Genomic DNA, 53,251 nt, shown 5'->3' on the forward strand with positions numbered 1-53,251 from the left:
CCCCACCTTTCTGAAGAGAGGCTACCGCTTTGTGTCGAGGACGGCTCCACGATGAACCAGCTACGGCTTGCCTTTCCGGACTGTTCATCAATGATCCTAAGCGGAGCTCCTTTTGCTTTCACAGCCGCGAGCTTCATCTTCGCGTCTGGGGTCCCAGAACAGTATTGGTCGTGAATCGACTGTAGATTCTTACTAATTTTCGTCCCTATGTCTTGCGCCGAACCGTTAGCAGAGGCAGATGACCCGGGAGATGCGCAACTGGCCAGCATGAGAGCGCCAAAAACAGCCACTCCGATAGAGAAGGACGAACTTCGCATCAGCAATTATTCCTTTATAAAACCTGATTTCTGAAACCACCAGCCTGCGCAGCTCTTTGCATCGGTATGGTGGAACAACTTGTAACCGCGTTATACCACCTTTCAACCTCTTTTCCTGCTTTATGCGCCACAAGATAGCTCAATCAGATGCCCAAGCGGACTTTTTAACAGACACTATCCCCAGTGCGGCGCAGGCCTGAGTAAGTGGATAAGCCTGTTTGTCACGCACATGGGCTGCGGAATATCGAGGCTTGCGGCCCGTCTAGCTCAGTGAACGACGACTTTCGTGTTTTCAGCTGGAGGGCGCGTCGCGATCGGTAGCTGTCACACGAGGGCCCTTGGCAAGCCGCGACGCCGCAGCACATCGGCCTTGTGCGCTTGCGCCTCGGCGGATAGCTCGCTCCTCAGCCTTGCTGGCAAAAAAACTAAAGTACAGTGGCGCATCTCTCTAAAGATTGATGGCGCAAGGCTTGCGAGGACGTGAGAAATCAACGGCTTATCAGCGCGATGCGCTGCGTGTTCAACACGCGTTTCGCAGTAACGAAAGGACATTCGATGTACAAAAGGGACATAAGTGGCGAGAACTCGTGGCCACCGCTGCCCGCACAGCACCAGTACAGCCCATTCTTCGACTTCCTTGCAGACGCGCTCTTTCAACACCGGCAGGCAGTTGAGGCGGATGGACACTTCGCTCGGAACAGATTTTCACGAGCAGCAGTTATTGCGTCAGCGCTCAGCGTTGAGTGCTTGGCGAACTGCCTCATATTCAACCTCAAGTTGCCGGCCGAGGAGTTCAAGGATGCGGATAGGCTAAGACCTCTGGATAAGATTGCCCGCTTCTTCAAAGATGAGAGCTTGACGGGTTTTAGTAAAGGAGAAAGAACATCACAGCGATGCCGCGAATTGCTGAAGATTCGTGATGCATACGTTCATCCAAAGAACACTCCAAATGCAGCAGTTCTAGATAGCCTAAAGGATGCCGGCGAAAACTGGGCCGTACCTATTTCAATCGACTTGCCACTTTGGCCTCTGCTAGGGATTCCGCTGCCTCCGTTTGCATGGAACTCAAAATCCTCCGCAGTAGCTTTGGAAGCTGCTTTCCGCTTTCATCATTATGTACTCAGCAAAATCCAAGAGGCGGCGCGCCACGACTTAGCGGTTCTACTGGCTTCGCGTATGAAGCTAGATGAGAAATTGAACTTAATCATGCCGCTAGACGATAGCCTCATTGGAGAACTTCGAGCCGCGAACGACTACGGATTACATCTAGATAATCTCGGCCTCTCAGCTTGGCTCGGCTGACCATGCCGGGACTATCCCGCTGTACCTTAAGCTCTCCTAATAATGAGAATCCGAATTCATCATTCCATAATAATGGATATCCCAGGTATCAGAAGAAACCAGGCATCCACGGATAGAAAGATCGGGGCTAATCTCTAAATATCTGTGCGAGCCATCCCTTTAGAATTTTCCAAGCATATCCAGATACGCAAGCCACGGAGACCCGGAATCTAGGAAACCTGGGACGATTTTAAAAGCAACCTCGTTTGAGCTCAGCGATTAGGCCAATTACGGCCCGCTGCGGCAGCCATCTCCGCGAGGAATGGCCCGCTCTGCTGCGATGCTGCGTCTGGCTTTTCAAGCACGAAGTCTTCTCGATTCTTGCCTTCCAACCACTGTGGAGGCTTGCCACGGCCAGACCACGTCGCACCCGTCTCAGGGTTCCGGAACTTCGGGTCGGCCTTCTTCTTCTCTTTGGACTTGATGCCTACGAGCGGGAAAACCTGCTGAGACGTGAACCCAAACTCACTGACCAGCGCGTGAACACGACGGAGCGCGTCCGCGGATTCAGTCTTTCGTGCCGAAGCAATCTCGGCGTCGAGGGCAGCTTTTGCTGCAAGCAACTCTTTCAAATTCATAGGATCCTAGTGCTTCATGAGCCTCGTCGAGGCTCCACATTGGATTATGTGGCTTCACGCTGCTCGGAGGCAACGCGCGGCTGGTGATCGCCGCAAGTGCTACAAAAATCAGATGCATGAAGCTCGCTCTAGCGACATCACGAAGCAGTTGCAGGCTCACCTTAGTCTTCAGGACACAGGGCCCAAAGTGGGACTGCTTAGTCAGACGCAGGACACCTAGACACGTGTTCGTGCTGCTGAGAGTAGTTGTTACGGTAGCGCACGCGATCCTCGGCATAGGGTCGGAGGACTGCCGCTCCGTGCGAAAAGTATGGTGTCTCCCGCTTGGCTGCGCTCTGCCGACCTGGCGTGACGAAGTGCGAGCTTCGCTGCAACCGAGAATTCAAGCTGGATTGGTAGCTTGAGCCTCAAGGCTTAAGCAGGTCCCAACTCGGCCTGGTCCTGTTGTATTGCACAATACACACACCAGCTACCTTCGCTCACCTTCCTTCAGCTGGGCGTGCTCCTCGCTATGTCTAAGCGACGCTGGCAAACGGCCGTGGTGATCATCACCCTACGCCTGTTGCGTTGCCGGGCGCGCCTCCGCGCCAGGTAGTGCCGCGTGTCATTGCTCCGGTTTACGAGAGTCCGTAGCAATGCGAGGATCTTCGCAGGGCGCTCATTTAGCGCATGTCACACTTTGGCGAAAAGGCGTACCCAGGTTCTCCGCACGATAGGTTCCACTTGCTGTCGCATCCGGACCGTGCCAAATTGGCGTCCAGCACCTGGTGGTGCCGATCCACATTATTTCTGGGAGGCCAAGATGGCAATAGTACGACAAGGGCGGCTTCTGGCGCTGGCATTGGCCATTGGCGCGGCGGGAGGGGCCCAAGCTGAGTTGAGCAGTGAGCTGCAGGCTGAAAAGGATCGGCTGGAGGTCGAGCAAGCGAGACTCGCTGTCGCAAAGTCTCGCGCCGAATTGGCGAGCAGCATGGTTCCCAACCTTAAGGACTACAAGCTGGCGAAGCCTGATGCCCCTGTGGTTGATGCCACAGCGGCAACAATTGCGTTTCAGCAATCATCGGCGCTCGCCGCGAGGATTGCCGGGGAGGTCAACAAAGCGCTGGGCGATTTGAAGACGAAGGCAGTTATGCTGAACAGTGAAAGGATCATGGAGCTCATCTCCGCAGCCGACTCCGTAGGGGCTCGTCTCGATCTCGCGCTGTCCGCCGTGCAGTCTAGCGACAAGGATCTCCAGGACCTCATGGATGCAATTAATAGAGCTGGCGCACCTAGTACCAAAGCCCTCGGTGCGGGAGCCGCAGCGATACCTGCGGTCGTGTCCGCCTTCTTTTCCGTGGCATCGGCTGCAAGAACTCAATACGCGCTCAGCAGCAAGTCACACAGCGACCTGGCATCTTCAGTATTGAGGGCAAAGGTTGCATCGGCTCTGTCTGCCTCCGGATACAAGGTGTACGAACCAGATGCTTATATTCCCATTGGCGCAGACCTTCAGGTTCAGAAGCAATGGGCTGCGTTAGATCGAGCGCGAAAGGCAGCCAAGAACACCTTCACTGCTGCAGCCAAGCTCGCAAAGCAGCTTCGCGACGCTGAGGCCGAAGACCAGGCGGAGCTGCTCGACGCTCAGGCTAAGGTGCTCAACGGCGTCGTTTCTCAGGCAGAGAAGTTGATGGCAGATCTGTTGACCCCGGATGAGCACGGCGCTGTCGCAATGGTTGCCGCGCAGCGCGGCTCTTGGCTGAGATCCAGCCTTGAAGACACCAGCCAAGCCCCGCCCGTTCGCCTCACCGTGACAGCCCTTCTTTCAGCGACGGATTTGGTCGCGGCCGACGGTTTCGTGCGGGGGCTACGGATCGCGGTGAGCGGCAATACCATCGGCGAATGGAGCATCCTTACTCGCGATGGCCAACTAAGGACTGGGGTCGTCCAAGCATGTGCCCAGGAGGCTTCACGAGCGTGCGCGCGCGTTGTCCTACGCCCAGACGACGAAGTGTCCAGCCGATAGCCCAGGCCCTTCACCCTGGAGCAGGCATGTCCAAGTCTTGCCTGCGTCTTTGGCTAATTGCCGACCGTAGCGCGGGGCGAGCCGTATCAACGACACCTGGACCTCGTCGATTGACCATCAGCTGCAGCTGATGGCCAAGGAAAACTTTAGCGATGGGATCTCGACTCTCCATCAGAACACCGTCCAGCGAAAGCACTTGCAATTAGTACTATGCGACTAAATTCACCTGTCTCGAAGGTTTGGAGAACAAAAGGTGTAGCCGGGTGGAAAATTGAGCGTGCTTTTAGCAAACCCCCTCTCCTGCGACTATTTGGAATTTCCCACACTCACTACTCGAAATTTATGTCGAACCACTCACGACCAAACCAAAACCAATGACTTCTTTACAGGCTTCGCATCTTGTATTAACCTACCCGTATTCTTAGAAAGGAAGTCACATGGAGTCGCTCATCACTAAATCCCAGGCAGCGTATCAACTCAACATCCCTGTGCATCGCCTTGCCGAAATGGAGGAAAATGGAGAAATCGTTGTTCATATGCAAGGTGGCGAACCCATGGTCGACTCTTTCCATGTTTCGCGGGTAAACGGGCATGCTCAGCAAGTTCCGGAACTGATCCATTCGCAGGAGCTGCTGGCAAAATTCGAAGAGGCCACTTACTGATTTCTTGCAGTTGCAAAAGCCACCTTTCCCAAGGTGGCTTTTTTTATGTTCCCAGAGTCCGTGCAAGGCGCGCCAGTCTTGAATTCACTTTTCTTGGAGCGTCCTCAGTATCGTCTGGGTGCTCGATCAGGGCAGGAGCTTCGGCGTTCTCGGGCTGCAGCGTCTTCTCTGTTTTCACCAGCTGCACCTTCGCAGCGGTCGGCGACGCATTCTCGGGCACGGCGCGTGTCGTCGGCTTTGCCTCGGGCAACTCCAACAGTGGTTTCGCTGGACGAACAGGCTGAACTGGAGGATTCCCTGGAGATAAGGTAACTGCGTGCAGGCCAAGCAGTGCAAGTGACCTCAACCGTTCTGCCCGAAGGCGTGCAGGTGTATCACGCAACACGTTAAACAGATCCGGGTATGCTTCATTGAGCACGACCGGAAACTGTAAGAACGGAGTTTTTATTGCACCGCCCTCAACAAATGGATCAGGAGCACAAATCGCAGCCTGTAATTTGCCAGTCTGGATTTGTAGCCCAATCGAGGCAAGGGCCCGCAATCGCTCCGATCGGACTGAAGAAGGCATTCCCACCAAATGTGCTTGCAGGACTTGGAATGCCTCATTCAGAGCGACAAGAATCTTGACGCTCATACTTGCCCAAGAAGCCAGTAGCCCCGAGCGATCGATAACACCGGTTGCTTCGGGGACACAACCTGCAGTCTGGGAAATGCCTCCTGAATCCCCTCTCGGAAGAACTCGGTTCCCCCGCCGACCAGCACAATCACGTCCGGAGACATCTTCTCAGCGCGAAGGGACGTGAGTATAGAAGTTGTGGTTATCGACGCCAGGGACTTGCTTGCTTGCTCGATGTACGGGGAAATATCGACGCGCTGTCCAGCCACCAAAATAGAATTTTTTCCTTCACGGAAGGCCTTTTCAAAGCTCTCGACCGTGGGCTTCACCCCATGTTCCTCGGCCAATAAAATGCCTGCCTGCTCCAGCACAACCGACGACGCGTGGAGGCTTGTCCCGCTCGAACGCATCTGAAGCTGGCCATCAGCAATCAATACCCAGTCGTTGCTGAAGAATCCCGGGTCGATCACCAAAATTCTCGCGTCATCATCAATCTGCGGCTTCGCTTCGTCATCCTGGTCGATCATGTCGAACAGCCCACCAATAGGCTGCGCAACCACCTTCACCTTGGCAATCTCCACCGTTCGCTTAGGAGTAATGCGGTGCTTGCCAACAAATTTCTTCTCTAGGGCTGCGCGAAGGCTTTCATCTTTGTACTGATGGACAGGCAAACCGGTGACCAACACATCCACGTCCGTCATGCCTGACATCAGGAGGCCTGCATGGAACAATGCCTTATAAGATGGGCTATTCGCATACTCTGCATGTAGCGAACGTTCCCACATTGCAGCCTGGTCAGACGATACGCCCGCAACAAATGGCTCTTCACCCACCAGAACATGAAGGAAGTCGTCCTGCGCTTTCCCGTCGAAGCGGCTTCCGAAACGATCGGCAGGCGCCGCTCCTGCAGGTCGAATTGCAGTCTTCATGCCTTCGGCGCTGTCGCCAAAAGCCAATTTCAGATTCGAGTAGCCGATGTCAAGACCGATGACGTTCATTGCAATCCTTTGCACAATTAGGAATTGCAATTCTAATGCAATTTTTTGACGATTTATAGCTTTGTGGTGCACCAGTTTGCGCCCTGTAGCCGCCTAGTCGCCGTTTGGGGTATCACTCTTGTCGCCCCTCAGTAGTGCCGCTGTGTCTCCAGCCCCCCCGAGGCAACTCTCCGCCTCAGCACCTCGTTCCCTGGCTCACAAGGAACAACCTTGTGATGGTAGAAACCACCCCACATGCACCCTGATAGGCTGCATGTGGTCCGCAAGATTGAGGTTTTTGGCGGTCAGATTGCAGATGCTATCATCCATGTACCCGTTACCGGGTGCATCTGCCCTAGTAGATGCACCCGGTAACGGGTGGATGGGTGTTGCCAGAGGAGCGCAAACGTTTGTAGCCCTCGACAGCTCCTGGTAGCTGGTCAACGCTAACCCCTGGGTGCATCTGGGGGGTAGATCAGCCCACGGTAACTAGGCTCATGTGAGGGTATGAATGGAAGGCCATGACAAGGGTATTGAGTCGCTTGAGGAGATCGTCTCCGACCTGTACGACGAAGCCATGCGGATCGCTGATCACTACTGGGATGCGGTGACAGCTCATGAACGTAGGGCCACCGGGTATGAGTCACGAAGCGCACTTGAACTCTCGTGCGTCAAGCGCGGCAACAACCTTCAGATCGTGTGGAAGGGCATCAAGTGGTATGGCTCGAAAGCCAACCGCACCAGGACAAGAATTGCAATTGCACGCGACAGCAAGAACATGACGTACACCGATGCTGAGCTAAAAAAGCACGCCAAAGACTGGGAGTGGGAAGTCGTGCGAGAGACCGAATTGCAAATGCAGTCCATCCGACGACAAGCCCATCACCTAGTCAGGGCCATCATGTCCATACGTGCTGCAAAGGCTGTAAAGCGTGTTGCCGATGAGAAGCTGCTAAAGCTACGCGATGAGCGCTGAGACTTGACGCTGGCCAAAGCGACTGCCATCAGTTTTTGATTTCCGAATTGGGGATCTCTGCGTCGTGCCGTTGGGCGTTACTCATGGCCCTGGATACCGCGAAGTCAAAGTTCCAGTGCGGTAAAGTTCGTGGCATTTCATTTTCCATACCCAGGTCCGCGCATGCGTAAAACGAGCCTCTATCGGCCTGGCACGGGCAATGTCACAGAGGCCACTTTGTGAGGGCGGCAAAAGCCACCTCGCACAAGAAGTGCCGAGGCACACTTCTTTAAAGCAGCGACGTTGAAACTGTCAATGCAATCGAACCGCGTTTTCACTATTTCGAAATCGTCGAAACCTATCTAACCCATGGAGATCAGGTACTAGCGAAGCGTCATGGCTCAGTATGGAGATTTTGGTGTGCTGACCTGTAGTTCGCGCACAGGTACTCTTTGCGTACTGTCTCGGCTGCAGCTATTTATCAAGATTTCGCAGCGGCGGCTCGCAGAAAGTCAAATCATGGCGGCGGTTGAGCGTCACAATGCTCTTCTAGGAGTTCCTCATGGCTCTGTGAAGGTCTTAGGATTCCAGCGGGCAGTAGAGCCACCTAACCATGGCCGAAGGCAGGGGGTCTCTAGCTTTCGGTTTCACGGCTCACCTTCGTTCAAGGCATCGTGTCGAATTTCTGCATTCTTCAACTGGGTTTGGTCATGTCAACGAGCATCTACAGGTGTACGTCTTAATCTCTTTCGCGCTTCTGCGGTTTTGTTACCGATTGCCTTCTGTGACACCTTGGCTCTAGTGTACTGAGCGGCGTTTTCCGCCTTGCGGGCCGTCACACTCGACTTTCATCGTAATCCCACACTATGCCGAGTGGTTCGGCTTGACGTCTCCGGCAATTTCCCCGCGAAGCCGCGAGGACAGGATCTCAGTTTCGTATGCGCAACTGCTCCAATCGTTTTCACAACGCATGCCTCACCTCTACTCCCAGCAGTTGGACAGGATCACTCCCTGAATTCTTACGACGCGATCTTTGCTCCCGAGCGCCTATTTTCGATGTTGTTACTCTTCCGCCCCCTGGCGTCAACCGTTGCACCTGAGAACCTGGCGGCTCGTGAGCGGTAGTTCCTTCAAAATCATCCCCCTGCCCCAATAGCCCAAAACAGCCTCGTGTCTGTAGTGCGAAGCACTCAAGCCATGAATTTAGTCCAATGGCGGTTTTAAACCCCGTGGTGGGAGGTCATGTAATATTAATGGCGTAGGGTTGCGGCTCTGGAGGGTTGTTTTGTTTTCCTGCGTCGAGGATATTTGACCAAACGCCCTGTAGTCCTTAGCGAAGTTTTCCAGCGCTTAACGCATCTACTGGTTACCCCGTAACCTTAGTACGCGCGATCGCGAGGTTTCGTGCCTCGTGTGATTTCGACAAACCTGGTGAGCCGCCTCCAGGGCGCTACATTCTCAGAGCTGGCCGTCAATTGGACCTTCAAGCCATTTCCCATCTCATAGACATGCACCTTGAGGTACGCCAGTGCCAGCCAGATGGAAATGTTCAGCCTGCTTCTGCCAGCCTCACGCACATCTCATATGAAACAAGCCCGGTGCTCTGCACACGATCCACCACATACTGCGCCCGCGCCCGATGGATTTCAGATAGTGCGTGTACGAGTACATTGTTAAGCGCAGAACCACCAGGTGCAGGTTCGAGCGGATGGACGCATACCCGCATGCCTACCACGCGTCGCGGGCGATCTTGACCCGCGTCCTCAACCCTTGCGCAACCCACCGCAAGGGGACAAGACCAGTTTGTGGTTGCGGTAAGCTCCAGCTCGCCACGGTCGGTTGTTGCTAGGCGGAAAACGCCCTGCCTTATCCTTATCGAACCATGCGAAACAAGGTGCATAAATTTGCTTTTGCAACCAACCGAAAATTGAAGCGCAATCAGAGACGAAGCATTTTCCATCGACCAGGCGAGCAGCCATGAATCGGTGTCACCTGTGGATGGCTTGAAAAATTTTTACCCTAGCGTATGAGCCTTAATCCGGAATCCAGCCCTACTTCGCGCCGAGCGCGTCTGCTTGCGATCGTGGCAGTAGCACCAGATCGCCGGGTAATGTGTCAAAACCCGGGCTGCGGCCACGGCGTTTATGCGGCCATCCACGTGGTTGAGGAGCAAGGCGCCCTCATTGTTCTGGGCTCCACCTGCTTCGCGAAGCGATATGGAAGCACCAACGCACTGGGATTGCCGTCGTACTCTGCTGGTGGTGGAGGCGGTGGAACACTCGACGAGGCGGAGCGCCAAATGCTCATGGAGAACACAGCCGCGTTGATGGCGCTCTTCAAGGAACGCCACGACAGCGCTATGGCGCTCGCCGAGGCCAAGCTGCGCGCCCTGCGCGAGCGCGCGACCCAGCACCATGCTGTTCGGCGGGCGCAGCTCGCTCCAACATACACAAGGCCCCTGCAGTCCCTGCCACAGCATCCCTGGCCCTGGCAGCACCAGCAGAACACCTCGGTAGGAGTGGTTCGGGGAGCCGATGGTCAGTGCTGGGTTCGGGTGCAGCATCGCGACGGCTCGCAGAAGATTGCGCCGTGGCCTGTATTCGATGGCTGGGATGAGGCCCTCCCCCCCTCTGTGGCCGTGCCAGACCTCTCGCTGACGGCATACGCTGTGAAAGACGTTGTCATGGCCCTGCAGTGGCTCCGGGCACGGGGCTTCTCCGCCCCGGCAGTCAGTCGTTGGCCGGAAGTGCTCAGGATCCTCCCACCCGTGGACGAGTTGCCATAAGGTGTCTTCAGCGCAGCACGACCGGCTTGCAGCATCGACACAGCCATCTCCGGACGCGCGCCTCCTGCAGGAAGGCACGGCGTCCTTGGGTATCTTGGCAGGACCTGTGTCGGTACACAGGCTTCCCTGTTGACGTTCACCAGCGCCAGCCTCCGCTGGCTTCGCCTTTACTGTGCGATTGGAGGTATGGCTGACTGCCGGCAGGGCGACGACTTCCGGCCTGGCGTGCTTGGCTCCCTACCCGCGAGGACTGATGCCCAGGCGATCGGGCAAATCGTGAATCCCGCGCCGAGCACTGCCGCAGCCAGCGCTGCCCCTGATGACCGCCAGCCAACCGCCTAAAGCATGCAAGCCGCCCACGCAGATGCCGCGCCACGCGACGGCACCCATCCGCCTCGGTTCAGCGGCGCGCACAGCGTTTTCATCGTCGACGGTTGCATTGAGCCTGCTTGACCTTCGCAAGCGCTATTGCTTCCACCAGCAGTGCTCTCGTCTGCACTACGGCGAAGGCTTGGCGTCGGCGCGGCGGCTTCCAGCGCCAGCATTAGGACGCGCCTGGGCGGCACCAGCGCGATGCGCGTTAATGCCACCACCCTGCCCTATTCCCTTGCCTATCGCTCAATAGGCATTCTGGAACACGCATGCGTCAGCACTCTGCGGCTCGGGGAAACCAGTCTCGTAGATCGGCCACTAGGCCACCGGCCGTCACCTTGCCGTGGTACACGGCCTTCTCGATCGACGCATCAACGTATGGCGCAGAGATCGATTCACCCGGCACTATCTGGCACAGCAGCGCGTCGCGGTCGAAGTTTGCGTGCAGTCGGCACATCAGCGGACGGTTCCGGAAAATGCTGCATCGGTCGTCCTGCAGGAACGTGCACGGCTCACCGGAATGCCGGATCGGCACTACAGGTGCGTCCTGCAGGTCGCGTGCGACGACCACAGCGCCAGCAGGCTCGACCACTGGCTTACGGCCGATCGCGCGCCCAATAAGCGCTGCCTCTGCGTCGGACACCAGCACGTCCTGGTGGCAGCAAGCGGCACAGCCAGGGCGGCAAGCGACCTCAGCCGCCACGGCCATGCCGAGCCGGTCAGCGGCACGGTGCAGCCACACGATGGCCTTCGCGCGCGAGGGGGCGGTGAGCGCTTCGTTCACAAGGCGCAGGCGATCGCCATTTGCTGGCTGCAAGACCGCCTTGGCCCGAGCGTCCAGCGTCTCGCGCCCCGAAGGGCCGAGGACATCGGTCTCCCGCTCGCGCACGCGGGCGAGATGGGCAGCTCGATCGGCAGAGCTCCAGTTCTTCATCGCGGGCCTAGAAGCCGTACTCGCGCGCGCGCCAGCGGCGCAGCGTCTGGTAGTCGCACTCAGGCAAGTCAATCTCCCCGGCCTCGGCCGCGTTGATGATGCGATGGCCAGAGCCATCGTGCACCCGGTTGCCGTGCAGGAGGTAGAAGAACCAGGCGAACGGCACGCCCGTTCGGCGGTCGATCACTTGGAGCTTGTCGAGCAGCTGCTGGGCAGTGCCTTTTCGGGAGCTGACTTCGGCGAGATGCTTTCCATACGTCCACACCGGGACGATCGACAACTCACGCAGACCACGGGGACTCGGGTCCTGCCAATCGCTGGTCTTGAGCACCCAGTGCTGGCAAAGGCGGGCGCCGGCGCGGCCCGCGCTGCTGGCCTCCCAGTCCGAGAAAAGACGCCGTGCCTTACAGGGAAACTTGTCGTGGCCAGGATCCAAGTCCGCCAGTGACTTCACCCCCAGCGCCTCTTTGGTGTAACTGTCGCGGACATCGAAGAGGGTGGTTCGCGCGCGCTCGCGCTTGCGCTCCTCAAGCTCGTCGGCAAGGCTGAGAAACTTGGCCACGTCGATCACGCGCTTGACGACATAGCGCGGAGGCCCGAGGGGTAGACGTTCGTCAGCGGGTAGCTCATCGCCGCAGGCCTCATCGACCAACTCTTGCAGTGTGCGCGGGGCGGACCAGCGCCGGAGCAATTCGCAGTCCAGTGTCTCCTGCTGCATCTCGATCTCGATCTGCACGAAGCTATCCTGGGCTCCGCCTCGATCGAGCACCAGGTAGATCTCCGTCAACTCGGTCTTGGTCAGCCGCAGCTGCAGCTCGCGGAGCCGCTCATAGCTCTGCAGAGCGCGGGCACCGTCGGCCAGATACTCGCTGGTCAGCCAGGCAGCATGATCAGTCGATAGGACGAGCCCGTCCGCGCTGGCAACGCCGCGACGAGTGAGCCATCCGCCTTCGCGGCTCGTTGCCCACGCCACGGCAGCGAGGCCTGGCACTCCGCGTATGGCCACCATCAGCGCTTCGTGCTTCTCCTTGGCGCGAGGCGAAAGTGGTGGCTGGGCGACGGCGGCTACAGATTCAACCAAGCCAGGGATCTCTATCGTGTACTCATGCATTCGAAGTCCAGTCACGTTGGCAAAACAAGTAGATGCATTCTCACCGCCGCGTGCTTGGCTAGCGTGCGCACATCTGCGCCAGCTCGCCCGCACCCGGTCCCACGATGAGCGGCTGGAAGCTCTCCAGCAGCGCTGCGTCTGCTAGCGCCAGTCTTCCTTGACTTCTCGATGGGTGCATTGGCCTGCCCGTTCGTCCTGCCTGCGTCCCTCCAAAGCTATGCAGGCAAGCGCCAAACAGCAAACGAACAGAGCAGCAAGTGCTGGCCAAGCCGCTTCCCCAGTGAAAAACGAGCTCGGAGAGGCTTCGGTCGCCGCTAGGAAGCCGACCAGGACGCATCCGAGGCTTGAGATAAAGATGAGTAGGTATGCGCGCACCTTGCCTCCTACCGGTTGGCTGGCTTGCCCAGCTGGCCTTCTTCGATACCCTCGGCCATGCGCTCAAGCGCCCGCCACTCACCATAAGCGACTGCCCGATCGATCAGTGCCTCGGTGCTTTCGTCAGCGCCAGGCGGCAGGAGTTGGGCAGTACCGGTTCGCCGGTCAAAGCCCTGCTCCTCCTCCACGCGGGAAGCCCTGGCTCTGAGGTCTTCTATGACTGCAGATTTCGTAAAACGTCCCATTAGTTCTCTCTCCTTGGCTTCGTCGTCGCGCAGGTTAATCGGCATTGCTTGCTGATTCTGGCCGCGCAACTCATCAGGTTTGGGTTAAAAGAAGCGCCTGTTGCGCGCGCGGCTCACGGATGCTCGTACGAGCCGCGTGAAGGCAGCGCCAGCGCCTCTCTGGCTCTTACATTTCGCTCTGTTTGAGCTTGCGCAGAACAGCCCGATACTTGTCATGCAGCTCCGGCCAGCCTGGCGCTGGGCGCAGTGTCCCGGCATTCAGTCGTCCGCTCATTGCTGCAAGACGCACGTTGGGGTGCCCGGATGCCAGCGCCAGCCGGAAGAACAAGCAGGCCTATCACGCGATCGAGGACCCAGGGCTCGGCATGGCCAGGACACTCCGTGCACGGTCCGCCATCACCTGTGCATCGAAATCACCAGCCAGGTTGACAGCCCAGGCAGGGGGTTGCTTGCGGACGCCGTCTTTTGTGAAGAGTTCAACGTAAGCCGTCGTGGCCTCCAGGGCATCGCGCTGCTCTTCCAAGCGGGAGGCGAGTTGATCGCGCTCGCACATAAGTTCTTGTACGAGGGCGGCGTAATCACTGTTCGAAAGCTGGGACATGCTTTCCTTCTCCATATGCGTAAACCTAGTTGACGACCATGCAGTTCGTCCGACCGACCAAGCTGCAACCATGCAACGAATTGTCTACAGCCACGCTTTGGTGTCAAGGAAAAACGCATAGTTAACTATTGTTTTCTTGCAGAACAATAGTTTTATATCTATCGATCTTCTGAAGCGAGTGTGATATAAAACTATTGTTTTCAACAAGGATGCTAGTTTCATATCATGCGATCACTTCAGGAATTCGCTGAGACGATGAGGGAGGCGAAGAAGGCTCGCCGACTGACCGTCAACGAACTGGCGACCCGGACGGGGCTGTCCGCTCAGTCCGTGCGTCACGTGCTCGAAGGCGCCACCGCACCGAGGCTTACAAACGCCATGGCGCTGGCGCAGGAGCTGGGTTTCGAGCTCATGCTGGTACCCAGAGAAGCTGCGCAGTCGCTCGTCCAGCGCCAGCACGCAGGGCGCACCGTGGTGTCGGATGTGGAACGACTCATACCCGGGAACGCCCCGGGCACCAATCCCAAAGCAAGAGGAAATTGACCATGAGCAGCAGCGCACACATCGAATGGGTCCGTGACAATCGCGGCCTCGAAGCAGCATTCAGGGAGGCCTGCAGCGCCGTTCGCAAGCGAGAGGCCGAGGTGAACGACTGGTGGGAGTCGCGGTTCTTTGTGCTGCGGGTGTTGGAGAACGGCAGCAAAAAGCTGTGGCCCACGACCGAAGGCCACGTGAGCCGTGCATACGATCTGCAGGACTGCGATGAGGACGTACCCGAGTTCTTCTACTGCGACGAAGACGGCCAGCTCTACCCTGTGACGGTCGGCCAGCAAAGCCGCTGCAACACCGACGTCGAGGCACCTTTCTTGTACGCGGCTTCGGACATCGTGGCGAACGGCAAAGTGGTCGGCCAGGTCATCTACACGGACCACTAGGTCCTCGTTGCCACCTGTGGGCACGCAGCCCAGTCGCATGCAGGGTCGATTCGTCGCGTGAGCGCTACTCGGCCTGGGTCTCCCTTAGAGCGGCGATGGGATGGCCACGTTGGGGCTTACCGTGCGGAGGCGCAGGCCTGGACGGCAGTCGGTGGCTCGTATGCACGAGGGAACGTGCACGGAAAACTAAAAGGAATGGTCGAATGAACACCAAGGTCTGGAACCTGATGTACGTCGCGGGCAACCCTGCGATGTTCACGCGAGTGACAGCGAATGCCGACAACCCAATGAAGCGCGCGGAGGCTCTTGCCGGTGCCGAAGTAGTGGCCCGCAATGGCTGGCGCGCATGGGTGGAGCACCACGCGACTGGCAAGAGGATTTTCGAGAGCGCGCAGGAGCAAGCGCACCGCGCGACCCTCAGTGCTACCGATAGCGTGACCTGACGGGGCGACCATGCAGTACCGAGCCCTAGACGTATATATCGGCACCTCCAAGCGACGGGTCGGCCTCCTATACCAGTACGGAACTGGCCCTTCGGCGATCACGCGCCTTGTGCCGGACCTCAAGTACTGGATGGACGACACAGCCCCCCTCCTTTCAGCCAATGCTTGGGTGGCAGACCGCGCCGTTCGCGCTGCCTTCCTCGCCGAGCATGCGGTACAGCCCTTCTTCAACGGGGACGGGGAAATGCTCCCCAACTGGTTCCAGAACCTCCTGCCAGAAGGCCCCCTGCGCCGGCACCTGGAGGAGATCGGAAATCTTGGCAAGGGTGACCACTTCGGCCTGCTCAGCCTGTGCGGCACAGATCTGCCTGGCGCGGTATATGTGGAGCCCGCGCCTCTGGACCGCGCCAGCGTGGCGAGTGTTGTCACCCAGGACAACGACGCTCTTGAGATGTCCGTAGTGCCCGTGCCGGTACCCGAAGCCACGTCGCTATCCGGCGTTCAGCCCAAGCTATCCCTGATCCAGTCCGGTGGACGCTACGTGGCCAGGACAAAAGACGCCAGGGGCGTGCACATCATTGCGAAGCTACCCACCGTTGAGTACCCGCTACTGCCCCAGGTGGAAGAGCTGTCCATGCGCCTGGCTGCAGCGGCGGGCGTGCAGGTGTGCGAGGTCTCGCTGCAGCCCCTTGAGCACATCGACGCTGACCAGCCTTTTACTCTGGGTGAGGGCAAGCAATTTCTGTCCGTCCGTCGCTTCGATCGCGCGGGCCGCAAGCACGTCCATTGCGAGGATTTCGCGCAGATCCTCGGCGTGCCACCAGACCAGAAATACACCCACCCCTATGCTTCCTACGCGACCATGTTCTCACTGCTGGCGAACACCGAGCAGCTGGGGCTGGAGGCCGCGCACGAGCTGCTGCGCCGGATCGTCGTCAACGATTTGTTGGGCAACTTTGACGGCCACCTGAAGAACTTCGGTCTCCTGTACTTGGATGGCCGCACGCCAACACTGTCGCCGGCATACGACGTGGTGGCCTACGCGGCGTACCTCACGGGGCGCGGCCATGCGCTTGCCTTCTCCCCCGGAGGTCTGAAGCATGCTCGCGTGTCGCCCGCAGTTATCCGCCAGCTCTGCAACGCTGTGCCTGTGCTCTCCGAGCCCAAGCTGCATTCGATCGTCAAGGACACGGTGCGCCGTGCGCATGAGGCCTGGCCAGCCATGATCGAGGCCTCTGCCCTTCTCCCAGAGCAGAAGGTGAGGCTGCTCCAGCACTTTCGAAATACTCCCATGATCGCCTCCCTCGACAAACGCGCGGCCAGAGCCAACGCGGCAGCCAATGACTGAGACCTCTACCCAGACCTCGGCCCCGGCCACGCCGGTGAAGGCGCATATCGACCCAAGCTGGAGGCCGATCCTGGAAGAGATATGCCTGCTCAAGGATGCGCTGGACCATGCTTTTCGATGGCATGGCGAAGGCGGGAATGAAGCATGGATTGATGACGCACTTCGGCCGCACGGTTTAGACCTGCAGGACTTTGCCGAGGGTTCAAAGGAAGACGGGCCCACCTTTCCCGACCGCTTCGTGGCAATGCTTCTCGGTCGCGCGTTCTGTCGCCGCGACCTTCAGTCGAGCGTCCAGTTGATGGAGATCCCGCCATGGGCCGTTTTGGGCTGGGTGCGCAAAGACCTCTACAAGGAAACGCCATCCCTTCCCCGCGAAGACTTGGAGCTCAGGGCCCTCGCCGCCAACCAATGGGACGGTACCGAATCGTCCGTTGATGTCTGGACTGGGCTACCGCTGTACCTAGCGGGGGAAGGCAAGAACCGTACACAGCTTCAGCGCCTGGCAGGAGTGGATCGGCTGGCGCTGGTGGTCGAACACCGTTTCCCGGAAATACCAGGTTTCATCGCCTCTCCGGTGCCGTTCTTTCCATGGGCAGTCGCCATCCAAAGCGATACGCACCCTATTGAGGTCCTGCCGTTTCGCAAAATTACGGAGCAGCTTGTTCTCAAACTGGGCTTGAAGTGGGATCCGAAACCCTCATGGCGCGCGCTGACAGCACTGATGCAGCGGGGAGACCGCCCCCTGCGATTCCTGAGATGGGCTGCCCATGGCTGGCAAACACGCCCCGGACACGCATTGAGGCTGCGCCTTATTGCGGGGGATCGTAACTACGGTGGTACTCGACTTGCTGATGCGGTCCTTGGCGAGTATCAAACCCCGTCGCCATGACCCATCTCGCAACCCACAAATCACACAAATAGACCATGCGTCAAACCATTGCCAAGGCGGTCGCGCTCCTGCCTGCCATCGCTCTACTCCCAATGCAGGCCGCAGCCCAGTTCAATCTGCAAAAGCATGATGCATCCAGGCCAAGCAGCCAGGTCGTCACTCCACACGTACGCGCGGAACTGGTGGCGCATGCACCTGAAGGGGTCGCAGCTGGCAAGCCCCTGTGGCTCGGGCTCACCTTTACACACCAGCCAGAGTGGCACACCTACTGGACCAACCCTGGAGACGCGGGGCTCCCCACCGAGCTGGCGTGGAGATTGCCCCAGGGCATGGACGCGGGGGCCATCGCATGGCCTCTGCCCAGCAAGTTCCCGCTTGGAAAGCTGGTCAACTACGGATATGACGGCTTTGTGCTCCTTCCCGTTCCTGTGTCCATCTCCTCCGCATTCAGCCCTGGCCAGGCCGCCGAGGTGGACGTCAAGCTGCATGCCACCTGGCTGATGTGCCGGAAGGAGTGCATCCCCGAGGAGGGCGATTTCGTCCTGCAGCTGCCCGTGCGCTCTCCTACGGTCGCTCATGCAGCGGCCTTCGCGGCAGCGGCGAAGGCCATGCCCCAGCCACTTCCCAACGGCGCAGGCACTATGGCGCGGGTGAACGGCGCCCACCTGGAGGTCGAGGTCGCAGGACTTCCATCGGAGCTTCGCGGAAAGGATCTAGAGGTCTTCTCCGAAGTCCCTGGCGTGGTCGAGACAGCCGCACTCAGCTCCCAGCGATGGCAAGGCAAGGTATGGACTGCCCGCCTCCCGTTGGCCGCGCAGCGCAGCGCCAGCCCCAGCCGCATGCCTTTCGTACTCGCCCATGGCGGCAAAGGATGGCGAGCGGATCTGGGAATGCAGGGCGGATGGGCCAGCTCTGCAGCGCAGGGCACTTTCCGGCCCTGAGCGACCACACGGGGCGGAGTTGCTGGACAAAGCAACTGGGCAAGGCCTCGTCCGCCTGAAAAGGGGTAGGTTGTGCGGCCGACCAGCTGCCGCCACGCCAACCACAGACTCTTCAGCCTTCAGGTGAGGTGACACCACCCATGTCAGCTACGACGCGTCCCCCGGCTTGGTAGCCTTGCGCACGATTGAGGCTGTGAAGGCCTGGATGCTCGGAGGTGGATCCATCGGTCGAAAAATTTCTGAGCTCGAAAACTGCCAATACGCACGGCCACTTTTCCACTACGAAAGCGGGAGACGATCCGAAACGGCACGTGCCAGAACGCTACACATATTTACGGGACTGTTCCCGTGCATATGGAGATACGTATGAAAGCTTTTCTGGCCCACCTGGTACGCGCCGCAGTGTTTGTTGTGCGGGCTTTACTTCACTGCGCCTGGTTTGCGATGCGGCCTGTGCTCGCGATGCTGTGCTATCTGCTTGCGCAGTACCTCGCCGCATTCGTGGCGTTCTGCGCTATTACTCTGATGCTCCGCTGACAATGCTGCTGGTCCGATGGCGCACCTCCTGACCGAGGTCGAACTTGGGTTCGACGTGCTTATCGCATCCCGCAGACCTGGACGACTGCAACCGGCCGATAGCAGACGGGCCAGTGCTCCGGTCTGGGATGCATACTTCAATCTGTGCGTTGCCGATGGAGGACGCGGGACAACGCTGTGCTGCAAAGAAACTGTGGTCTCACACAGGCTCTAACTTGCAGACTTCGGCCAACCGAATCCAGTTTGGGCGCGGTGCTATGAAAGGCTGGTGGTCGGGGGGAAGGACGAAGACCTCACGATTTCCGAACTTATGATGCGAACTCAGCACCTGTCTATACACGTTATAGACGTGAATACTATTCGCTACGGGTCGGACAAGGTTGAAGTACATCACGATCGCGACTACGCGTCCCGTTCCGCGCAAGAACTCGCCCGCAGCTTGCTCCAGCATCGGAATCAGATGATTGATGTCGCCGTCTGGTGCCCAGGACTGCGGAAACTTGAGGAAAAACGCCCCCATCTCATCTTCTGGCAACTGGGTGCGAGCCGCCTTGAGAGTGTTAAGAATCGAGCTCTTACTTGGGGCGAGGTTGCTCTCAACTCTGCACTTAACGTCCGCGCACACCTCCCCGGATGGCGTCGCGATCTTCAGATCGTAGCTGCTGCCGCGCGGGCCACCAGGTGTCACGTAATTGAACTTCACGCCCGCCAAAGCGAGTATCTTGCCCACCTCCAGCTCTGCAAATCGATCTTCAATGTGACCAACGCTCATCTCCTGCAGGACATTTTTCAAACCCGGAACTTCCTGGAGGTTGAGGATGGTCTCAGCGAGATCAACGACACGCGCCCGATGTAACGACTCATCCCCAGCCTTGGCATCGAGATTGCGGAAGAAGGGCGACTTGTCGTCACTAGCTAGCACGTGGTGCTCCAACCAGTCGCTGCCGAAAGTCGTGCTCAGCACCCTCAAGGCAAAGGCGTAAACATGGTCTGCCCATGATGCTTCAGGAAGGGCCTCATGTACCTCCCGTGCATGCTTGCGAATCTGTTCGAGCATTGAGTGCTGCAGCGTTGTCATGTCATTCCCTAGTACAGAGCAAATGGACATTTTGCTCGCTGCTGCTTGGACTGAGTGAATCCGACTGCGAGAGGTCAGATGGCTATCTCATATCCATGAGTCCGTTCTTGGGTGCTAAAAACAGCTGGCGCTGTCCCTCTTGACGCTGACAGCTCCCCAGTCGTGACAAAGGTCGACGCAGGCGATGTCTGGATCGTTGACAAAGGCGAACCCATTCCGTTCGGTCAAAAGAAACTGCGGCTCATCCTGAAGCGGCATTTTGCTGCTGGCGGCTCAGTGCTTGTGACGATGCACCAGTCGCCCGAATCTGCGCTTACCCAGGCACTTGCATAGAATCCGACCAGCTCGAATGTGCGCCGCGCGATGGTGACGCGCTCGTGCTTCCGACCGATGCGGTGACCATAATGACCGGCCATACTTTGACCGGGTAGCATCACGTCCTGAATGACACAGGGAGCCACGTGGAAAGTACCGGCATCGATACAGTGAGAGAGGTAGCCTCCCACCCGGGCAAGCACGAGCTCGCCGCGAGTATGTGGGACTATCTTGCGGGGATCGACAGCTGTGTCATCGCACCAGCGGCGGATTCAACGGGCTCGATACGGGGCGATCGGCTGCACATCCAGTGGTGGATTGATCCATCGGGCAAGTACTTCGCCGTCCAAGCACTCGACACAATGGACGCAAGTCATTGGGAGGTGTTCCATGTGCCTGTGGCTGAGGACAAGTGCGTCGCAGGCTGCCGTTTGAACTGGGAGGCGGCTGCGGGTCGGTCGCTGCTTCCTTCCCTGTGGAAGAAGGTCTTCAACCCTGTGCTCGGAGCGCCTCTGGATGGTGCGCGAATCCCCACGTTCACGGACCTGCTCGCAGCTGGATGCTCCCAGAGCGGAGTCACTGCAGTCCTGGACAACCGCAGTGCCATTGCCCACCTGGAAAGCGAAGTGGAGTACTGGACACATCTTTCCAAGACCCTGTCCAAGCTTCCCCAGCGCCAGCGCCGGATCCATCACCAAAGCCAGCCCAGCACCGCAGTCTCCGTGCCTGAAGCACCGCCAATGGAACCCGAATTGACGCTTGCTGACATCGACGCTTGGGCTGCGGCAAACATGGACCGGATCACCATACTGCCGCGCGCCATCAGCGCCACGAAGCGCAGCCCCTACGAAAACGCCGCATTTCTCTACGATTGCCTGGAGTTGCTGGCGACCGAATACACCCAGGTCAAGACTGGCGCGGCCGACCGCTTCGCGTTCAAGGAGAAGGCCGATGCGATGGGGCTGGACTATGGTGGCTCGGTCGATCCGACAAGAGCAGGGGAGCGCGGAGACCAATACTTCATTCGATGGAGGGGTCGCCGACGATTCCTCGACCAGCACATCACCAAGGGGAGCGCGCGAGACCCCCGCTTCTGCCTACGGATCTATTTCACGTTCGACGAAGATGAGCAGAAGGTCGTAGTCGGCTCCATGCCGGCCCATCTCGACACATCCAGCTCCTGAGGAGTCACCATGGCCGGAAAGAAGCTCACAAGCGACCAGAAGCGTGCTCTGCGCAAGCGCGAGGAAGAGAAGCGCAACCGCCAGCGCCAGCATGAGAGAAATCGCCGCCTGAACAGCATGGATGACCTGATGGTGACGGTAAGGCTTGCTGCGATGGGCGAGGTTGGTCCGGCGGAGGTTGAGGCGTCTGTGCTCAAGGTTTGTCAAGCCAAGTCGATCACTGCGAGCCTGAACGAAACGCGCTTCAAGTCCCGCGCCTGGGATCTGCTCCGGGATACCACTTCTCGCATGGTGTCGATGACACGTGGCCACATTGAATTGATGGAGCGGGAGATGGCCTTGCTGGGGCGCTTGTACATGATCGACCAGGAGGACCAGTGGTATGACGCCTGCTTCTTTCCCATCGAGACGGCCGTCGCATCGGACTGGGATCTGGCTGAGGTCTTTTCGAGCACCGCTCAGGAGATGGACCCTGCACCTCGCGAGGGGGCGTACTTTTTTGGACTACCGCTCCTTTCCAGTGCCATCCACATTGCGATTGCTGGCTCAACCGACCCCAGCGTGCCTGAGGAGGTCTACCTGGTCACTGCGAACGGCTGGCATGCAATGAACAACGCCGTCTGGCGCCGCGAGCTGATGCCAATCTTCATTCGGGGCATGGCGGCTCGGACAATTCTGAGCGAGCTCGATGACATCTCCTATGCCGCCGAGGTACTCCTACAGCGCCAGCCCCATGCTGATGACGAGGCTGCGGACAGCAGGCAAGGCGTCCCGGTCTTGGATCGTGAATCACGCGCAGTCGTTCGTTGCCTCGGAAGCAATCTCGTAGACGAAATGGACGCTTTCATCCAGGCCTCCGAAGGCATGAAGGCGGCTGCGCAATTTGCTGCCTACAGAGACGGGCTGGCTGCAGGCTTGCGGGAGGCTGCGGCCGAAGGGACTCAGCTCAAGGCGCAGCTAGAGCAGCTGAGGCGAGAGGTCAGCGATCTCCGAGAGCGCACTCCAAGTGCTGCGTGTCCGCCCGCCAACGACTCAGCCGCGACTATGCACGTCGGAGGCCAGGATGTCTCCCTGGCGCACCGCATGGCGCCCCTCTTCTCTTAGCGGCGCCGAGATCGCTGAGGAATGGCTCGCCAGCCCAGTGATCGAGATCCAGGAGCCGCCTGTAGCCAGCCCGTCGCGCGAGTACCAGCCAGAACGTGCCAAGTGCCCCGCCAGGCGCGCGTTGGAGACGTTTTCGACCTCGACAAGGTCGATGTCCTGCCGGGACTCACAAAGCTCCGCGATCAGGGCCTTGAAGAAGCCCAAGCCCTGCCAGTGTCCGTCCAGAGAAATGTCGGCAATCACAACGACGCGGCGCGCGCGGTGCAGGTGCTCTGCGGGAACGGCCGACGCGGCATAACGCGCGCCTGCCGACCGCCCACTGAGGCACCGGTAGTAAATGTGCACGCCATGCGCCATAAAGCGCCTGGACACCATCGGCAGATGAGCTCGCAGCTGCGCGTCGGCAAGGCCCTGCTGGAGGGCCGCGACAACGTCATGCAGCGCCAGCGCCAGCCTTTCAGGCAGCTGAATCATCTGCGTCTGCCCCCACGTCAGTGGCGGCCCCTGCGATGGCATGAGAAAGCGGGATGAGGCGCCCCTTGCCCGCCGCTTCCCCTTGAAAGTCATGCCACGATTGCGTCGCCAAAACAGGCTTATGGCCGTAGCTGCGTACGCGGCCCACCATCTCCAACATGGTCTTGGGCTTTTCGCGAGATAGTGGGTCCTTCGCATAAAGATAGGCCCCCTCGGCTCGGATCTTGTCCTGCCGCGAAGCCTCCTCGCGCCAGCGCTGAATGCTGCGCACGGCCTCATCATGTCGCGCCAGTGCCGAGTCGAGTTTCGCCAGCGCCAAGGCATCTGCAAAGGCTGTATTGCTAGAGGTCCGCCGCTCGATCAGCATTTCGCAAACCAGCAAAAATCTCTCGGCGGACGCTACCCTGCAGGCCTCCTCGATATCGACTTCAGCTGCGCAGAAGGCGGACATCACCACCAGCGCTGGGAACAGGTCCTGCACATTGTCTGGAGGCTTGGGGCTGTCGGAGTCTTCAAGCAATTTCGACAGGCCCCCCAGGGTCAGGTTCGAGTACGCGTGCAACGAAGGGCAAAGCGCCTTGATCTCTCCACCAAGCCGCTGCAGCCACACCTGGTCTTCTCCGACCTGATCCCCTACATACGCTTCCAGATACCCATCGAGTGCACCGGGTTGAGCGTGGGAACGGGCGACGGCAACAAGCTCATCCGCTCGGCGCGCTGTTGCGACTGAACGCGCAGCTCGAAAACTGGCCTGCAGGGCGTCCTTTACCGCATCGTGTAAGGCTGCAAGCGGCTCGGGAATCGCCCCTTTACCCAGTGGCTGGTGGCCATCCAAGTCCAGGTGCAGATGCATGAGCCGAGGGTCAGCACGCATCCAGTCGGGGATGTCCCGCGCGATCAAGAACTTTGATTGCTTGTGCCTGACGTAGGTCTGCCCCTGTTCAATGAAAGTACCATCCGATCCCGCATCCAGCACCGCATCCTCACCCCGGAATGACAGGGGGATGCTCAGTGGGCTCAGTTCGAAATCGAGTGGCTCGCCGTTTCTGGAATACGGGTAGCTGCTCAGGTCCTCGCGCAGGTCAAACCCACCGCCCAGTTGCGGCGATAGGAAGGCCATGATCCGCACCGGATATCCTGAAACACCGTGCTCAGCGAGCGAAGGAGCGCTGGACACTGAGATTGCCCGACCGCACATGATCTCGGCCAGAGCGTTAAAGATGGCATCGCTCTCCGCATCGAACACCACGGGCACGACGCCACCCAACATCCAGTTCTCGATCACGCGGCCAAGGCAGCGGCGCTCCTCATTGAAGAGCCAGCGGATGGCAAAACCATTCGGCATCCTCTTGTCTCGCTTGATTGCATCGGCCATGGGTGCGAAAGCCTGCGGGATCAATTCGTTCATCACGAACTGGCGTGTTATGGCATCTTTGGTGGTGGCCTGCTGGTAGGCTCCCTCTTGGGCCAATTCCTCGGTGTATCCCTCCGGCAAGCTGTTGACCAGCGTCTTCAGCACATGCCAGGAAAACGCACTGCCATCGCGGAGAACCGCAAACTCGTAGGGCGGCACGCCCCAATCGAGAAGCAAGGGCGTCATAGGCTCCCAGGGCGGGTTCAGGTATGCAGGGGTCTCATCGAGCATCAGCATCTTCCCCTGAGCCTCTGATTCTTTCCTCATCCGCTCAAAGGTGCGCTCAACGTTCGCATCCTGCGTCGCGGCATCCGCATCCAAGGTCGATAGTCGGAGGCCTTCCGCCACAAGTCTCGCGGCAGAGAGAGGAATTGAGGCGCACCTCGAAAGCTTCCACGCAGCGCCAGCAATGATCTGCGCCCGGGAAGGCAGCACTTCAGGCGCCGCGACGCCCTGCCCGCGCTTGACGGCCTCCTGGAGGTCATGCAGAGAGCGGTAGCCCAGCATTTGGGCCAGCATTCCCTGCGCCTGCATGAGGCTCAGCTTGCCATGTGGCCAGCACTTGATCAGCGTGCGGGAAATCTTCGTGAAGCGGCCTGAATCGAGGTCCGCCCGGGTGACTGGGATGCGCATGGTTCCTTCTTTCCGGTGGCGACGGAAATCAATTCGGGGGCTGGCTTGCCGGGGAGTGCGCCACCATGAAAAACGGAAATGCGTTCAACGACTAGGGGTGCGGGTCTCTGGCGATGCCTTTACCTATGCCAGCGGTACGGAAGAGACCATTCCGAACGCCAATGATGCCATAGCAATAGCTCAGAATCGAAGGCTGGACGCGGCACCTCACACCATCGAACGCGCGCCCTCTACCTGCGGCTGGTAGGCATCGGACTCGACAAAGCCCTCTCCGCACAGCCCTCCGCGTCTTCAGGTTTGTGAGACCTGTGGATCTCGTTGGCCAAATACATCGTGTCCTGGTGCATGCCGGACAGGCCCACCCCGAGGCGACGGGCCAGCGCCAGCTGGAGCGTGGGGTCTAAAGGCGCGAGCCGCTGTCGCCCAGGAAGTACCTCACAGATCCTTGGTCAAGCTTCCTCTCCACAAGGAAGCGGACGCCTGTGCTTCAGCTCCCGGTCACTGCGCCCCGTTCCCGGCGAACGCTTGTACGTGGGGCGCGCAGAGGCCCCGTGCGGAGTAGTACGCTTCGTCCATATCGGCCGCATTGAGGCCAACGTCATAGGCTTCGATGCCGCTGGCGCTGAACACGATGGAACCCCCGCTTTGCTCTTGGTTGAACTCGCGGCCCCGATAGAACTGTGCCGCAATGGTTGGGCGCCCTTCCCTCTCGAAAATCGCATAGGCGCCGCCGTCGGCCAGCACATCCGCCTGCATCGCGGGCTCTTCCGGATCACCGGCCAGGAAGATCTGCTTTGCGTCGTCCCAAGCGTAGAGGCGAAAGCACCCCGCAGTTCGCATGTTGTCCGGTGCCGCAGCATTCCACCAGGCGCACAACGCCTTGACGCCGGGGTGCGATTCGTACTCACCGAACTTCGGCTCATCCGAGCGCGCCATCTTCGCAAGGGCTAGAGCCCGCTCCAGGGCGGCGCCGTCGCCCACGATGGTCTGCCGTCCCTTGGCATCGTCCAGTCCGGGACGTGTGGCACGCTTGGCCATCGAAACCCGCGAGCCGTGGAAATCGGCCACGCTCGAAAGCACCAGTGACCCATTGCCGGCGTAGTGCTGCAGGCCGGGGTTGTTCCAGATACCCCACAGCCACTCGTCGCGGCGGTAGACGATCACGAACTTCTGACCTTGAGGGGACTGCGGCGCCCGTGTGCAGGCCTCATCCAGTGACGCGGCAGCGATGTTCGATTCCTTGTACCAGCGCAGGAACGGCGCGTAAGGCTCCAGCTCCACCAGCTGCTGCAGCGCGGCTTGCGCTTGCCCTGGTTCAGGGTAGGTGTCGGCCAAAGTGGCGTGAGAGCCGAACGTGCCGACTTCGCGCATCACCACACCTTCCACAGAGCGGTCAGGCTTCTCGATCAAGACCAACGTGGGCATGTTGTCGCTGGGGCTCACCGCCGCTATCGACCACAGCGCATCCCATGAGTTGGGGCGGTGCTCAAGGCGGATGGACTTGGCGTGAAACGGGGACTGGTTCAACAGCCCTCTAATGAAGGCGTCTGCATCACTCCCAGCGCCAGCACGCTCCCACGCTGCAGGCAAGTAGTGGTACAGCACGGTGGCGTCCCCGGGCACACTCCGGGGGCAATCTCCGTCGCGCACGACAGCAACGTAGCGAAAGCGGGGAGCCGCGTATCCATGCTCATTCGCAGGGAACGTGCTGGCGATGATCAGATCACGGAGTGCAAGGCATTGAGCGTCGTTCATGGGCTTCTCACTGGTTAAATGGACCAGTCCAAGAGTAAGGTGACGCCCTGAAAAATCTCCGGGGAAAAGCACAGCTTTCAGGAGCTTCTCACAGAAAGTCGCGGCGAGCGCGTGCGAAGCCGAACCGAAGCGGGGCTGAGGCGTTATTGGTGGGGCGCTGGCTGCGGGCGCGGCGCCGCTGCGAGGACCGCGGACTGCTCGATGAACAGCTTGCCCGCGTCGTCTGCTTGGTCGAAATGACGCAGCAACCTGGCATGCCGCTCGGACACCCGGTAGACCACTCCTGGGGCCTTCGGGGGTGCAGGGCGCAGGCGCGGCGGACGAATCAGGGGCCACGTCAACCCGGCCGCACGCCACTTGTCCATGTCCAGTGTTCTCCATCGGCGCGCTACCGCGACATCCTCGATTTCCAGCAGCTGCTGGATCAGGTGACTGCCATTGCCAAAAGGCTCGTCGGTTGTGTTCTGGTGAGCGAGCTCGACCACCTCAGGATCAAGATCGACGCGGAGATGCTGCTGAGCAAACTGCAGCGCCACGGCGACGGGCATCTTGTCTGGAAAGGCCTTCGATGGTCCGGTGAAGAAAGCAGCAAGGGCTCTTCGCGCAGTGTGCCGGCCACCCAAAGCGGTCAAAAGCTCGACTGACGGGAACTCGACTTCCAGCACTCCGGACTCCGCGTATCGGACCACACCAAGCGGACCGGATGGGAAGAGCCGCCGTTGCTTCTTAAGACCCAAGCCACGGGTCCCCTTCAGCCGCACCGAAGTATTGGCTTCTGGGCCATGCATGGAGATATCCGAAAAGCACCTTGAAGCCAGTCGCTGTTTCGTGAATGGCACGCCGCCGTAGTCGCGAGCGCGCTTCAAGCATCTGTCCACCAGTGCGTCTTCCAAGTTCGCCATCGTCTTTCCATCGTGTAGAAGCTATCCTGGGCGCCAGTCTGTGGGTTGGAAATGGCAAACGCAAGAGGCTGTTGCACCCTCAGAAACTGAGTTTCACCATGGGAAAGTCGCGTTGTGTGCTCGCTACGAAACCCCATCTGCGTCGGCGTTTTGAACCACCAGAACACCCCAGCCTCGGCCCCACATCAGCGGCAAGATGTTCTTCGAACCAGAGAGCAGTCGCGCGGAGCTGATTGCAGTGGGAAGGCCATGTCAGCCGAGCCGTACACTCGGCGCGGCGTCAAAGATTGAACGCCCCTTGCGCCGCTTCTCAGGGTCGAACCACACAGGCCCTGCGTTGGCATCAACGTTGAGAACGCCCTTGCTTGTCGCTAGCCAAAGCACAGAATCGACAATCGCGATGCGATCTCCAGCGGCTTCGGCCAAGGGACGGCACAGCGCCATACAAACGGGAAAGCGATACTTCACCGCGCGCCTGGGGTTGTCCGGGATGCCGGCCAGGCGACATACCCAACGATCAGGTTTCAGCAAATCAGCGCCAAGGTTCTTCGCCAGTTGGAACTGCGTGTCATCGCCGATGAAGGGGATAGACCCGCACCAGTCCACCAAGGCCTCTGCGCTTCCCACCGCGACGGCCCTCTTCATCTCCTCGAAATCCTGCTGCCGCTCACGCCATGCGCGCTCGATGGCAGCTGCTTTGGCCCGGTAGCCAAAGGCCTCCACTACCGGGCGCCCGTCGTTGATCGCATCCCACACCTTGCGCTCTATGGTGCGCGCCGCCTGAGCAGAGCGGCCAGCGCACAGGATGACCCAGATGACTTCGCTGGCCAGCTTTTCGGGAGTCGCTGGCGCTGTCAGTGTTGCAGCAGACCAGTCCAGCAAGCGAGGTGCGTCTGGATCATTGGCGAGAAGCCATGCGCGAACCTCAGCGTACATCGCAGCGGAGACGCGCGAAGCAGGCTCAGGCACCGAAGGAAACACGCGCCGCCTCCCGGGCAGCGGGCTTTGATGAACATCCATATGGTCCCCAACAGCAGAGTGAACCAGAGGATATGACCATGCTCCATTTAAATTGCCCCGAAAAGCACCCTGGGAGAGTGCTTCTCAGGGAAATTCACCGCCGCCTCAAGCGGCCGGATACTGCGCACTGAAAACGGCATCCTCCACGAGTCGCATCTTCACTGCCTCTCGTATCCCCAGGCCTGCGGGACTCGTGTAGAAAGCGTCCTCCACATCCACGTCAAACGGCAGCAATGGGAGGGATGCTGTGGCGACCGCCCCGCCTTTGCCCTTTGCCGCCTGCGCCTCATTGATCTGGCCCTCAAGCAGCAGTTCCCCATACCGACGAATGGCAACGCGCATGTCAGGAGAGTGCCTCGCCGTGCCGACAAAGACGAATCGGATTTCCTGCAGGTGCGGGAGGTGCTCCGAGATCCCGGGCAACTGAAGCGCCCACACGCCAAAAGGTGAGACTTCCACGATGTCGGTCCGGGCATCCATGAAGTTGCGCTCCTCTTGGACGAGATCCATGTTCAGAGCTGTGCGCGCGGTGCTCACGGCGCTGCGCTTGGGGACCTTCAAGGAGAACATGTGCCCAGCCTCCGATTTGAACCAGGAGACGCCCATGCTGGTCAGCATTGCAGGCGTCTCGACCACCTTATCGCTCAGGTAGCTGCTTTCAAAGACGAGCTGAATTCCGAGAGAGGTCGAACGCTCGTCCCATCGGCTACGCTGAGCGCCAGCGACATGACCTGGCATCAGGGAGACATAGGCCTTATCCCCTTTCAGCTGATCGAACACCTCCTTGTGGCTGGCCGCACTGATACGGAACTCGCATACAGACGCGAGCCTGCTATCGACGGGAATCAGCCGGCGATCGCCAAGCATTCGGTCGTACTCTTTCTCGATGTGTTCGCCCCGTGTGCTTGAAAGGTCCACGAATCGGGGAGCAATCCACTCGTACTCGAACGCGGAATTTGCCTCGGCAAGTGCCACGAGATGGCGCTTGCCGAACTCCAGGTCTGCCCACAGGGCGGCCTCGTACACGTCGCCGATCTGCGTGAGAAGCGCGCTCCCATCAGACCTCTCGAAATCATCACGCTGGCGCTGGGCAGTCGCAATCGCTGCCCGGGTGGTGGCCAGCTCCACGATCAGTTGCGTGTTCTCGATGAGCAGGCTGTTCCGCGTCTCAGTCATGGAGAAGAACTTGTCCATGAGCGCGCGTAGCCGTTCTGCCTCGGCCATACCCTTGTAGGGCTCGATCATCCGGTTGAAGTCCTCCCTGGACATGCTGATGCGCACCTGGTCCGATGGAGGTTCCAACTCGTCCCCACCAAGGAACTCCTTCAGCTTCTCAGCCGCCGTCGCGACACCCTTGGCATCGTTCGCATAGCCCTCCAGGCGCGTCTTGAACTTGTTCGACGAGTCGATGATGTCGCCATAGTCCTTCTTCGTCTGCGCGTCCTTGCTCAGCCACTGAAAGGCCTCGGCGCCACCGGCCACGATGGAGGCTGCAGTCGCCCCGCCTGACGCAACCGTGACCACCACCATGGAAACGGCGATAACGGTGTTCAGGAAGCTCGCACATGGATTCTTCCTGGCCACAGCGTCCTTGAAATCCCCATCCGCCTTCTGAACCTGCTGCCACACCTCCCAGTAAGTGGTTGCAATGGCATCCAATTGCTTTGAAACGTCTTGCAGCCTCGCATTAACCTCACCGAGGCGCGCCTTGCCGAGGGTGGCCACCTCCATTGCATTGCTGATCACTCTTTGTGCGGCAAGGCGCACGGTCTCCACCTGAACGTGCTCATCGCGCAGCTCGGCGACGTAGAACCGAGCACGGGCACGGCTTTCCAGCATGCCGCGCAGATTGTTTATGTGAAACTCGATCGGGCGGAGCGAGCAATAGACGCCCTGGATACCTACAGGCGGCATACCGGCAGAAATCCGCGCCAGCGTTGCAGAGAGCCGCAGCCGGATCTCCTGCATCTGGCCGTCGCCAGCCGAGTTGGAGATGGCAAACAGCCAGGCCGCGATGGCTGCGGCCTCCTCCTCGTTGCCGCGCAGATGTTGAAGGTCGGCGTCAATGCCCAGCAGCTGGACACCTCGTAGTGGGATCGCAAGCCCGTGGCGAAAGACATCCCCCGACACGGCTGAGCCGCTTTGCCCAGCACTCCCCTCTGGCGCCGTGTCGGCTATGGGGGAAGCGGGTCTGCCGCGCGGACCGTCCGGATGCTTCCCGTCAGGAAAGCACCTGTCCCTGCCTCCGAATTGCAGCGGAACAGTGATCTTTGGGCCCCGATCCTGGGGAAAGCACTTCCAACGCGTGCCGCCCACCCCACCTTCACCGGGTGCGCCTGGGCTCCCGTGCATAGCAGGAGGGGTCGCCGCACCGCCCGCGAACGAAAAACTCAGCTGTTCGGATCCGCTGTCCACAAAGGTCCGGATGAGCCCGCCGTTTCCAGCTGTGCCAGGACGACCAGCATGGCCAGGCGGCCCTGCATCACCGCCAGGCCCACCGGGCTTGCCCTCGGCATTGTCCGGATAGCCCCTCTTCCCATTCGCTCCGTTCGCTCCAGGTTGCGCCAATCCCCCCCGCCCGCCTACCGCGATGAGCGCCAAAGGCCCATCCAGATCCTTGAAGAGAACTTCAATACTGCCCGCATGCCCACCGCTGCCTCCGTCCTTGCCATCCTGTGGCGGAGCTGCGGCATCAATCGGCGTAGGAGGTCGAACCTGCGGCGCATCCACGCCGTCGATGCCCGACACGTTGACGGTGGCCTGCGACCCGCCAAAGGCCTTTCGCGCAATGAGCGTGACGGTTGCGCCCGGAGCAATGATTGGTGAATCCAATCGCAATGAGTCCGCGTGCACGATAACCCGCTTACGTCCGCCGATGCGTGGATTGATTTCCGACGCCCGTATGTCAGTGGCGCAAATTTCAAGAGTATTGTCGTCGTCGTATATGACTCGATCTTCCGCGATCCGAATGGACATGCTGACTCCTCCTGGTGGTTGAGGAGGTCATATTGATCACGGTTACAGAAGTTTGCAATAACGCTTTTACCGGAGCTGCTGGCAAGCGCGCTTCTGCAAGCTGGTCATCGGAAGGCCCAATGAGGTACTGGCGCTGGGCTATCGATAAGAACGGCACTCAACGAAACAGAACCCATGCGCTACGAGCCGCAGCGCGAATCGGGGCGAAAGCTATATCCAGCCAAATCAGCAAATCATATTTGATGGAGCACAGGGTCGCCCCCACCATCGAGCAGTACGAACGCACCGCATTCATCACACCGGGATGATCTCGCCCCACTCCCAAAACTCAATGCTGGGTAGCCCCTTGGCATTCCCATTCACATCGCAAAAGAAGTCGATGCCCGCGCCCTCCTCGTTAACCAGCATCACCTGCCCTGTTCTCCACCGCGAGACAGGTACTCCCCCTGAACAGTAAGGTAGTCGCCTAGCTTCACGTCCTTGGCCCATTCGGGCATGGTGCAGATCATTTTGACTTCCCTCCTCAAGCTGTACCCATGCAGGCAGCGACTTCGGCCTGTTGGGCGCGTGTCGCACGCCGCCACCCTTGCGCTGTTCCCACCAAGACTTCCCCGGTCTCCATGTCAACGGCAGCCCACTTCTGCGGGCAACGGGTGTCCAGTGAAAGCGGGGGAACCGGACCCTGCAACTCGCGCACTTCCCGCCCGCTTCGCAAGATCCTCTTCGTGGCCACCTTGACCCAGTGGAGGTGAGCGTGGCGCTGGATGGCGCCCGACCTGGCCATCTCGACCATGAGCGACTGAGCAATCTGGTCGGCACGGTCGCGCGACCGGGGAGTCGTGTGCGGGTAGATGGCCTGAGCCAGCTGCTGACGCCGGAAAGGCCCGTCCAGGGCATCCATAAAGGCGGAGGCTGCTCGCCGATGGTTGGGGCGGATAGTGGAACTGGTCATACGGTATTGTCCGCGCCTGCAGCGGCGATCTCTTCCCTGGTGAGACAGACGCTTCGCTCCGTGCCCTTCACCATGATGCTCAGTGTGCCTTTGCGCGGGCCTGTCTTTGCCACCCTGAACTCCGCTCCCTTGACGCACATCACGCGCCAATCCTCGGGCCGCTTGCCCAGCCAACCCGCCTCGAAAAGCCGGAAGTTTTCGGGCACCGGCGCCAGCTTCTCCAGCGCCAGCTGGCCGTATTGTGTGTCCGCGAAAACATCCACTGTCATATCCGAGCTCATCCGCGCCTCCGGTTCCGCAAAGTTGAAATCCAAGCAAGCAGCAAGAACGCTGCAAGTGAGCTACTCCACCGTATAAGAAGGTCTACCGTCGTCAGTTGGCAGCCCTCAGAGCAGTCCCACAGGAGCCATACCATCGCCCAGGCCGCTGGCAGGCTGAGGAACAGGATTGCCTTCGTCATAGGTTTAGTACAACTCTCAACAAATAAACGATCAATTAATTGCCAATTTTAATTGTATCTTAATTGCTTGAAATCTCCCAGTATTGTTCAATTGTTGGTGTGGACCTCTGTTTGCTGGTCAGGTAAACGACCTCTGTTACCCGCCCGCTTGAGGGGGCCGAGCATGCGCTAGAATCCCTGCATCTTTCGCACAGGATTTGCCTGTCTTAGTTCTCCAAGCTGAGGAGCAGAAACCAGCAATTTTCACGTTCGGCGTTGCCGGATGTTCTACAAACCCGCGCGGGACAGCTTCCCGCATGGGGGGTGGTTCCGGGCTTTTTTCTGGGGCCACTATGAAAAGTGTGAACAGCAGCCGCTATGCGCTGCTACTGACCTCCTTACCGCTTGCGGCCAGAGGTCTCAAGAGCTACCGGCACCCCTCCGTCTTCGGATGGGTGATGATCGGAGCCAAAGATGATGCTGACGCTCTTCGGGAAGCCGCAAGGAGTGTCGATAGCCCTTCCATGATGCTGCTGCAGAAATGGAACGGATCCGCTTATCAAAACTGCGCTCAGCAGGCGGCGTCATAGCCCTGCTCGGTTCGCGCTACCTGAGAACTTTGGTGCTGCTTCTGCGCAAAGAGGCAGTCAGTTCCCTTCATCACTGCCTCTGGGCAGCATCGGACTAAGGCAACCCGCTTCAACGCAAGTGGACCGATGCGGCAGCTGCCCGCGCCTTCGGCAATGCAGCTACTACCGCCCAAGCCTCCCGGCTTGGGTATCTCAATCCCACCGGGGACCGCATCCCCAGCGTGGGCGATGTGTACCCGGTTTTTCACAAAGAAGGAAGACCATGGACACCAACATCACTCTGCAAACCACCCACCAGGTGCTCTACGTTCCCGCCAGCGCCAGCGAACAGCATCCGCGCTTGGTGGATGACTTGATCATGCTGGAGGATGGCCGCGTGATTGGTCGCTACACCAGGATGACCAAAGGAGAACTCAGTTCGCGCATGAAGACTGAGCTGCTGGTTACCGAGAGGGACACCTTCAGCAGAATGCAGGACGACAGTTACGTGACAGATCCCAGGCTCATCACCGAAGAACGCTTTCATGAAGCCTTCGAGTGCTTGCCCCCGCTACGGTGGGAAACGCACCTGGGCGTCGAGAGCTTCCGCTTCATGGAGCATTCCTGCGGCGACATAACCACCATCTTCGCGCGCACAGGCGACCAGTTTTGGGAGTTTGAGGACCGGTTCAACATGAGCCGCGACGCTTTGGCGCAGAAGGTGCTCGCCGCTGCCAACGCGGCCTCGGCCCAGCACATCCCTGGATGAGAACTAACACAAAGGAACTCGCCATGGAAGCCGAATCGCTCGTGTGCGTCAGCACAGTTCACCCGGACATCGTGAAGCCCGTCCGCAGCTTGGTTTGCTGCTGCTGTGGAGGGAGCATCACTGGCCGGCAGTTCCACAATCAGGATACAGGCCATGGCCTGGGCGACTGCTGCGTGGAATTCGTCAAGCCCAGGACCGAAGACATGGAACGGACCTACGGCATTGAGGGGGTGCACTACCTCCTCGATCCTTTGGTTCTCGTTCGTGAGTCAGATGGCCGGGAGTGGTCGAAATGGAGGATCAGCCTACGCCTGACAGATCGCTGCGGATTGCTCAATGCACCGGACCCTGAAAAGCGTCCTGCATTTCCCAGACTCCAGAGCGATCCCGCTCTTCTCCGGAGCCTGCAGGCGCAAATGCCCTGGAACGTCTCATCCATCGTTCGCAAGGACGGTGTTTGGGGCATCCTGTTCGAGGTTCCGTTCGCCACAGTCGAAAGCGAGAGAGGCAAGGTTGACCCACAGGATCCCTGGTACTTGAGCCTCCCTTTGCAGGAGGAGAAGTCCAGCCAGATCCTGAGAGCCTTTCCAAAGCTCGCCATCGCCTACCCAGGCGTGCTGTTCGCGGTGCCTGATCGCGAACACGTCGAGCTGGGACGCACAACGGTCTGGGCATTCGTGCCTCGTGGCCTGCTTGATGCGCTGCAGCGCTTTGACCTGATCGGCGCGCTGCACCAGCTCTAAGCCTTGTCCCTGGCCCCACCGGGCCAGGAGACACGGCCGAGCCTTCAGCGCGCAATCAGCCCAGCTCCACAGCTGGTCGGCGCCGGGGCAAGGCCTGGAGAACTGGGTGAATGTCAGCCTCTTCGCCAGTGGCGCTGGCGCTGAACAACCACTACATCTTCTGGGAGGCCCCAGAAGCACTTCCCTCCTGACCGCAAGGGCAGGAGGGCTTTCCAAAGCATCAACGCCCGCACAGGCCTGGTGCTTTGGAAAGCATTCAACTCCTCGGTGTAACGCCTTGGGCTGATACGGCAGCTGGCCGTGCTTTGGCAACCAGCAAATCCGCACCTTCGGGTGCTTTCCTAAAACCCACCGGGGATGCGAAGTCCTCAGGGGTTTCGCTCTTCGGTCCTCTTCACAGGAGTTCTTGATGAGTGTTCTTTCTTTTCCCCAGCGCGGCCCTTGGGGTGATGCCAAGTGGCGCGGCAATTGCTCTGGGTACGTCTACAAAACGATTTTTGAGCAGCTGCGCCCAGCAGTCTTCGTAGATCCCATGTGCGGCTCTGGAACCTCCATCGAGGTTGCAAGGGAACTGAGCATCGAGGCCTACGGCCTCGATCTACACAGCGGGCACAACGTACTTCGGGACAGCATCCTGGACGCCGTTGGCAAGCATGCTGATCTCTGCCTCTCACACCCACCCTATGGGGACATGGTGATCTACTCCGGTGAGGTGTGGGGCTCCCCGCATCCTGACGATCTTTCCCGCTGCACCAGCGAAGAAGACTTCCACGAGAAGCTGCACATGGCGCTACTGAACCAGCGCGATGCGACGAAGCCTGGCGGCTACTACGGGACGATCGTCGGCGACAAGCGGAAGAACGGGGCCTATGTTTCCTACCAAGCGGAAGCCATCGCGCGAATGCCTTCGCAGGAGTTGGCGGCCGTGCTGATCAAGCAGCAGCACAACGTCATGTCGGACACGCGCGCCTATCGCGGCATGAGGCTGCCCAGATTGACACACGAGTACATCCTTCTTTGGCGCCGCCCTGAAGTGATCACCTCGTTCCTGTCCGACCTGGCAAGCATGGCCAAGCAGCAAGCGGCTCGGCTTACTTCCACCTGGAAGGCACTGGTGCGAACGGTACTGGTGAGCCTCGGCGGCAAAGCAACCCTGTCCGAAATCTATGCGGTCGTGGCCAAGAACGCTCCTGAGCGTCTCTCAGCCAATCCGCATTGGCAAGCAAAAGTACGTCAGACGCTGAACCAAAACCAGACCTGCTTTGCACCGTTGGCGCGAGGCGTCTGGTCCTTGGCGAGCTGATCGAACTTTAGGTGGATTGCGTCGTTGGCCAACGGCCCCGCATCCACTGAACCTGTTCCTTCCAATCGCAACCCAGCCCCCTCCCGTCCTCGGACGGGTGGGGATAACCCATGACGGGCGCATCAGCCCTCAGGGTAGGCGCCCGTCTTTTTGACCACAGGAGAAAAGAGAATGGAAAGCACCGTTTACCAGGCTACCGCCGCAGACCGCGCATTCGAGAACTACTACTTCGGCAACGGAGTTGAGGTTGCCGATGTCTCTGGCTGGGAATACACCACCCCTGGCTACGAGCGAACCCGCAAGGTCTATGTCGAAACCGAGATGGAGGATGACGGGCCCGCCCCGCGCTGCACCCTCAATTTCACAGTGCGCTTCGACCCTGCGACAGGGGCCCTCGTGGAAGCTTCGGCCACCGACAGCAAAGGGCAGACCTGGGGCACGCTGGCAGCAGTGGTCATCCTGCAGCTGAAGGAGCTCGCCGCCCAGATCGATCCAGGTACACGGACGCCTATTGTGCCCGTCCACCTCGATGGAGACAGGCTCAACCGCTTCGTCGTCGCCCAAGGGGACGCCTCTGATCTCAAGGAAGTTACGATGACGACCCCTGACCCGAAGTCCACGAAGGCCCTGCAGCTCCGCACGCAAGCGCTGGCCCTGCTGCAGGAAGCTCAGCAGCTTGACGGACTCAAGCCGTACACAGTCACACATTCGCACTGCGCCGGCAACTCGACCTACATCATCTGGGCGGCGTCCATGCCCAGTGAGGAGCAGGCAAAATCGGTGCTCGACTCCGAATTTGAACCTTGGCGAGACGAGCACCTCACCGTCGAAGGCCATCATTTCTTGGACGATGTGGCGGGCACGTCAGTGACTTCTCGACTCCCCGACATCCTGGAGAGTTTCTCCGCTCTTGCCAGTTCAGAAGAGGCCTGCGCCTCATGATCTAGGCCCCAACCAAAGCCCCACGCCTGCTCTCTTGAGCAAGCGTGGGGCTTTTTCCTTTTCAGCTTCTCACTCTTGCCTGGCGGAACGGCACCCCGTAGAATCCGTCCCGCCACCTCCGGACGCAATCGGGGGGCCGATTAGGCAAGGCCTTGTTTTTTGCAACATCTTCATCTTCCCTTTCGATCTCTGGATCACCGGGTTGTTGTATGCGTCCACGGCTTTCGCCCGGGAAAACTGGAGTACGAAATGAATTTTCACTTTCGCGATGACGAGGCTTTCGCCGGTCGCGTCCAAATCTCGCGCCTCGCGCGCAGCATCAAAAAGCAACTCCGTCCCGATGCCTCACATGATGAGTGTCTGGACCTTGCGTCGCGCCTACTGGGCTGTGATAGCTACTACGATTTGCGCAAGCGAGCCACCGATCCCGACATACGCGGCTGGGACCGCAAAGACGCTGTAGAACTCTTGGAGTCCGAGGCCATCAAGCGCGGCTCTCGTTTTCCGGGCAAGCTCCCTTCACGCTTTGACTTGCGCTGGCAGCGCCAGGCCTTCCAGCTCTTCGAAGAGGCCTTGGGCAATGTCCGACGTGGCGCTCTGGAGGCTGTGGCTCTGGTCGGGCCTTCCGGCAGCGGTAAAACGCTGCTGGCTGCGCACGTTGTTGACCAGAAGGGCGGGTACATCGTGGACGTGGGTCAAGCGTCGCTCATGGACATGCAGCGCTTGCGGTTCAAGGAAAGCGACAGAGTGCTCGTGTTCGACCAATCCTCTGAACCTGCCCCCGAGTTCTGGGAAGGCCGCGGATTTGATGACGCATTTCGCGCGCCTTCGCAGCTCTCCACGCTGAGCGCTCTTGCTAAGGCACGGCGGGTGCGTCACACCGTGCTTCCGCTCGACTCCTATCGGGATGTCGGCATGATGGGGGCGGGGTCGACAACTTTGCGCGACCGCTTGGCGAAGCATCCGGGCCTCGTCTTGGTAGTCACCTTCGCAACCGAAGACGAGGCCGTGAACGCGATCCGCAGCACCGCACGGATTGTCAGCGGAAATCCTGAACTCACCTATGAGCGCAACTGGCAACGCGTGCATGTGGTTTCGCTGGAGGAAATGCGCCGTACGACCATCGACCTGGCGCAGGCGCCGTCTACTGCGTCGCTGGGCGACTGATACTTCCCTACCCGCGTCGCACAAACGCCCCGAGGTCAAGGCCCCGGGGCTTTTTTTGGCTGCGCCACGGACTCTTTCCAACCTTGCCCGCGCTGCCAACAAGCGAAGGCATTCCGCGACCTGGCATGTAGTCTCGTCGCCCTCCCCAGCGCAAGCTCCGACTCCGGCGCCAGGCTCACTGGGTTGGCTGCTCGTGCTCCAGACGCTGACGATCCGCCTCAGCGGCCATTCCGTCCCTGACGGCCGACTCCACAATCTCCCAAGCCTCTTCCCTGGTGCGCAGGCGACCAAACACGCGCCTCACTTTGACTTGGCGAGGTTTGCCACCCACCGTGACCATCCAGCTGCCCACGACGTACTGGGCGTTGTTCCTTCGAGGGTCGGTGATTTCTTGGATGCTCAGAAGACTCCCACGCTGCTGCTTGGTGTAGCGGTCACGCACTCGCATGTAGGGGTCAAGCCCCTGCTTGGCATAGGCCTCGTCGCGATGAAACTGGGCCTCAATCAACGCGGCCTCGGGCCCTCCGTAGTCACCGAAGCCGAAGAAGGTAATGCCTGACCCGCAGATCCCTGGCAACTGCACGCGCCATGCCCCCCAGGAAGGGTGGAAATCGATGTGCTTGAAGCTCGGATGAGGCGGCTGACGGCCTGAGGCCTCCAGCTTGCGTCGGAGGCCTTCTAGGACGTTGGGGTCGTAGCGGCCGTTCATGATCCGCTTCGGACCATGGCCATGATGGCGCTTTGCAGTCAACGTTCGTCCTTCCGACGAGGTTTCTGGGCCGTCGTCAGCTGAAGCCCCGCGCAACCGTTATCGAAGGCCACACCCTGTCTTGAATTGCCACGCTTCCGTGGAATCATTCGCTGTGCTCCTCCGTAGTCCCGTCGGTCACATGGACATTATTCTCCCCGCCTTCATTTTCAACAACAACATCAAAGGTGCGTGCTACTGGATCGAACGTCAGACGCATGTGTGAGTCCCATGGCAAATTCAACTTGGCTACATCTGGAAGACAAAGCCGAGCATAAGCGGTTCTCCCATATGCGTAAATTTTCAGAACAATCCCCTCCACTACCACGTGCGCATAATGGCCCTCTAACGATAATGAACCTGGGATATTCATATGGAATTTCCTCGTGCCATTCCACTCCTTCTGTCCACTTAAGGCGACACAAAAGCTAAATTCCCTTGATAGATCCAAGTCCTCCCAAGACTGTACCTCCTCAATCCTATCAGTATGAATATTTCTCTGCCGCACCCTGCGCCTGACAAATAGATTTCTCTTCTGAGCGAGCCATTTTTTCTTCATTCCCGGACTAATCTCATCCGCAATTTTCGATTCGACGTTACTAACCAGCGAATTGATAGTCGAATTCTTAGTCGATGGCTTTGGGGACTTCAATGCTTTCAGCTCGTTGCCACAAGCTCCTTGTGACAATTCATTAATACTCCCGGCCTCCACTAAACCGCCACTTCTTTCAGACCTCCTCCGAAGCCCTAGCTTCCTAGTAAGAGCATTTTGCAAAGCCCTTACTGCAACTATTCGCCCACGGATGCTATAGACACCCTTTACTAAACTCTTGAAGATTACAGAATATATAATGGTCCCGCGACTTATCCCCGCATCACCGATCTCGGAATACAAGACAACCCCACCATTATTTTCCATGAGACCTACTAATTTAATTTCCTCTTCCGTGAGGCAGCTATCAATCTTGATAGTCTGAGCACTGTAAAAGTCCCCTTTTTCGTTGCGCTTCAGCCAATCCCTGCTAGCGAGCCACAGCTCCAGTACGTGAATAGGGACAGGAAAACCAGGTCGATACCCATCATATTGTTTATTGTATTTCTCATAATTGACAGTAATTCCATCCATCAATTCGCTTACGGAAATCCCTTCTGGATTAAGCGCCAACATCTTGCGCAAAGCATAATTAACCTTACGCTTTGAGTCGTGATTTATACATATCCAGCCATCTTTAACGTCAAGCTCCATGAACCCCGGAAGAGCTTGAAGAGCAGAGCATAACTGGTCACGAGTAACCTCTACGTGTGCTTCATCAGCCAAATAGCCTGCTACGCGCGCATAAGAAGTGCAGCCGACCTCAACGCACTCGTCTATCAGGAACTTGGCGGCGGCTGCCACCCAAGGTGGCGCGCCGCTATCCTTCAAGACCGCAATACGGTCATCTTTATTTTCGCGTCCGGCTATAGTTACATATTCAATTTGAGAATTAGAGGATGCTATGGACAATCCGATTGCATCACTCAGTTCCATCGCGCCGAGCAGTGAGTAATTCGGGCCAAGAAGGGGTCGCAATTTATTTTGCGCCTCAATAATAGACAATGGAGCCAGTTTTTTAGCTTTGTCTAGAATATTGCTAAGTCGAGGAGTTGCTACGCGGCGACTATGTAATTCATACAAGATGGTGTCAAAGGCCTTCCGCCCCTCCAACTGAGGATCAAGTATTCTCTTTGTTTTATCTGCCGGATAACGGTAGAGCCCGTCCTGTGTAACTTGCACAAACCAGTCTATCCATTTTTTGGCCTTGTTCTCATCCTCAGGGCCTTTACGAATATACTTTAAGGCTGCTTGAGCAATAGCTAAAACTTCTTGCTCGACAGTCATTGCATCCGCCTTAAGCAATTCATTAAGTTGCGCGACAGCGATACTAGGCAGTCGAGACTCGTGGAGATACGTCTTCACCCAATCATCAAGAGCGGCAAATACAAAACCCGGGAAACGTATATCTTGTCCGTCAAGGGATTGAACCCACTGCTGTTGCAGTACAGACTTGACACTGGATCTCCAAGCCTGGCTGACGTTTTGCAACTCGTAATCGCCTTCTTTATCCGAATCATTTGTCCAATAAAGCGCCTCAAACTTCGCCAGGATTTCAAGCGTCTTAACAATGCTGATCTTCAACGTCGAACGCACCTGAAAAGCGCTCAAAGTAGGAAATTCGTCCTCAGATGATAGACGATTGACGAATCCCTCCATTTTTGCAAATTCAGAAGGTCCTAAGACCTTCTGCCAACCTGGAGTGAGCCGTACGCGAGTTGGCACGCAACATATACCGCTGCCATACCCCTTTGATCCAACCCATGCTTGTGTCTTTACCAGACTTTCGCGAATTGCGTTCGCAACCAGTTGTGATGGGAGAGATCCGTTCCAGGCTAACAATGACTCACGTTTGAAATCACCAGCGGAGCATTTGATGACCGGGCTGAAACACTGAATTGCAAAGGATGGCACCACACCAGCATGCCGCCCCTCTTGGGTATCGGGAGCCGGAAGAGGTATTTTTGACTGCATTGATTTACTCATAACTTAGCAAGGACCAGCTTTCAGCAGCATTCGGGCTAAAAATCCGACCACGCTCCCCAATGGATTCTCTGTCCGAATCACTCAGAAGAAACCCTCTCTAGGAATCTGCTATTGTTCAATTTTTAGTAACGATTTAACCAAAATAATTGCAATTTGTCAAATAATTCAACTCAATTTCTGAACCATTGTTGCAATTACTACGTATCGGATTGCCCGAAGGATCTGGGCCTCGGACCCTTGCTGCATTCCCGACGGCGCGCGTGAAGCCGGATGCACATGTCTTCCCTGCAAGAATTCTTCAATCAATGCATCTGCATGGCTCTCAAGTCTTCCGACCATCTCTTCCAGGATGCGCTTAGCCGCAGGAACTCCGATACCGATGGCCTCTCCCGCCGCCAACATCTTGTCCTTTGAGACCTCGTCAAAAACAGAAGCTCCCGGGATGGGTGGGTGCAATGGCTCCCTAGGCCAGATAGCCTGAGAATCCGCATAGAGCGGCGTTACGTACACGGAAGTGGAAAGAAGGTCATAGAAAGGCGCCAGCGCTATGCCATCGCCCGTGACTAGGAAGCTCAAGTTCTTCAGATGGGCATCTGAGTTTCCAACGAGAGTGTTGAAAACCAGCCAGCGATATAGCAGCAATTTGGTGCTGGCCTTGCTGCGGCACATATCGCTCAGCTCCCGCAAGGTCTCCACATTCGCATCGTTGTACTTGTTGCCCGAGGACAGCGAAAGCAGCTGGCACGCATCGAGGACGTGTTTACGCTGCCACTCCACTTCGTGCTCTGTCCGGAAGCGGTCGAAGCGATCAATGATGTAGACGGGCTCCGGCGCGTAGATCATGTGCACCTCTGGTACCGGGAGCCTCAGGCGTGCCGCCAGCTTCATCGTGAAGGTTTCGTTTACCACTGAATGGGGATAAGCCTCGGCCTGGGAATCGGGCTTCAGGATGTGTGACGAAGCGCTGCCAGGTAGTGGTTCGGCCAGATCCCCCGTCTCCTTGTCGAAGAACACGACCATCTTGTGCTGCGCCCCCGCCAGAGACATTCGCTTGGGCGCCTCGCTGCTCAGGGACGCACGCGGCAGGCGCTGGATGCGCTCAGACAGCTGGTCGAGGGCGAGTGGCTTGCTGCCCAGAGCCAAGGGTTGAGCTCCCGCCACTCTAAGCACTAGTGAACCAGCTGACTCCTGCCCAAGGGCGGCTAAAAGGCCAAAGGCATCTGCCTTGGGCACGTTCATCTCCTTGGAGAGAAGCGCGCGCATCCCTTCCTCCGGCAGCAGGTTGTCGAAAAACCACTGCACCGGCCGCGTCGTTGAGCCGTCCAGGTGCTGCTGTTGAAACCTCCCGATAGCTGGCGAGAGGTCAAAGGACCTAGGATTCTCCAGCCACTCCCTCCGGTAATCGAACCCCCAGATGTCCGAGACTTCTTTTAGGTCGCCGATTACTTGGTCATTGAGCACCACTTCCAATTGCCGCTGGTTCATCCGTCAGCCCTTCGTGAATTTGGGGATCGGAATCAATTTCTGGTGAACGTTCTTGTTGACAACCGGCGTCATAGGCGCAATGGAACGAGTCGATGCGGCGTTCGGGATCTTGTGGACGACGTCTAAATTCAGAAACACCTCCTCAGGGATATCCAGGTAGATCTTTATCCCCAGCTCATCCAGCACCCTCAAGATCCGCCCGATTTGCGCGGTGGGCTTCCCGCGCTCTACATCGCGGAGGAACACGTGGCCCACCCCCGCCGCGCTCGCTGCGTCGTCTTGTCGCAGGCCGAGGGCCTTCCTGACGGCAAGGACTGCCTCGCCGAGTTCCGCCGTTGTGTGAATAGGATATTGCATAGCCAATCGATGAGTTCGCATCGATTTTAGCAGCCCAGCGCGCTAACCGGCAGGAAATCGAACCGATCACATCGTTTTGGCCAACCCGTAGCCTAACCAGCCATACAAACGAACAGATCGAATCGTTTATGAGCTACGGAGCGGTCTTTTCCTTCGGAATCGATGAGCTCGGTTAGATTGAGCGCCTAGGGTCCTAGGGGATAAGCAGCACGCACCCCTTGCGTGCAGCCGTGCCGCCTCAAGGGATGTGCCACCAGTAGGCGGCCAAGGCACAAACGTTGATCACCACGGCGCACCAGAACCATCCCTGGTAGGAGATCTTGCTGGTCTTGTGGCGCAGGAGCTGCTGGGCGATGACGCCGCCAGGCCAACCTCCAGCAACATCCAAAAGCAATAAGCTGCGCTCCCCCAGACGCCGACGCCGCCCCACAGCGGATCCCTTATCGATCGTATAGGCCACGAAAGACAGGATGCTGGCGCAGGCATAGGCCTTGATCAAAACACCAGGTAGAGCACCCGATCTCCAGCCCACCCACAGCGCCACCGCCAGCGCTGCAGCTGCCAGGTAGGAGAACAGTTTTAGGGTGATCGATGCGAATGGATTCATGTCTTGGTTTGCCATGTTCGGTTGGGGGTACCGCGCCGTGGAACGTCTGCGGCATCAAAGGAAAAAGGGGGCGCAAGTGGGATGGGGCCGCGTCACCGCGACCAAAGGGCCAACGAAGCCCGACGTGCGGCGGTGCGGCACGGCGCGCCCACGGCCACACGCGCAAAGGGTCGATGAAAAAAATACAACCGAAGAATTCGATTTCAGAATGGCTGTCAAGCGCCCCCTAGACTACGCCAGCGCCAGCAACCAGCCTCGATATCGAGACACCTCGCGAAGAGAAGGAACGGGCAGGCAGGGCTGGCGGAAGCAGCAGATTCGCGCGTACGGCGCCGAAGGCGTGGCTCCTACCCAGCTCCTCCAACACCGTGCCGATTGCCTGTATATCGTCAAGCCGCTCCAGCCCGCCTGCCCTGGCTCCCGCATGCGTGAAGTAGTTGGACCAGGGGCCGCGCCAGGCCCTCAGGGTACTCACCAACGGCTGGAAGTGCGTTGCGCACAGACCGCCAAGCCCGCCTACAGCAGCGGCCAGCGCATCTGCAGCGTCCGAGCCATCGCGTATCCCAGCGTCCTTGTCGTAGATGCGGCGCACGCCTTCGGCCGCTTCCAGTGCATCGGACAGTGCCGGGAAACTCGCGCGCCACATCTCCAAAGCTGAAAGATGCTCCCCCGACAAATCGCGCAGTCGCTGCTCCAGGATCAGCCCGTCATCGAGCAGATGCTTGTCGCGCACTTGTCGAGTCACATCGCGGCGCACGGTACGGCGCACGCCCCGTACCGCTCTATCAACCATGCCCAGCACATGGGGCTTGTCCAGAAATGGTACGGCGTCAGGCAGTACCAGCTCCACGGCTGCCAGGGCAGGGCCAGACGGGCCCAGAGAGACGAAGCCTACTTTGTGCCGATCATAGATATCGGCAAGGTAGGCAGATAGCGCTGCAGCTTCGTCCTTGTCCACGAGACCGACCAGCGTCCCAAGCTCTGCATTTACGGCCGCCACACGACAAGCCTGGTGCACTTGCACGTTCACAAGGGCTAGGACCGTGGGGGGCAGAATCCGCATCGCGCTCTCAATTTCGCGAATGCAGTCCCCGAAGACCTGCCGCACAGTGGCCTCCGCAATTTGCAGATCTCGCGCGATGGCCACGAACGTGCGAACGCGCCCTTGCTCTCCAATCCAGCGGCGAAGCCGCTTGGTCATATTGTGGTGTTCGCTCGTGTCGGGCAGGGGCTGCTGGAACAACTTGCCGCAGACCCCCTTGTTCTTGCATCGCAGTCGGCGGGCCGTGGCCACGATCTCGACGCGCTTTCCTCTTCGCGGCATGTCCAGAAGGGTCACGCTGCGCTGTCCCCAGGCGCCAACTTCGCGGGAGCGACAAAAGGGGCAGTCGTGGGTACCAGCCAGCACCTCTGCGTGGAGTCGAATCACAGTGTCGGACTCTTCGCAAAACGACACCTTGTACATCGGAGAAATGCCAGGAACATCGGAGCAGGGACGGAAACTCACATCGAGATCCTGTCATTCATCGAACGTACGCCCGCGCACAAAGCGAGGCCTCGCAACTGGGTGGCCAGCGCACCCAGCGCCAGCACGAAGGGGGCGCTCTTGTCGTCGCACATGGGTTTGCATTCGGGCATTCCAATCCGCACTTCAGTGCTTCAAGGCAGTGAGGTCGATGACTGGGCCTGCGAACTGCGCACCATCCGCCCGCGAGACCATTGCAGCCTTCGCATCTGCTAGGCTTTTCAGCACAAGCTGCCGGAATGCCATGGCGTTGGGCTGACTGGCTTTGAAGCGCGCGATCAATTCCTCGCGCGAGAAACCCATCATGCGTCCCGTGAGACTGGATGCCATCATGTCGGCCATGAGGCCATAGATGTCTGCACCCTCTAGAGCGGCCTCCCTTGCCACCTTGACGAGCCTAGACAGCTTGGCTGGGTCGATGTGGTACTCAGTACGACCGACACCTGTGGCCACGAAGACGTGCGTGAGGAAAGGTGCATAGGAGCCTACGTTCTCCGGCGTCATGCCGCTGGCAATGGCCAGCACCCCGGACCTACCCATTGAACGGATCTTCTCGATGTCTGGGGCTTGCCCCGTGGCGGCCCCGCTGGTGGTAGGAACAAAACCCGCCAGGCGTGCCTGATGAGCAGCCTCGACCGGATCTGGCTCTGGCTCCTGGTACTTGAACGCCACGCCGGCAAACAACGTCATCTGCGGATGCACCCGGGCAAAGTCTTGCAGCTGCTGACCCATCTCATCCAAGCCGCGCGAGGTCACCCCCATCGCATCGGCCCACACCCAGCTCAACCCCAACTCCTGAGCGCGCTTGGCGGCATCTATCGCAGACATAGAAAGCAGATTCACCCCGACCGGGAAAAGGCGAGAAGCACGCTGGGCGGCGCCAGCAACTTCCAAAAGCTCTTCGTCCTTGCCGGCGTGGGAGATGAGCATGACACCATCGGCATCACATTCGATCGCTAGCTTCGCTTCCGCCAGGGTCGTTTCAAGGTCACGGTGATGTATCACGGGAATGATCAAGGGCTTGAGCATGGTTGTCTTCTGGCGTCAGCGGCTGGTGGCTGGCGCTGGCCACTCGCAGCGCCAGCCGCATGATCAACCACAAAACGCGATATCAAAACGTTGTCTGCGTGAGTGCTTCAGGCTTGAAGGTGCCGGAACACGATGCGCGCACGATCTGGACTTCCTTCAGGGAACTCTACTGTCACTCGATCCCCAGCAACGATCGCTACCTCCCAACGACGCATCGCCTTATCTACACCGCTGGAAATATGCAGGCCGTTGTCCAGTCGGACTTCGAACCGGCCGCCCTCACCCACCGCTTCTACACGGCCTCTATGTGAAGTGATGTCATCACGCAAACTCATAGCTTCCTCGATTTCCGAAAATGAACGGCCTGCCAGCGACAGCTCGCCGAATCCAGCCAGGTGCAGGCACGATATCCAGGCCGGTGCCCCCCAGGTCAGTGTAGAACCTAAGACGAGCCATCTTGGGGCGAGTGGTACGGGCGCTGTCACATGTGCAAGCGCAAGAGCGCGGCTTGAATACGACTGGCAGACCGGCGCCAGCTTCGCGAGACTGCGACCGTAAAAGCCAGATGAAAGAGGTGCGGAGTTTGGTCAAACGCATAACCTTGGCGGTTCTAAAAAGCAGGGTGAGAAGCCGAGTCAGAGGGCTTCGTCGCACGGAATGATGAGCAGCCGCTCGACACCCTGCGGAGGCTGCGGCGCATCAGGCCTTTCGTGTGAGGGAACAAGCATGCTCCCGCGAGATGTCTCCGTTTGAGTCATGGCCGCGATAGCCTCCGCGCGGTTGAGGTATTCCGAGGTCGAGCTACTCATGCCGATGCCGATCTCCGGCCTAGGGCACTCAGGCAGCTCGGCGTCAATCGGTGCCACATCGAGCCAACGCGCATACCGAGGAGCGGCCACACCCCCGTCTCGGCTGTGCGAGGAATAAGTCACAAGCCTCGCATGAACGGGGCAATAGCCCTGTGGTTGCTCGATGCCCAACATGGCGTCGATCAGGAGCTTCCCATTGGCATCAATATGAGCTTCCGGGTGCCAGATCCTGCAGAAGCGTGACGCATCCTTGTGCCACTTCTCATACCAGTCTGCCATGAGGGCGCTGAGCGGCGGACGAGCGGCTTGGGATACCGATTTGATTGCCTGGGCCTTGATGTAAGGCGACTCTCCTGAAAACGCAGAGACATCCAGCTCGATGAGCTGCCAGTCACTGCGAATATCCCGCGCACGGTTCCAGAGTGACTGGAACTTTTCTTGGTCTGCGAACGATCTCGACATCTGTCGCTTGATCTCCCGGATGTACCCCGCGCAAAAGTCATCGTCAGGGACCAGCGAAGCCAGCACGCGATAGGCGCGCCTGTTGGCAATGCACAGGTAACCCATTTCGCCTGTGTTCTTGTGGCTCACCAGGGCGATGGGAAAGGCCAGAACAGGCAGCACTACCGATGTCTTGGACGTGTCCAGGGAGTCCCGCAGGGCAGCAAGGTAGTCGGCGGCCATCTGCCCAAACGTAGCTGTGTCTGGCGTTGAAAGGAAGGGGGCAACTGACTGCTCAAAACGCTCGCAGAGCCCCATGATTTCCTGCTTGCGCTCGAAGGAGCTGAAGTTCGAATCGCGTACCCACTCCTGCGCTCCCGGCCATTCGTGCTGGGTGGTCTCGGATGCTGCCTTGGACGGCAGCAGCGCCCACTTACGCGATACCTCGGTGAAGCGGGTCTTGGTGTGTGTCAGCGTTATCCGGTGCACCCACGCATGCGGCATCAGGCGGTTGTCGCATTCATCTTCCTGGGGTGCCGCGTACAGCACGTGCTTTGACTTGCCCGAAAGCACCAGGCGCAGCGGCGCGTATCCCTGGCGCTCCGCGAATTCTTGCACCTGAGCAACCAGGCCCATGCCTTCGCGCGAGAGCGAAAACATCTGGTCCAGCAGCCTCCGCCATTCGGCCGTCGCCTTCTGTTGGGGGTGCGGCAGCGGCTTGCCACGGTGTGCGGCCCGCCAGGCGATCACCGCCCGGTGGACCAAGGCAGGACGCTCATGCTCCGGGCCCACGCAGCCATCATTCAAGGCTTGCAGCAACGCCTGACGGGCCGGTTCTTCGGCAGCGCGCTCGGCCTCCACAAGCTTGAGCGCTTGTTTGAAAAACCTGATGTACGAGAGGTGATTGACGCGCGTATTCCTGTGATGGATATACCAGCGCAAATCCTCAGGCTCCACCGCATCAAGCACGAGATACGGCATCTCTTCGTGATCCCAATAGTTCGGGCGAAATTTCGAAACGCGCACTTTCGCGTTGAACTGGCGATCACTACGGTATGAGTCGATCTGAACATGGACATCCACGCAAACGTCGCAGCCGTCCTTGTAGGCCACAACGCATTCCATGGGAGACAGCGCATTTGCCGTCATAGTGAAACCGCGTCCATGGTCCTGATAGGTGCGTTTCGTAATTCCCGAGGCGGTGTCGGGATTGATGAGGTCGCGCCACTGGCACAGAACGCGAGAGCCGGGGCGTAGATAGGCGTTCTTGGAGTCTATCCAGCTCTGATAGCTGGGACGCGCCACACCGCCGTCAAGCATGCTGCCGGCGTCGTCGTCGTGAAGGAACCGGCACCAGCGATCCTGGAAGCGCTGCGAAACGAAGGCCAGCGACTCTCCCTCATCATGGAAGTCGCCAAAGAGCTTGAGGCGATGATCGAGGCCTGCTGCCAGGATCAGAAATCGCTTGTAGTGCAGGGCGTGCTTTTCGTGAGCGTTGAGTGCATCGGAGTAGGCAACGTCCTCGAAGCGAATCTTGTTACCGTCGATCCCCCGAAAGAACATACTCTGGTCATCAGCCTTGGTCGGGAAAAGCCTTGCGCTGCCCAGGTGCGACTCAACAGGCGAGAACACACGATGGATGTTTTGACCGTTGCGCACTAGCATGAATACCTTCGCGTTCTCCTCGTTCCGCACGGTGTTCGTCCACGTGTCGCCATAGTCGATATGGCGTCGGGACACGCACATGACTAGCACGCATCGCTGCGTTGGGAAAACCTGCTCGATGAGGGCTGGATGTGCCCGAAGCGCGTCGAAGAACCGCGCTTCCGATTCAAAGTCAAACCGCTGGTCTAGGTCTTCAAACACGGCCAGTTCCTCGTCCATCAGCTTCTTGGCCTGTACGAATGTCAGCGGCTCAGAGCGTGGAGCGCTCGCGCCTTCGCATATGGTTTGCACCACCACGTCTTCTCCAACATAGAGATTCAGGGAGCCAATACCATCGAGAAGTTCGCCCACGTAGTTACGAACCTCTTCCGTGTGGGCGAGCGCTGCCTGGGCCTTTTCGTCAAAAAAGGGTGTGAGCTTGGCCAACTCGGAAGATATCTCGCCCGCCTTGCCCTGAATCCAGCTCGCCTTGATGGTTGCGATCTGAAGTTCCTGCTGGGCGGCTGTTCGTAGAGCGCCAATCTTCTGGTCGGTAATGCCCGTCTCTAAGGCCTCGGAAAGCGTTCCAGTGGCAATCGCAGCAATGCTCGGATCCACAGGCGGCTGCGACACAGGAAAGGCGAGATCCGTTGAACGGGAAGGACGTTGTGGCACGGCAGCGCCAGCCACGCACTCCTCACTATCCTCATCCTGATCTTGGTCCCGAAGTCTGGGGGTGTGGCCTAAGGTCTTCGCCCGAGCCTCACGAAGTCCCGCTTCCACGATGGCGTTCATCCGCCCCGGGTCGGCCTGGGCCTCCACCATCTCGGCCTGCAGGCGCGCCATGTTCGTTTGTATCTGCGCCACCTCTTTTGCACGCACAGCCTCGTGATCAGGCTCGAATTCGAAAAGGCGAAGGAAATCCAAGAGCAGAAACCGATGCTCTTTGAATCCGTGCCAGGCTTGCTGTGCCTGCCCCGTTTTGTCGCGCCAGCGCAGCGTACGCCCGGTGCCGAATTGCAGTGGGTGAGGCCGCAGGATGATGGTGTGCGGCTTGTCGTCCACGAGTCGGACCGAGAGGACAAGCAAGACTGCGCCTGCTGAAATTCCTTCTTGAGGAATTCCCTCTAGCGCACGCCAGTATTGACCTGCTTGGAGAGATTGAAAGCGAGCGATGGTCTGAGCCTCGCGCTCTCCATCGAAGTGCTGCACCGTGAGCGCTGAATTTTCTTGCATTTTTGCCACCGATGTTGTGCGAGGAGCAAGCTCGCAGTGACGGATTATGCAATTGTAATTTAATTGATAGTAATTGCAATCCAATTAATGCAACACAAATTGCAATTGATGCTGGCGCTGCGGTCGCGGGCTACGCGGGAGTTTGCGGCCCGTTGGCGAACCCTGCCGATCCCCAATACGCAGACGAGAGCACCAGCGGAGGCAACGCCACATGGCCCTTGCGCGGGGAGGCAACAGCGCAGGGCTGGCAGTTGCCCCGTCCGCGTGGAGCTCTGAAGGTTTGGATTTGCCGTGGCGTAGGCGCAGTGGCTGTGAGTTCACCCTTCCAAAGACTCGGAACGACTTTTCAAGCGTGTCAGATGTTTGTTCGCATTTCTCACATGGCGCGCCTGAATGTCATCGTCGATGGCGAGGCCGTTGATGTCATGCCGAGCACACCCGTCAGCGATTTTGCGAAGGTACCTCGGATCCTTGCAGTACCGCTCCAGATACAGGCTGATCTTGCGCTTTGAGAGACTGGACCCATTGGCCAAGGCCTCCTGATGAAGATCCTTGGTAATGCCTACCTTCAGGGGCAGATGAATCCCATGCCCGAACAAGTGCGGCCAGCGACTCTCCATCTCCTCGCTGACAACTTCGTAGTCGAAGGGCGCGCCGTGACTTGTCGCGAGTGCCGGGGTCTGGCTGGAGGATTCTTCCATCATGCTGCTCCTTTGATTTGGCTCGAATAATTTGACAAATGTTTAACACACAATTGCAATTATAATTGACAATGCTGTTTCACAGCAACGATTCGCTTCTACGGCCGATCGGCGAAACCTTAATGAGGTACGTCGCCCCAGCGTTCGGTGAAACCGGCTCTCTTACAGCGACCAAACTTGTGGCGCCAATCGGTGAGCGCCGACCCTCTGCGTGCTTTTTTAACTTTGGAGCATCGCTGCCTCGATACAGGCTGCAGCTGGCTGGCTTTCATCCGAGCCTTCGAGCCTCCTGGCCAAAAAATGAGAAAGGCCCACCCATGAATGTCCCTGCCTTCGCCCGCCAATGTCTGGCGCACAGATACACACTCATCACGCGATCCGAGTGTGGATGCGCCGCATCAATACTTCACAACGCCCAGGAATCCTCGGAGGCTGCGACAAGGGTGATGATCGATGCGATGCGACAAGGACGCCGTGTCGAATGCCTTCCCGCACTTGTCGCCGCAGAGATCCCTTGGACCTGCACCATTCACCAGCTTGGGGGCGCGCAAGAAAGCGCCGCGTGACGCTACTACGTAGTGGCCATCTACGCGCTCGCGTCTTGGGGCACGCAGAGGTCGCTGGCGCTGGCGAGGGAAACAGCACCGCCTTTGCGCATTCGCACGGCGCCAGGGCACTGTTGCTATACCGCAGTCCCAGCTATCGCACGCCAATAGTCGCACCAGCAAACAAAAACCCGGCAGTGCCATGAGCACGGTGCCGGGTTTCGCTAAGCAGGTGGCTTTTTAGGCTTCGATCAGGAACTGATCGCGGTCCTTTCCATTGATCCAGTTCGGGGGCTTGCCCCGGCCCGTCCAAGTCGCGCCAGTGGCGGGGTCGCGGTACTTGGGGACGCCGACGCTACCTGCCCCAGTCGAGGCGGCGCGACCACGGCGACCAGACGGGAAGATGTCCTGGGCAGTCAGGCCAAACTCGGCCACCAGGTCGCGAATTTCCTTAACCGCGCCGGACACTTCATTCTGGCGCGCGGCTGCGATCTGGGCCTCCAGCGCTTGGCGCTGTTGCAGCAGTTCCTTGTAGCTCATGCTCATGCTGTATTTCTCCTGACATCAAATCGGTTAGTAACCGTTGAATTATCACGCAAAAAACCAATCCGTGGGAGATCTATTTGCAAATTTCCTTATCGCCTCAATTGCAATTTCTTGCAAACCATTCTTGCCCAATCGCGTCCGAGCCAAGGAAAACCCGATGCCCACACTTTCTCACCCTCACGAGCCTTGAGACTGAGTGGTTACATCCCGTGCAACCGCCTTCAATCAGCATGCCGGCAACACGCGTAGCCTCTTATCGCCACCATTCCTTGATGGGGTCTCCTCGTTTTCAGT

At 58.8% G+C, this 53,251-nt stretch carries 46 protein-coding genes; 19 read left to right on the forward strand and 27 right to left on the reverse strand.

All coding sequences use genetic code 11. From position 1 onward, the window contains the following. Positions 1-797: 797 nt before the first annotated feature. Positions 798-1,619, forward strand: coding sequence for a hypothetical protein (locus tag KDK82_RS32545; protein WP_143343596.1), 822 nt, complete (start codon positions 798-800; stop codon positions 1,617-1,619). A gap of 251 nt (positions 1,620-1,870) precedes the next feature. Here the strand turns inward: KDK82_RS32545 and KDK82_RS31285 are convergent, their stop codons facing one another. Then, positions 1,871-2,236, reverse strand: a complete 366-nt coding sequence (locus tag KDK82_RS31285) for an H-NS family nucleoid-associated regulatory protein (protein WP_088167170.1) — start codon at positions 2,234-2,236, stop codon at positions 1,871-1,873. A gap of 802 nt (positions 2,237-3,038) precedes the next feature. Between KDK82_RS31285 and KDK82_RS31290 the strand changes: the two genes are divergently transcribed. Both KDK82_RS31290 and KDK82_RS32550 read left to right on the forward strand, forming a co-directional pair. Beyond that, positions 3,039-4,241, forward strand: a complete 1,203-nt coding sequence (locus KDK82_RS31290; protein WP_088167171.1) for a hypothetical protein — start codon at positions 3,039-3,041, stop codon at positions 4,239-4,241. Between the two features lie 437 nt (positions 4,242-4,678). Continuing rightward, positions 4,679-4,903, forward strand: coding sequence for a hypothetical protein (locus tag KDK82_RS32550; RefSeq protein WP_143343597.1), 225 nt, complete (start codon positions 4,679-4,681; stop codon positions 4,901-4,903). 43 nt (positions 4,904-4,946) lie between these two features. Here KDK82_RS32550 and KDK82_RS32555 read toward each other — a convergent pair whose 3' ends face one another. Beyond that, on the reverse strand, positions 4,947-5,537 hold the full coding sequence (locus KDK82_RS32555; protein WP_143343598.1) for a hypothetical protein: 591 nt from the start codon (positions 5,535-5,537) through the stop codon (positions 4,947-4,949). Beyond that, the gene (locus KDK82_RS31300; RefSeq protein ID WP_046983984.1) at positions 5,534-6,517 is read right to left on the reverse strand and encodes a ParM/StbA family protein; all 984 of its coding nucleotides are present in this window, start codon (positions 6,515-6,517) and stop codon (positions 5,534-5,536) included. Before KDK82_RS31300 ends, KDK82_RS32555 begins: the two co-directional genes overlap by 4 nt. 490 nt (positions 6,518-7,007) lie before the next feature. Between KDK82_RS31300 and mobI the strand changes: the two genes are divergently transcribed. Together mobI and KDK82_RS31310 are read left to right on the forward strand one after the other, a co-directional pair. After that, on the forward strand, positions 7,008-7,472 hold the full coding sequence (mobI, locus tag KDK82_RS31305) for a conjugative transfer protein MobI(A/C) (protein WP_046983985.1): 465 nt from the start codon (positions 7,008-7,010) through the stop codon (positions 7,470-7,472). Between the two features lie 2,278 nt (positions 7,473-9,750). Further along, positions 9,751-10,236, forward strand: coding sequence for a hypothetical protein (locus tag KDK82_RS31310; RefSeq protein WP_143343599.1), 486 nt, complete (start codon positions 9,751-9,753; stop codon positions 10,234-10,236). Positions 10,237-10,882: 646 nt separating this feature from the next. Here the strand turns inward: KDK82_RS31310 and KDK82_RS31315 are convergent. The 4 genes from KDK82_RS31315 to KDK82_RS31330 all read right to left on the reverse strand — a co-directional run bounded on the left by KDK82_RS31315 (position 10,883) and on the right by KDK82_RS31330 (position 13,874). Beyond that, the gene (locus tag KDK82_RS31315) at positions 10,883-11,542 is read right to left on the reverse strand and encodes a YkgJ family cysteine cluster protein (protein ID WP_179218028.1); all 660 of its coding nucleotides are present in this window, start codon (positions 11,540-11,542) and stop codon (positions 10,883-10,885) included. Positions 11,543-11,549: 7 nt separating this feature from the next. Further along, positions 11,550-12,653: a hypothetical protein gene (locus tag KDK82_RS31320; protein WP_088167175.1), complete on the reverse strand. Its 1,104-nt coding sequence runs from the start codon at positions 12,651-12,653 to the stop codon at positions 11,550-11,552. A 383-nt stretch (positions 12,654-13,036) separates the two neighbouring features. Continuing rightward, positions 13,037-13,318 (reverse strand): hypothetical protein, encoded by a 282-nt coding sequence (locus KDK82_RS31325; protein ID WP_256974596.1) that lies wholly within the window; start codon positions 13,316-13,318, stop codon positions 13,037-13,039. A 292-nt stretch (positions 13,319-13,610) separates the two neighbouring features. Further along, positions 13,611-13,874: a hypothetical protein gene (locus KDK82_RS31330; protein WP_143343600.1), complete on the reverse strand. Its 264-nt coding sequence runs from the start codon at positions 13,872-13,874 to the stop codon at positions 13,611-13,613. A 225-nt stretch (positions 13,875-14,099) separates the two neighbouring features. Between KDK82_RS31330 and KDK82_RS31335 the strand changes: the two genes are divergently transcribed. The 7 genes from KDK82_RS31335 (at position 14,100) to KDK82_RS32945 (ending at position 18,967) form a co-directional block, all read left to right on the forward strand. Then, positions 14,100-14,417: a helix-turn-helix transcriptional regulator gene (locus tag KDK82_RS31335; RefSeq protein WP_046983990.1), complete on the forward strand. Its 318-nt coding sequence runs from the start codon at positions 14,100-14,102 to the stop codon at positions 14,415-14,417. A 2-nt stretch (positions 14,418-14,419) separates the two neighbouring features. Continuing rightward, positions 14,420-14,809: a hypothetical protein gene (locus KDK82_RS31340; protein WP_088167177.1), complete on the forward strand. Its 390-nt coding sequence runs from the start codon at positions 14,420-14,422 to the stop codon at positions 14,807-14,809. Positions 14,810-15,012: 203 nt separating this feature from the next. After that, complete coding sequence (locus KDK82_RS31345; RefSeq protein WP_046983992.1) at positions 15,013-15,252, forward strand: hypothetical protein; 240 nt, start codon at positions 15,013-15,015, stop codon at positions 15,250-15,252. A gap of 130 nt (positions 15,253-15,382) precedes the next feature. Continuing rightward, a complete protein-coding gene (locus KDK82_RS31350; RefSeq protein WP_341765318.1) occupies positions 15,383-16,600 on the forward strand; it encodes a type II toxin-antitoxin system HipA family toxin in 1,218 nt (405 codons plus the stop codon). Continuing rightward, a complete protein-coding gene (locus KDK82_RS31355; RefSeq protein ID WP_088167179.1) occupies positions 16,593-17,489 on the forward strand; it encodes a hypothetical protein in 897 nt (298 codons plus the stop codon). The genes KDK82_RS31350 and KDK82_RS31355 overlap by 8 nt, the downstream gene beginning before the upstream one ends. Positions 17,490-17,524: 35 nt before the next feature. Then, positions 17,525-18,430 (forward strand): protein-disulfide reductase DsbD domain-containing protein, encoded by a 906-nt coding sequence (locus KDK82_RS31360; RefSeq protein ID WP_088167180.1) that lies wholly within the window; start codon positions 17,525-17,527, stop codon positions 18,428-18,430. A gap of 366 nt (positions 18,431-18,796) precedes the next feature. After that, positions 18,797-18,967, forward strand: a complete 171-nt coding sequence (locus KDK82_RS32945) for a hypothetical protein (RefSeq protein ID WP_179218029.1) — start codon at positions 18,797-18,799, stop codon at positions 18,965-18,967. A 199-nt stretch (positions 18,968-19,166) separates the two neighbouring features. Here KDK82_RS32945 and KDK82_RS31370 read toward each other — a convergent pair whose 3' ends face one another. Beyond that, positions 19,167-20,045: a hypothetical protein gene (locus KDK82_RS31370; protein WP_088167182.1), complete on the reverse strand. Its 879-nt coding sequence runs from the start codon at positions 20,043-20,045 to the stop codon at positions 19,167-19,169. Between the two features lie 533 nt (positions 20,046-20,578). Between KDK82_RS31370 and KDK82_RS31375 the strand changes: the two genes are divergently transcribed. Both KDK82_RS31375 and KDK82_RS31380 read left to right on the forward strand, forming a co-directional pair. Then, the gene (locus tag KDK82_RS31375; protein ID WP_143343601.1) at positions 20,579-21,544 is read left to right on the forward strand and encodes a hypothetical protein; all 966 of its coding nucleotides are present in this window, start codon (positions 20,579-20,581) and stop codon (positions 21,542-21,544) included. A 9-nt stretch (positions 21,545-21,553) separates the two neighbouring features. Beyond that, complete coding sequence (locus KDK82_RS31380; protein WP_088167184.1) at positions 21,554-22,648, forward strand: hypothetical protein; 1,095 nt, start codon at positions 21,554-21,556, stop codon at positions 22,646-22,648. Here KDK82_RS31380 and KDK82_RS31385 read toward each other — a convergent pair. The 7 genes from KDK82_RS31385 to KDK82_RS31420 form a co-directional block, all read right to left on the reverse strand. Then, positions 22,577-23,122 (reverse strand): hypothetical protein, encoded by a 546-nt coding sequence (locus KDK82_RS31385; protein ID WP_143343602.1) that lies wholly within the window; start codon positions 23,120-23,122, stop codon positions 22,577-22,579. The two genes, KDK82_RS31380 and KDK82_RS31385, sit on opposite strands and share 72 nt — an antisense overlap. Next, positions 23,106-25,169: a hypothetical protein gene (locus KDK82_RS31390; RefSeq protein WP_088167186.1), complete on the reverse strand. Its 2,064-nt coding sequence runs from the start codon at positions 25,167-25,169 to the stop codon at positions 23,106-23,108. The genes KDK82_RS31385 and KDK82_RS31390 overlap by 17 nt, the downstream gene beginning before the upstream one ends. Positions 25,170-25,667: 498 nt before the next feature. Next, positions 25,668-26,924, reverse strand: coding sequence for a hypothetical protein (locus KDK82_RS31395; RefSeq protein ID WP_088167187.1), 1,257 nt, complete (start codon positions 26,922-26,924; stop codon positions 25,668-25,670). A gap of 143 nt (positions 26,925-27,067) precedes the next feature. Beyond that, on the reverse strand, positions 27,068-27,826 hold the full coding sequence (locus KDK82_RS31400) for a hypothetical protein (RefSeq protein ID WP_088167188.1): 759 nt from the start codon (positions 27,824-27,826) through the stop codon (positions 27,068-27,070). A 252-nt stretch (positions 27,827-28,078) separates the two neighbouring features. Further along, a complete protein-coding gene (locus KDK82_RS31405; protein ID WP_218827111.1) occupies positions 28,079-28,846 on the reverse strand; it encodes a hypothetical protein in 768 nt (255 codons plus the stop codon). A gap of 105 nt (positions 28,847-28,951) precedes the next feature. Next, entirely contained in the window at positions 28,952-31,822 is a 2,871-nt protein-coding gene (locus tag KDK82_RS31410; RefSeq protein WP_143343603.1) for a hypothetical protein, read from the reverse strand. 948 nt (positions 31,823-32,770) lie between these two features. After that, positions 32,771-33,043, reverse strand: a complete 273-nt coding sequence (locus KDK82_RS31420; RefSeq protein WP_256974597.1) for a hypothetical protein — start codon at positions 33,041-33,043, stop codon at positions 32,771-32,773. A 1,022-nt stretch (positions 33,044-34,065) separates the two neighbouring features. On the opposite strand from KDK82_RS31420, the gene KDK82_RS31425 reads away from it, so the two are divergent. The 5 genes from KDK82_RS31425 to KDK82_RS31445 all read left to right on the forward strand — a co-directional run bounded on the left by KDK82_RS31425 (position 34,066) and on the right by KDK82_RS31445 (position 38,706). Beyond that, a complete protein-coding gene (locus KDK82_RS31425) occupies positions 34,066-34,551 on the forward strand; it encodes a hypothetical protein (protein ID WP_088167192.1) in 486 nt (161 codons plus the stop codon). Between the two features lie 23 nt (positions 34,552-34,574). Continuing rightward, positions 34,575-35,294, forward strand: a complete 720-nt coding sequence (locus tag KDK82_RS31430; RefSeq protein WP_088167209.1) for a hypothetical protein — start codon at positions 34,575-34,577, stop codon at positions 35,292-35,294. Between the two features lie 409 nt (positions 35,295-35,703). Further along, a complete protein-coding gene (locus KDK82_RS31435; protein WP_088167193.1) occupies positions 35,704-36,597 on the forward strand; it encodes a hypothetical protein in 894 nt (297 codons plus the stop codon). A 171-nt stretch (positions 36,598-36,768) separates the two neighbouring features. Continuing rightward, entirely contained in the window at positions 36,769-37,539 is a 771-nt protein-coding gene (locus KDK82_RS31440) for a hypothetical protein (RefSeq protein WP_088167194.1), read from the forward strand. Between the two features lie 249 nt (positions 37,540-37,788). Then, positions 37,789-38,706, forward strand: a complete 918-nt coding sequence (locus KDK82_RS31445; protein ID WP_088167195.1) for a hypothetical protein — start codon at positions 37,789-37,791, stop codon at positions 38,704-38,706. Positions 38,707-38,881: 175 nt separating this feature from the next. On the opposite strand, the gene KDK82_RS31450 is transcribed toward KDK82_RS31445, so the two are convergent. The 12 genes from KDK82_RS31450 to KDK82_RS31495 form a co-directional block, all read right to left on the reverse strand. Beyond that, a complete protein-coding gene (locus KDK82_RS31450) occupies positions 38,882-39,415 on the reverse strand; it encodes a hypothetical protein (RefSeq protein ID WP_088167196.1) in 534 nt (177 codons plus the stop codon). Positions 39,416-39,560: 145 nt separating this feature from the next. Continuing rightward, positions 39,561-42,020: a hypothetical protein gene (locus tag KDK82_RS32560; RefSeq protein ID WP_143343604.1), complete on the reverse strand. Its 2,460-nt coding sequence runs from the start codon at positions 42,018-42,020 to the stop codon at positions 39,561-39,563. 177 nt (positions 42,021-42,197) lie between these two features. Next, the gene (locus KDK82_RS31455; protein WP_088167197.1) at positions 42,198-43,517 is read right to left on the reverse strand and encodes a HipA domain-containing protein; all 1,320 of its coding nucleotides are present in this window, start codon (positions 43,515-43,517) and stop codon (positions 42,198-42,200) included. Positions 43,518-43,520: 3 nt separating this feature from the next. Next, positions 43,521-43,874 (reverse strand): helix-turn-helix domain-containing protein, encoded by a 354-nt coding sequence (locus tag KDK82_RS31460; protein ID WP_088167198.1) that lies wholly within the window; start codon positions 43,872-43,874, stop codon positions 43,521-43,523. A gap of 238 nt (positions 43,875-44,112) precedes the next feature. Further along, entirely contained in the window at positions 44,113-44,481 is a 369-nt protein-coding gene (locus KDK82_RS31465) for a DUF1294 domain-containing protein (RefSeq protein ID WP_088167210.1), read from the reverse strand. A 226-nt stretch (positions 44,482-44,707) separates the two neighbouring features. After that, on the reverse strand, positions 44,708-45,820 hold the full coding sequence (locus tag KDK82_RS31470; RefSeq protein ID WP_179218030.1) for a transposase: 1,113 nt from the start codon (positions 45,818-45,820) through the stop codon (positions 44,708-44,710). A 164-nt stretch (positions 45,821-45,984) separates the two neighbouring features. Further along, the gene (locus KDK82_RS33350; protein ID WP_256974598.1) at positions 45,985-46,119 is read right to left on the reverse strand and encodes a hypothetical protein; all 135 of its coding nucleotides are present in this window, start codon (positions 46,117-46,119) and stop codon (positions 45,985-45,987) included. Between the two features lie 13 nt (positions 46,120-46,132). Then, positions 46,133-47,035 carry a hypothetical protein gene (locus KDK82_RS31475; RefSeq protein WP_088167200.1) on the reverse strand — a complete coding sequence of 301 codons (903 nt, stop codon included), beginning with the start codon at positions 47,033-47,035 and terminating at the stop codon, positions 46,133-46,135. Between the two features lie 107 nt (positions 47,036-47,142). Further along, entirely contained in the window at positions 47,143-47,370 is a 228-nt protein-coding gene (locus KDK82_RS33520; protein ID WP_088167201.1) for a hypothetical protein, read from the reverse strand. Between the two features lie 300 nt (positions 47,371-47,670). Then, entirely contained in the window at positions 47,671-51,165 is a 3,495-nt protein-coding gene (locus tag KDK82_RS31485) for a hypothetical protein (RefSeq protein ID WP_143343606.1), read from the reverse strand. Between the two features lie 317 nt (positions 51,166-51,482). Next, positions 51,483-51,866: a ProQ/FINO family protein gene (locus KDK82_RS31490; RefSeq protein ID WP_179218032.1), complete on the reverse strand. Its 384-nt coding sequence runs from the start codon at positions 51,864-51,866 to the stop codon at positions 51,483-51,485. A 785-nt stretch (positions 51,867-52,651) separates the two neighbouring features. Further along, the gene (locus KDK82_RS31495) at positions 52,652-52,957 is read right to left on the reverse strand and encodes an H-NS family nucleoid-associated regulatory protein (protein ID WP_065345174.1); all 306 of its coding nucleotides are present in this window, start codon (positions 52,955-52,957) and stop codon (positions 52,652-52,654) included. Positions 52,958-53,251 lie beyond the last annotated feature (294 nt).

The organism is Delftia sp. K82 (assembly GCF_002193035.1).
In the GTDB taxonomy this organism is placed as follows: domain Bacteria; phylum Pseudomonadota; class Gammaproteobacteria; order Burkholderiales; family Burkholderiaceae_C; genus Comamonas; species Comamonas acidovorans.

Excerpts from the sequence above, each read along its gene's own strand:
- KDK82_RS31285 (WP_088167170.1), bottom strand. The coding sequence starts at position 2,236 with ATGAATTTGAAAGAGTTGCTTGCAGCAAAAGCTGCCCTCGACGCCGAG.
- KDK82_RS31290 (WP_088167171.1), top strand. The coding sequence starts at position 3,039 with ATGGCAATAGTACGACAAGGGCGGCTTCTGGCGCTGGCATTGGCCATT.
- KDK82_RS32550 (WP_143343597.1), top strand. The coding sequence starts at position 4,679 with ATGGAGTCGCTCATCACTAAATCCCAGGCAGCGTATCAACTCAACATC.
- KDK82_RS32555 (WP_143343598.1), bottom strand. The coding sequence starts at position 5,537 with ATGAGCGTCAAGATTCTTGTCGCTCTGAATGAGGCATTCCAAGTCCTG.
- KDK82_RS31300 (WP_046983984.1), bottom strand. The coding sequence starts at position 6,517 with ATGAACGTCATCGGTCTTGACATCGGCTACTCGAATCTGAAATTGGCT.
- mobI (WP_046983985.1), top strand. The coding sequence starts at position 7,008 with ATGGAAGGCCATGACAAGGGTATTGAGTCGCTTGAGGAGATCGTCTCC.
- KDK82_RS31310 (WP_143343599.1), top strand. The coding sequence starts at position 9,751 with ATGCTCATGGAGAACACAGCCGCGTTGATGGCGCTCTTCAAGGAACGC.
- KDK82_RS31315 (WP_179218028.1), bottom strand. The coding sequence starts at position 11,542 with ATGAAGAACTGGAGCTCTGCCGATCGAGCTGCCCATCTCGCCCGCGTG.
- KDK82_RS31320 (WP_088167175.1), bottom strand. The coding sequence starts at position 12,653 with ATGCATGAGTACACGATAGAGATCCCTGGCTTGGTTGAATCTGTAGCC.
- KDK82_RS31325 (WP_256974596.1), bottom strand. The coding sequence starts at position 13,318 with ATGCCGATTAACCTGCGCGACGACGAAGCCAAGGAGAGAGAACTAATG.
- KDK82_RS31330 (WP_143343600.1), bottom strand. The coding sequence starts at position 13,874 with ATGTCCCAGCTTTCGAACAGTGATTACGCCGCCCTCGTACAAGAACTT.
- KDK82_RS31335 (WP_046983990.1), top strand. The coding sequence starts at position 14,100 with ATGCGATCACTTCAGGAATTCGCTGAGACGATGAGGGAGGCGAAGAAG.
- KDK82_RS31340 (WP_088167177.1), top strand. The coding sequence starts at position 14,420 with ATGAGCAGCAGCGCACACATCGAATGGGTCCGTGACAATCGCGGCCTC.
- KDK82_RS31345 (WP_046983992.1), top strand. The coding sequence starts at position 15,013 with ATGAACACCAAGGTCTGGAACCTGATGTACGTCGCGGGCAACCCTGCG.
- KDK82_RS31350 (WP_341765318.1), top strand. The coding sequence starts at position 15,383 with ATGGACGACACAGCCCCCCTCCTTTCAGCCAATGCTTGGGTGGCAGAC.
- KDK82_RS31355 (WP_088167179.1), top strand. The coding sequence starts at position 16,593 with ATGACTGAGACCTCTACCCAGACCTCGGCCCCGGCCACGCCGGTGAAG.
- KDK82_RS31360 (WP_088167180.1), top strand. The coding sequence starts at position 17,525 with ATGCGTCAAACCATTGCCAAGGCGGTCGCGCTCCTGCCTGCCATCGCT.
- KDK82_RS32945 (WP_179218029.1), top strand. The coding sequence starts at position 18,797 with ATGAAAGCTTTTCTGGCCCACCTGGTACGCGCCGCAGTGTTTGTTGTG.
- KDK82_RS31370 (WP_088167182.1), bottom strand. The coding sequence starts at position 20,045 with ATGACAACGCTGCAGCACTCAATGCTCGAACAGATTCGCAAGCATGCA.
- KDK82_RS31375 (WP_143343601.1), top strand. The coding sequence starts at position 20,579 with ATGTGGGACTATCTTGCGGGGATCGACAGCTGTGTCATCGCACCAGCG.
- KDK82_RS31380 (WP_088167184.1), top strand. The coding sequence starts at position 21,554 with ATGGCCGGAAAGAAGCTCACAAGCGACCAGAAGCGTGCTCTGCGCAAG.
- KDK82_RS31385 (WP_143343602.1), bottom strand. The coding sequence starts at position 23,122 with ATGATTCAGCTGCCTGAAAGGCTGGCGCTGGCGCTGCATGACGTTGTC.
- KDK82_RS31390 (WP_088167186.1), bottom strand. The coding sequence starts at position 25,169 with ATGCGCATCCCAGTCACCCGGGCGGACCTCGATTCAGGCCGCTTCACG.
- KDK82_RS31395 (WP_088167187.1), bottom strand. The coding sequence starts at position 26,924 with ATGAACGACGCTCAATGCCTTGCACTCCGTGATCTGATCATCGCCAGC.
- KDK82_RS31400 (WP_088167188.1), bottom strand. The coding sequence starts at position 27,826 with ATGGCGAACTTGGAAGACGCACTGGTGGACAGATGCTTGAAGCGCGCT.
- KDK82_RS31405 (WP_218827111.1), bottom strand. The coding sequence starts at position 28,846 with ATGGATGTTCATCAAAGCCCGCTGCCCGGGAGGCGGCGCGTGTTTCCT.
- KDK82_RS31410 (WP_143343603.1), bottom strand. The coding sequence starts at position 31,822 with ATGTCCATTCGGATCGCGGAAGATCGAGTCATATACGACGACGACAAT.
- KDK82_RS31420 (WP_256974597.1), bottom strand. The coding sequence starts at position 33,043 with ATGACAGTGGATGTTTTCGCGGACACACAATACGGCCAGCTGGCGCTG.
- KDK82_RS31425 (WP_088167192.1), top strand. The coding sequence starts at position 34,066 with ATGGACACCAACATCACTCTGCAAACCACCCACCAGGTGCTCTACGTT.
- KDK82_RS31430 (WP_088167209.1), top strand. The coding sequence starts at position 34,575 with ATGGAAGCCGAATCGCTCGTGTGCGTCAGCACAGTTCACCCGGACATC.
- KDK82_RS31435 (WP_088167193.1), top strand. The coding sequence starts at position 35,704 with ATGAGTGTTCTTTCTTTTCCCCAGCGCGGCCCTTGGGGTGATGCCAAG.
- KDK82_RS31440 (WP_088167194.1), top strand. The coding sequence starts at position 36,769 with ATGGAAAGCACCGTTTACCAGGCTACCGCCGCAGACCGCGCATTCGAG.
- KDK82_RS31445 (WP_088167195.1), top strand. The coding sequence starts at position 37,789 with ATGAATTTTCACTTTCGCGATGACGAGGCTTTCGCCGGTCGCGTCCAA.
- KDK82_RS31450 (WP_088167196.1), bottom strand. The coding sequence starts at position 39,415 with ATGAACGGCCGCTACGACCCCAACGTCCTAGAAGGCCTCCGACGCAAG.
- KDK82_RS32560 (WP_143343604.1), bottom strand. The coding sequence starts at position 42,020 with ATGCAGTCAAAAATACCTCTTCCGGCTCCCGATACCCAAGAGGGGCGG.
- KDK82_RS31455 (WP_088167197.1), bottom strand. The coding sequence starts at position 43,517 with ATGAACCAGCGGCAATTGGAAGTGGTGCTCAATGACCAAGTAATCGGC.
- KDK82_RS31460 (WP_088167198.1), bottom strand. The coding sequence starts at position 43,874 with ATGCAATATCCTATTCACACAACGGCGGAACTCGGCGAGGCAGTCCTT.
- KDK82_RS31465 (WP_088167210.1), bottom strand. The coding sequence starts at position 44,481 with ATGAATCCATTCGCATCGATCACCCTAAAACTGTTCTCCTACCTGGCA.
- KDK82_RS33350 (WP_256974598.1), bottom strand. The coding sequence starts at position 46,119 with ATGCCCGAATGCAAACCCATGTGCGACGACAAGAGCGCCCCCTTCGTG.
- KDK82_RS31475 (WP_088167200.1), bottom strand. The coding sequence starts at position 47,035 with ATGCTCAAGCCCTTGATCATTCCCGTGATACATCACCGTGACCTTGAA.
- KDK82_RS33520 (WP_088167201.1), bottom strand. The coding sequence starts at position 47,370 with ATGAGTTTGCGTGATGACATCACTTCACATAGAGGCCGTGTAGAAGCG.
- KDK82_RS31485 (WP_143343606.1), bottom strand. The coding sequence starts at position 51,165 with ATGCAAGAAAATTCAGCGCTCACGGTGCAGCACTTCGATGGAGAGCGC.
- KDK82_RS31490 (WP_179218032.1), bottom strand. The coding sequence starts at position 51,866 with ATGGAAGAATCCTCCAGCCAGACCCCGGCACTCGCGACAAGTCACGGC.
- KDK82_RS31495 (WP_065345174.1), bottom strand. The coding sequence starts at position 52,957 with ATGAGCATGAGCTACAAGGAACTGCTGCAACAGCGCCAAGCGCTGGAG.